Below are 57,671 nucleotides of genomic sequence, written 5' to 3'. Positions count from 1 at the left end.
TGCTCGAGAACGGCGACAAGCTCCAGATCGTCGACCCCTCCGCCGTGATCCAGCGCCACGCCTGCAAGGCCTGCGGCACGCACATGTACGGCCGGATCGAGAACAAGAACCACCCGTTCTACGGCCTCGATTTCATCCATCCCGAACTGTTCCAGGAGCAGGGCTCGCAGGCGCCGCAATTCGCCGCCTTCGTTTCTTCCGTGATCGAATCGGGTGTGAAGCCCGAGCAGATGGCCGGCATCCGTTCGCGGCTGAAGGAGATCGGCCTCGAGCCCTACGACTGCCTGTCGCCGGCCCTGATGGACGCGATCGCGACCCATGTCGCGAAGGCCAAGGCCGCTTAGGGAGGCGCCGAGGAGGGCTGCCTGGCCGGCCGCCAGACCTTGGCCATACCATCTTCGGCTCGCTGGCGCCCGCCGCCGGCGAGCCGCACCGGTCTCCCGCTGCCGGACCAATGCGGCGCGATGCCGCGCTTCTGCACCACGCGTGAGTGAGGGCCATCGGCTCCTCAGTCCTGGTCTCTGAATGACTGCGCAGGACCGTCCGCTTCCCGCTTGAAGTTCGCGGCGCTCTGCGTTCTCCCTCCCTCGACTGAGGCCTACTGCTTCGTCCGTTCGGTGCAGCTGGCGGACGAAGCTTTTTTCGTTGTGCCCATTTGATGCGCAACGTGGCGGATGACGCGCCCTGCTTTTGACAAACCGTCGATGCAATCTTTTCCCGGTGAGAACACCCGGCTGTGAACGCCGGGTCGGCGCGATCTCTGCTAGGGTCGCGGCGTCACGATGCCGCACGACACAATCAATCAAGAAGAAAACGGGAGGTATCGAGCACATCCAGACATCGCCATCCGCGTTTCCGCCTCCGTCCGGGATTTGCCCGCGCGGGACCACGGCGGGATGTGGCGAGACGCTGCACGAACCGTCGCCGACCGGCGTCGGCGGAGTTTGAATTTGGCATGCTTATGAAGAGCGAGGCACGATCATGATCAAGGTGAAGATCAACGGCCAGGAACAGAGCTGGGACGGCGACCCGGATCTCCCGCTACTCTGGTTCCTGCGCGACGAGGCCGGGCTCACCGGCACCAAATACGGCTGCGGCCAGGCCCTGTGCGGCGCCTGCACGGTCATCGTCGACAAGCAAGCGGTGCGCGCCTGCATTACCTCCGTCAACGACGTCGCCGGACGCGAGGTCACCACGATCGAGGGGCTGCATCCGAACGGCGATCACCCGGTACAGAAGGCGTGGCGCCAGGTCAACGTGCCCCAATGCGGCTTCTGCCAGGCCGGCCAGATCATGCAGGCCGCGGCGCTTCTGATGGAAAATCCAAAGCCGTCGCACGACCAGATCCGCGAGGCGATGGCCGGCAACATCTGCCGCTGCGGCTGCTACCAGCGCATCGAGAACGCCGTCCATCTCGCATCGACGGGAGTGTGACATGAATTTCATCGACAATCCCCGCAAGCTTCGCGGCTTCGAAAAGCACATTAAGGTCCAGAAGGTGTCGCGCCGCAGCATCCTGAAGGGGCTCGGCGTCACCGGCGGCTTCGTGCTCGCCGCCCCCGTGATGTCGCGCCAGGCGCTCGCCTACGAGACCGGCGCCGGCAAGATGCCGCATGGCGTCGTGGTCGATCCGCGCGTGTTCGTTTCGGTGGGCGCCGATGGCATCGTCACCATCGTCGGGCACCGTTCGGAAATGGGCACCGGCGTGCGCACCAGCCTGCCGCTAATCGTGGCCGAGGAGATGGAGGCCGACTGGTCCCGGGTCAAGGTGCAGCAAGCCCATGGCGACGAGGTCAAGTTCGGCAACCAAGACACAGACGGCTCGCGCAGCACGCGGCATTATCTGATCCCGATGCGCCAGATCGGCGCCTCAGCCCGCACCATGCTGGAGCAGGCCGCGGCCAAGCGCTGGGGCGTGCCGGCGACCGAGGTCAAGGCGGTCAACCACGAGGTCGTGCACAGCGCCAGCGGCCGCAAGCTCGGCTTCGGCGAGCTCGCGGCCGACGCCGCCAAGGAATCGGTGCCCAGCATCGAGGGTCTCAAGCTGAAGGACCCCAAGAACTTCCGCTATCTCGGCAAGGGCCAGGTCGGCATCGTCGATCTGCACGACATCACCACCGGCAAGGCGCATTACGGCGCCGACGTGCGGCTGCCCGGCATGAAATATGCCGTGATCGCCCGTCCGCCGGTGACCGGCGGCAAGCTGGTCAAGTTCGAGCCGGAGGAGGCGCTGAAGGTCCCCGGTGTCGAGAAGGTGATGCAGGTGCGCGGCTGGCCCTGGCCTTCGAAATTCCAGCCGCTCGGCGGGGTCGCGGTGATCGCGCGCAACACAGGCGCGGCGATCAAGGGCCGCGACGCGCTGAAGCTGACCTGGGACGACGGTCCCAACGGGAAGTACGACTCCGTCGCCTACCGCAAGGAGCTCGAAGAGGCTTCGCGCAAGCCCGGCCTCGTGCTGCGCAAGGAGGGCGATGCGGACGCTGCGTTGAAGAGCGCCGACAAGGTGATCGTCGGCGAGTACTACCTTCCGCATCTCGCCCACGTCGCCATGGAGCCGCCGGTGGCGGTCGCGGACGTCAAGGGCGACAAGGCCGAGATCTGGGCGCCGGTGCAGAGTCCCGGCGGCACCCGCGAGGACGTCGCCAAGACGCTCGGCATTCCCGAAGCCAACGTCACGGTCAACGTGACGCTGCTCGGCGGCGGGTTCGGACGCAAGTCGAAATGCGACTTTGCGCTCGAAGCCGCGTTGCTCTCGAAGGAGCTCGGTGCGCCGGTGAAGGTGCAGTGGACGCGGGAGGACGACATCCACAACGGCTTCCTGCACACCGTCTCGGTCGAGCGGATCGAGGCCGGCCTCGACAAGAGCGGCAAGGTGATCGCCTGGCGCCACCGCAGCGTAGCTCCCAGCATCGCCTCGACCTTTGCCGCCGGCACGGTGCATCAGGCGCCGTTCGAGATCGGCATGGGTCTGGTCGATATGCCGTTCGAGATCGCGAACATCTCGTGTGAGAACCCGGAAGCCGCGGCGTTCACCCGCATCGGCTGGTTCCGCTCGGTCTCGAATATCCCGCGCGCCTTCGCCGTCCAGTCGATGGTCGGCGAGATCGCGCAGGCAACCGGCCGCGACCAGAAAGACATGCTGCTTGAGCTGATCGGCTCGCCTCGCATCGTCAAGCCCAACGTGAAGGACCTCTGGAATTACGGCGAGCCCCAGGACAGCTACCCGATCGACACCGCGCGCCTGCGCAAGGTGGTCGAGCTGGTCGCCGAGAAGGGCGAGTGGGGACGAAAGGTGCCGAAGGGCCACGGTCTCGGCATCGCCGTGCACCGCAGCTTCGTCAGCTATATCGCGACCATCGTCGAGGTCGCCGTCGACGACAAGGGCAAGCTGACGGTGCCGCGGGTCGACACGGCGATCGATTGCGGCACCTATGTCAACCCCGAGCGTATCGCTTCGCAGATCGAGGGCGCGGCCATCATGGGGCTCAGTCTCGCCAAATACGGCGAGATCACCTTCAAGGACGGCAAGGTGCAGCAGAAGAATTTTGACGACTTCCAGGTCGTCAGGATGGACGACTCGCCTGTGGTGACCAACGTCTACATCGTGCCGCCGGGACCCGACACGCCGCCGAGCGGCGTCGGCGAGCCCGGCGTTCCTCCGTTCGCGCCGGCCCTGATCAACGCGATCTTCGCGGCGACGGGAAAACGCATCCGCGCGCTTCCGATCGGCAAGCAATTGGAGGCGTGAGACGGAACCGGAGCGCGAGGCGGAACACTGGGCGTCTCGCGCCGTTTCCATCGATCTGACAGGAGCAGATCGATGACCAACATCTCAAGGGCGCTCGCAGTGTCGCTGTCGGGCGCCTTTCTTTTGACCGCCACGGGCGCATTCGCCCAGAGCAACACGACACCCCCGGCCACCGCGACGCGCCCCACCGGTCCCGACCAGACTTCGCTGCCGAACGCCAACGCCCCGCCCGCCACCACCACCCAGACCACCGGGCAGCACAATCCGGATCCCAAGATTCGCGAGATGAACCAGAAGGAGAAGGACAAGGTCGACCGCGAGGGGAAGTAGTCCCCGCACCACATGCGTCATGGCGACCAGTGTCGGTGATGCGCGTTGTTGAGCCCTCCCCCCTTGTGGGAGAGGGCAGCGACGCCAGTTGTCACAACCTCGCTTGGGGAGGGGTCTCCATCCTCGCGAACGGTCCTGCGCGTGGAAAAACCTCTCATCCGGCGCTTCGCGCCACCTTCTCCCACAAGAGGGAGAAGGGAAGAAAGCGCGCTCCTTGCCATCTCAGTTAAAACAAATGCGGCGGACGTTGCCGTCCGCCGCATTCGCCACCCCCCTGCTGCTCCGCTTCTGTCGATCCGCCCGCGGAGCTATTTCTTCAGCGCGAAGACCCAGACGACGCCGCCCTGCGGCACGTTGGCCTCGATGCCGATGTTGTTGGTCACGAGCGCATCCTGGATGCGCTGCGCGTCGACACCCCAGCCCGACTGGATCGCGATGTACTGCGTGCCGTCGATCTCATATGACACCGGCATGCCGACAATGCCGGAGTTGGTCTTCTGCTCCCACAACAGTTCGCCCGTCTTGGCGTGGAAGGCGCGGAAATAGCGGTCGTTGGTCCCTCCGACGAAGACCAGATCGCCCGCGGTCGCCGTGACCGATCCGAACAGGTGCGACTTGGGGAAGTTGTGCTGCCAGACCTTCTTGCCGGTTGCGGGATCCCAGGCCTGGAGCTCGCCAAAATGATCCGCACCCGGCTTTGTCTTCAGGCCGATGTCTTCCGGCTTGGTGCCGAGCCAGAGCTCGCCCGGCTTGAGCGGCACTTTCTCGCCGGTGAAGCCGCCGCAGAAATTCTCGTTGGCAGGCACGTAGACGAGACCGGTCCTCTGGCTGTAGGCCGCCGATGGCCAATCCTTGCCGCCCCACAGCGAGGGACAGAACTCGACGCGCTTGCCGATCACCGGCTTGTGCGCGGGATCGACGATCGGCTTGCCGGTCTCGTCGATGCCCTTCCAGACGTCGGTGAAGACGAATGGCCATCCGGCGACATAATTGATCTTGGTCGGAGTCCGCTCCAGCACCCAGAAGATTGCGTTGCGGCCGGGATGGACCAGGCTCTTGATGGTGCGGCCGTTGCGCTGCAAATCGATCAGCATCGGCGCGTCGACCTCATCCCAATCCCAGGAATCGTTCTGATGGTATTGGTGATAGGCCTTGATCTTGCCAGTGTCGGGATCGAGCGCGAGCACTGATGCTGTGTAGAGATTGTCGCCGGGATGCGAGTCGCCGGGCCATGGCGCGGCATTGCCGACACCCCAATAGATCGTCCTCGTCTCCTTGTCGTAATTGCCTGTCATCCAGGCCGATCCGCCGCCGTTCTTCCAGTCGTCGCCTTGCCAAGTATCGTGACCAGGCTCGCCTTCACCGGGGATGGTGTAGGTCCGCCACAGCTCTTTGCCCTCCTTGGCATCATAAGCCACGATATAGCCACGCACGCCGAACTCGCCGCCGGAGCCGCCGACAATGACCTTACCGTCGACGATCAACGGCATCAGGGTCAGGTACTGGCCCTTCCTGTAGTCCTGCACCTTCGTGTCCCACAGCACCTTGCCGGTCTTGGCATCGAGCGCGACCACGTGGTCGTCCGTGGTGGCGAGGTAGAGCTTGTCCTCCCACAGGCCGACGCCGCGGTTGGTCGGATGCAGTTGGAACAGATCGTCAGGAAGCTGCCGTTTGTAGCGCCAGTATTCGTCGCCGGTCTTCGCATTTAGCGCGATCACCTGCCCCATCGGGGTCGTCACGAACATCACGCCATTGTTGACGATCGTCGGCGCCTGATGGCCTTCGACCACGCCGGTGGAGAAAGTCCAGACCGGTGTGAGGTTCTTCACGTTGGAAGTGTTGATCTGGTCGAGCGGGCTATAGCCGTGCCCGTCATAGGTGCGCCGGTAGAGCATCCAGTTGTGAGGCTCGGGGTTTTCCAGCCGCTGCGCGGTGACCGGAGAATAACTCTCGATCGGACCCGATAGGGCGGCGGTCGAGGCAAGACACGTGAAGGCGACCAAGCCGGACAGTAACCATTGCTTCCTGATCATGGAAGTTTTCATGGACGTTCCCCTTTTTCATCCGCTTGAATTCTTGTTGTGAATTCTTGTCGTTCGTCCCGTCGTCCGCCCCTCGGCGGAAGCGGTTAGTCGTGAGGCGGGCCCAGCCCGCAACCGTCCATCATCCTGGCTGTGTGCCACCTACCTTTCCCATGAAATTGCCGGCGACGCTGAGCGAACCGTCAGCGAGCGCCAGCGGCAGCGCTGCAAGCCGCCGCGGCGCCGGCCCGAACACGACCTGCGCGCCCGCGCGGGGATCGAATTCGGAGTTGTGGCACATGCACTTGAACACCTCCTTGTCGCCGACATCGCTCTTCACCCAGGCGGTGACGGGACAGCCGGCATGCGAGCAGATCGCCGAATAGGCGATGATGCCGTCGACGGCGCGCGCACGGGTCTTCTCGTCGAGGTCGGCGGGATCGAGCTTGATGATCAGGATTTCGTTGAGCCGCGAGGCGCTGCGCACCACCGATGTGGTAGGGTCCTTCGGCCAGGCATGGACCGGCGGTCCGCCGACCTTGAGATCGGCCGCAGAGATGAGCTTTCCCTCCTGGTCCCCTTCGGAGAAGACGAGCAGGTCGCCTTGTCGAGGCCGCTCATCGGAGCCGGGCGGATCCTCACCGGCGCGGGCTTGGGCGGAACAGCCGAGACACGCCGTCGTCGCCAGCGCACCGAGCAGCAGGAATCGGCGTGTCTGTTCGGTGCCCGCTTCGACATCGGGTTCCGCAGCATTTTCGGAAGATGATGAATGGGTATCAAACGATGCGCGAGCCATGCCCGCTAGCAGGCGCTGGAACTCTGCCGAAAACAAGGCGAAGACTTGGCGCCGCAGTGCATCAATATGGCTTTGCTCGCTTTGATTGTGCAGGCGTAAATGCGTTCAAGCGCGTTTTCGCGATTTCTACATCGCGTTGCGCGAGTGACATGATGATTTCGCAGATCAGATCCGATGACGGAGGAATTGGTGCGACGCCACGATGCGATGCGGAATCCCACGCAGGCATCGTGTCCTTCACGACCTAAGCACGTGACGTGGCGAAGCGATGCGGCCGGCGATTGTTGCCGACGCCATCTCAAAGCTGTCGGCTATACGACGCGCCTTGTCGATGAACAGCGCAGCCGCCGCCGGCGGACAGACCTCGCGCGCGGTCTGCTCGAACAGATCGAGCCAGCGATCGAAATGGCCGCCGGCCAGGCTGAGCGGCAGGTGTGCCCGCATCGGCGAGCCATGATAGCGGCCGCTCATCAGCACGACCGACGACCAGAAATCCCTGAGCTTGGCGAGATGCTCGTCCCAGTTCTGCACGACGCCGAAGACGGGCCCGAGCAGCGCGTCTTCGCGAACGCGTCCGTAGAACCGGGTGACGAGTTCCTCGATCATCTCCTCGTTGATTCCGGTGCGCTCGATCGCATCCTGGGTCAACAGGCTCCGGCGCGCGGCCGCAGCTTCCCGCTCGGCCTTCAGTCGATCCGACATGTCCTTTGCTATCCGTTCCGTTGTTCCCGCAGGCCGCTTGTCGACATTGTCGGCCGATCGCGCGCGGCGTCTTTGTCGCAGCGCAAATTGCGGGATCTGGCGGCGGACCTGGGTCCGCCGCCAATGCCTTCATCAGGCCGAGTAAGTGTAAAAGCCCTGCCCGGTCTTGCGGCCGAGATGGCCGGCATCGACCATCTCTTTCAGCAGCGGCGCCGGCCGATATTTAGGATCGTTGAAGCCCTTGTAAAAGACCTCCATCACCGAAAGCATCGTGTCGAGCCCGACGAGATCGGCGAGCGCCAGCGGCCCGATCGGATGGTTGCAGCCGAGCTTCATGCCGGCGTCGATCTCTTCCGCCGTCGCGATGCCCTCCTGGAGCGCGAAGATCGCCTCGTTGATCATCGGACACAGGATACGGTTGACGGCGAAGCCCGGGCTGTTCTTGGCCGTGATCGCCACCTTGCCGACGCGCTTGGCGAAATCCAGCGCCTTGGCATGGGTGTCGTCCGAAGTCTGCAGGCCGCGGATGAGTTCGAGCAGCGCCATCACCGGCACCGGGTTGAAGAAGTGCATACCGATGAAGCGGTCGGGACGGTCGGTCGCGGCGGCGAGCTTGGTGATCGAGATCGAGGAGGTGTTGGTCGCGACCAGCGTGCGCGGCGACAGGGTGGCGCAGAGATCCTTCAGAATCTTGACCTTGAGCTCCTCGTTCTCGGTCGCGGCCTCGATGACGAGGTCGCAATCCGACAGCTTCGCCCGGTCGGTGGTGCCGGTGATGCGCTTGAGCGTCGCCTCGCGGTCGGCCGCCGACATCTTCTCTTTCTTGACCAGCCGCTCGAGGCTTCCGCCGACGGTCGAAAGGCCGCGGTTCACCGCCGCATCGGAAATATCGACCATTACGACCGAGAGGCCGGCGGCCGCGCAGACCTGCGCGATGCCGTTCCCCATGGTCCCTGCCCCGATGATGCCAACGGTCTGGATCATTGCGTCACATCCTTCATCCTTGCGGGCGCGCCAGTCGCAGCCCGGCTCCATTGTTCCTGCATTAGGGTCTAGCACCGCCATTGGGCCGGTGCGACCCGATCCTGTTCCTTAGCGCATCCGAGGCCGGAAGAAAGCCCGCCAGGTGCCTCGATTGTGGGTCCTTGGCCGCGTCACCGATCATCCTGAGCCCTTCTCCAACGGCTCGGCGAGGCTGCCCACCCCCTTGGCCCCTTGATTATGGCAGCGGCAGCAGCGAGAAGGGCGGCGCGGGGCTACCGCGGAACAGGGGCTTGCCCGAGACCGGATGAACGATTTCGCACGATCCATCGGTGCCGCCTTTGCGCTGATCGGCGACGCCGACACCGAACTATTGGGCATCGTCGCCCTGTCGTTGCGGGTCAGCCTGACCGCAAGCATCCTCGCGCTCCTGATCGGCGCCCCCTTTGGAGCACTGCTTGCGATCACCCGCTTCCGGGGACGCCAAATCATCATCATTCTGACCAATGCCCTGCTCGGCCTTCCGCCGGTCGTGGTCGGGCTCGCGCTCTATCTTCTGCTGTCGCGGTCCGGCCCGTTCGGGGCGGCGGGCTTGTTGTTCACGCCGGGTGCCATGGTGATCGCGCAGACGCTGCTGGCAACGCCGATCGTGGTGGCGCTGGTGCACCGGCCGGCAAGCCTGTTGTGGGCGGAGTATGGCGACTTGGCGCGGATCGACGGGCTGTCGGCCCTGCGCAGCATGGCCCTGCTGTTCGCTCTCGGCCGGACCTCGCTGCTGACGGCCTTTCTCGCCGCGTTCGGGCGCGCCATTGCGGAAGTCGGCGCCATCATCATCGTCGGTGGCAACATCCGCGGCTTCACCCGCACGATGACGACGGCGATCGCGCTGGAAACCAGCAAGGGCGAGCTGCCGCTGGCGCTCGGACTCGGGCTGATCCTGCTCGCGGTCAGCGTCGCGGTTTCGACCGTCGCCTTCGTCCTAATTGGGCGCGTTGGGGAAAAATAGCTGCTCGCCGCCGACCTTGTACCCCGCGATCGCTTGCTGCCCTTGCGGTGAAACCAGCCAGTCGATGAAGGCCTGTCCCTCCTTCGCCTTGACGTTCGGATGCTTTGCGGGATTGACCAGCATGATGCCGTACTGGTTGAAGAGCCGCTTGTCACCCTCGGCCAGGATGGCGAGTTCGCCACGGTTCTTGAACGACAGCCAGGTGCCGCGGTCCGACAGGAGATAGGCGTTCGACGACGAGGCCATGTTCAGCGCCGGGCCCATGCCCTGGCCGATCTCCCGGTACCAAATGTCCTTGCCGGCACTGAGGTCGACACCGGCCTCCTTCCATAGCCTCAGCTCGGCCGCATGCGTGCCGGACTTGTCGCCGCGCGAGATGAACGGCGCTTTCGCCGTCGCGATCTTGCGCAGCGCCTCGGCCACGTCCTTGCCGCCCGAGATCTGCGCCGGATCGCTCTTGGGGCCGACGACGACGAAGTCGTTGTACATGACGTCGAAGCGCTTCACGCCCTGCCCTTCGGACATGAACCTGTCCTCGGCGGGCCTGTCATGGACGAACACCACGTCGGCATCGCCGCGCCGCCCGATGTCCAGCGCCTGGCCGGTGCCGACGGCGACGACCTTGACACCGATGCCCGCGGCCTTCTCGAACAGCGGCAGCAGATGACCGAACAGCCCCGACTGTTCCGTCGAGGTGGTCGAAGCCACGGTGATGGTGCGATCCTGTGCGGATGCGATGGTGGACCAGAGCAGAACCGCTCCGATGGTGACAAGCTTCCTCATGCGACGTCCTCGGCCAGGCAATGACGGTTCTTGAATAGCGGCTCGCGACGACGACGGGAACCCCAAGCCTGGATTGCAACGAGAGTTGATGCGCGCGGTGCACCTCGTCTGGCAGAAAAAGCGCGCCGGCACGGGCTAGGCGCGCCCGCAAACAAAACTGAAAAAACAACCTCATGCACAGTAGCGATGGGGTTGAAAGGGTTGAGCAATTTCGGTATTGCCGAAGTCTCGCTTGCGGCGTCGGGCAAAACAGGGGTATTATGGCATCATCGGCTGCTGTGCGGGTTGCGTAACTCGGGCGGATGCGGGTGCCCTTCACCTTTTCTCCACGCGCGGTCGCATCCTCCCCTGGAGGGCGCGGCGAGTCTCGGCTCGCTTCCTGCTCGGCGCACGCTATGAAGCGCGCGCAAGATCGCGGGTCGCAATCCTGCAACATGCCGTCACGCGCATCCAACAGATCTGGCGTGGTTACTGCTCCACTAATTTCGACGACCTGACGTTGCACCGGAAACACACTGCACATCGTTCCCGATGCGCGGCAATGATCTGCATTGACCGGTCACCGGCAGTCACATACCGTAACAATCACGATCCGCTGTCGATGATGCTTGGCAATCTGCCGTCCGGGGCACAGCAGCAAGACAACAAGGGCTGTGCGCCATGCGCGAATGCATCGGGGCTGTGGCGTCTTCACGACAATCAAGCGACGATCAGGGCAGACATCCACATCGCCCTTCGTCCTTCGGAGGCAAGCGATCTGCGTTCCTTCGCCTGCTGTCAATGAGCGCCTCGGCGGCCGCGCTCTCGATGCTCTTGCCGGACGCAACAGCGGCGCAGACCTGGACCGGTGCGACCAGCAATGACTGGACGGTGGGCACGAACTGGACGGGCGGAACTCCCCCGGTTGCCGGGGGCACCGTCAACATTGCGCCCGGTTCAACCGTGGTCCTCGGCGTCAACCCTGGCGCGGTCGGTGCGACCGGCAACATGACTGTTCGCACGACAGCCGGCGCCACGACGAGCCTCACGATCCAGAACGGCAGCACGTTGACGAGCACTGGCAGTGTTTCGATGAGCGATCTCGCAGGTGGTACAGCCATCATCACAGTGACGGGGGGAGGCTCGCGGTGGAACACCACGGCGGTGACCGTCGGCACCTCCGGCACAGGTATCGTCAACATTACGGACGGCGCGACCGTCGTCGCGACGAATCGAATCATCCTCGCCACGCCAGCCGCCGGACGCACAGGCATTCTCAACATCAGCGGCGGCACGCTGCAGACGGGCAGCGTTTCGGTCAACAGTGCAGCCAGTCAGGCGACCTACGACAACGCCGTCGTGCGCGCGATAACCAACCATGCGAGCTTCTTCGGCGGAACAGTCAGCCAGCACAGCATCGCCGCAGGCGGGCTGACATTCGACACCAACGGGTTCAACGTCGGCACGCTCGGATTCAGCGGCATCGGCGGGCTCACGAAAACAGGCGTCGGGACCTTCACATTGGGTGGCGCGAGTACGTTCACCGGGCAAACGGTGATTCAGCAAGGCACGCTCGCGCTAGCGGGCGCCGGCTCCGACGATGCACTCGCCAATTCAAGCCGCATCGTGGCCAACACGACCTTCGACATTTCGGGCATCGTCGGCACCTCCCACATCAGGAGCCTGGCAGGAACTGGCACGGTCGCACTCGGTACGAAGGCGCTGGCGATCACGAATGCAACTGACACGTTCGCGGGCACAATCAATGGCACAGGCGGCCTGACGGTGACAGGTGGCGTGCAGACGCTCTCCGGCGCCAACGGCTACACCGGCGCAACCACCATCGCCGGAGGCACGCTGCGCGCCGGCGCGGCGGGCGCCTTCAGCGCCGCGTCCGCCTATGTCGCGGCCGCCGGCGGAACATTCGACCTCGACGGCTTCAACCAGACCATCGCATCGCTGGACAATGCCGGCCTGGTGCGAACCGGCGGCGCGCCGGGGACGACGCTGACGGTGACCGGCAATTACACCGGCAACGGCGGCACGGTTCTGCTCAACACCGCGCTCGGCGGCGACGGCTCGATCACTGATCGACTGGTCGTGCAGGGCGCCACGTCTGGCACATCGACCCTTCGCATCGCCAATATCGGCGGCAGCGGTGGACAGACCGTCGAGGGCATCAAGGTGATCGATATCGCCGGCGCATCGAACGGCACCTTTACGTTGCAGGGCGACTACGCCATCGGCGGCCAGCAGGCCGTCGTCAGCGGTGCCTATGCCTATACGCTACAAAAGAACGGGATCAGTACCCCGGCGGACGGCGATTGGTATCTGCGGTCCAGCCTGATCAATCCGTCGGCATCGGTGCCCGCCGGACCGCTCTATCAGGCCGGCGTTCCCCTGTACGAGAACTACGCACAGGTGCTGCTCGGCATGAATCAAGCGCCGAGCCTTCGAGAGCGCGTCGGCAACCGTTACTGGGGCGGCAGCGAGGCGATGGCGCGCGCGGGAATCGATACCGCGCAGGCCACGGACGGCTCATGGACGCAATCGGCATTCTGGGGCCGCATCGAGGGCGGGCAGTCCAAGCTGCGGCCGTCCAACACCATGGGATCGACCTATGATTCCGACGAGATGAAAGCGCAGGCCGGGCTCGACGGCGTCGCACTCGACAACGCGCGCGGCCGGCTGATCGTCGGCCTCACGGCGCAATACGGCCTGACCACGGCCTTCGTCAATTCAGTGTTCGGCAACGGCCGCATCCGTGCACAAGGAACGGGCGTCGGCGCCACCGCGACCTGGTACGGCCATGATGGCTTCTATGTCGACGGACAGGCGCAGACCATGTTCTACCGTAGCGACCTGTCATCGGCGCTTGTGGGCAGCATGACGCATGGCAATGAAGGCTTCGGATACGGCTTCAGTGTCGAGGGCGGCAAGCGCATCGCGGTCGGCAACGGCTTCTGGCTGGCGCCGCAGGCGCAGCTTGCCTATTCAAAGGTCGGCTTCGATGCCTTCACCGACCGCTTCGGCGCGCTGGTCTCGCTTGGCAATGCCGACAGCCTGCTCGGCCGTCTCGGGCTGTCACTCAATCATCAGCGCACCTGGAACGACGGCACGGGCATCGTCCACTCCGACCTCTACGCCATTGGCAATCTGCACTACGAGTTCCTGGGCGGCACCAGAATCGATGTCGCCGGCACCGGATTCGCGAGCGGCCACGACCGCCTGTGGGGCAGCATCGGCGGCGGCGGCACTTATAGCTGGGCGAACGGCCGCTACGCCGTGTTCGGCGAGATCACCTACCGCGCGAGCGTCGATGATCCCGCTGACAATCACGGCTACAGGGGCACCGGCGGCTTCCGCATCGTGTGGTAAGCTTGCACGCGTGATCTCGATCCGATTGCGCCGCCATATGCGCAGCGGCCGCGCGGATGTTCTGCAATTGGTCCTGCCTCCGTTGACACGGATGTGACGGCCGGGGCAGGTTTTCACATTGCTGGCGAATCAGCGAATGCCTCACGCCGAGTACATCTTGGACAACTCCCAGTGCTTTCGAGACTGATATCGTTGCTGCGCCGCATCCCTGCGGTGAACTGGGCGTTTTCCCGAATCCGGCCTGTGCCGCAGAGCGGCAACCTCAATGTCGCGCCGACCGTCACGGACGCTTCGCCCGCCATCATCGAAGACGTCGCGGTCCCGCCTCAAGCTCGAAGCGCCGAGATCAGCACCGCTTCGGTGCGCGACGACGCTACCCCCGCCACCCAGGCTCCGGTCGCGGAGAACAATGCGGCTGTGTCTGTCGTCGCGGAGAATCCGTCCGACGAAATCCGTATCAGCGGGACCTCTTCTCCGGAGGCGGTACCGGAAATCGAGGCGCCCGCGACGCCGCCAGCCTCCGAGGAGGTGCTGGCTGCATCAGCCGGCGCGGAGAGTGAGCCAGTTGCAGATCCATCGCCTGCTGAGATTCCTGCAGAGATCGACTCCGCCATCCTAGAAGAGGTTGTGGTTTCGTCAGCGGACGTCGCGACCGCCCTGACTGATGTCCCTGATGTCATCATTGAGGCGGCCTCCTCGGCCGACGTTTCCGCCGCCGTCGATCCGGTCGCCGTCGAAGAAGTCGAGCTTCTCTGTGCCGCGGCCGATAGTGTCACGACTGATGTCTCTGAAGCCGGTGCCGAAAGCGAACCGGCGCCCGATGTCGAAAGCCCGCAAGTCCCTACAAACGATGTTCCGCTCGCTGCGGCGACTAGCGACTCCTTGAGCGGCGTCACCGACATCGAGCCGGCTCCGGCCCTCGCATCTCCTTCTTCCGAACTCCGCCGCGTACCGAAGGCTCGCGCGAGAGTCGCGGAGCCCGCCGACCGCGCCGCGCTGATCCGGCAGCGCTGGGCGGAGAGCGGAATCAGGATGTGGAATCCACGGCTGCACGGCACCGGCGAAGCCGCGCTGAACATCCAGGGAAGCATCGGGCTGCTGCCCCCGGTGCCCGGCGAGACGATGCCGCGCTACGACAAGCTGGAATTCAGGATGCTCGGCGGACAGATCGTCTGTGAGGGCGTGATCGTCGAGGCCCCCGTTCAGGCGGGCCATCGGAGTTTCACGCGGCTAGCCGAGCTGCGGACCAGCGAGCGCGTCCGCGAACCGGCGCGCGAGCGCCAGGCCGTTCTCGCCTGATCCTTTCCTCTGCGACGACCGTGGCAATGTGCCAGGCTGATGTCCCGACATCGGAGATCGCAGATGCGCGCTCGCCGCGGGCAAGCGGCCTCATCGCCGACACGATGGTTAGCAGATGGTAGCTGCGGCGATTTCGATCGATGTGTGCCTGAGACGTGCGCACGCTGCGGCCGGACATCCTTAACGGGACCTCACCAATGCACGCGACCCGAAAGTGCCGAGGCAGCGCGCAACCAGTGCTGGCCTGCCCGGGCCGGAATTGATCTAACGCGCCCTTTACCCGTGCCGTGCAAGATTGCCCCGTTTTCAGGGATCCGGGGCTCGTATTTCAATGCCTATTGCCGATGTGAAATCTCATCTTGCTGCCGCGATGCGATTGTTTCGCGTTCCTGCCGACAATCCGGACCTGACGCGCGCGCAGTTCGACGCCTTCTCCAAGCAGATCCCGCTGCTCTACTTCATCCTCATCAGCAACACCATTGCGGTCGCCTACACCTATGTGAACGTGGCGCCGGACTGGCTGACGATGATCGTGCCGGCCGTGCTGACGGTGCTCGCGGGCTTGCGGACCTTTTGGTGGCTACGCCAGCGCCGGCTGGTGCGCAGCGACGCCGACATCCTGCGCAATCTGCGGGCCACCAACTGGCTGACCCTGCCGGTCGGTGCCGGCTTCACCGCCTGGTCGTTCGCGCTCTACCCCTACGGCGATCCCTTCGCCAAGAGCCAGGTCGCGTTCTACATGGCGGTCACCGTGATCGGCTGCATCTTCTCGCTGATGCATCTGCGCTCGGCGGCGCTGATCGTGACGCTGATCGTCGACGTGCCCTACGTGCTGTTCTTCTTCGCCACGGGCGAGCCGACACTGAAGGCGATCGCGGTCAACAACCTCCTGGTTTCCGCCGCAATGGTGACGGTGCTGTTCATCTACTATCGCGACTTCGCCGATCTCGTCGCCAGCCGCAAGTCGCTGCTCGCGCAACAGGCGGCGACGCAGGCGCTCTCCGACGAGAACTTCCGCCTTGCCAATCTCGATTCCCTCACCGAGCTGCCGAACCGCCGCCGCTTCTTCGCCGAGCTGTCGAGCGCCTTCACCGATGCCGAACGCCGGAAAGTTCGAATCGCGGTCGGCATCATCGATCTCGACGGTTTCAAGCCGATCAACGACAATTACGGCCACTCGGTCGGAGACCGCGTCCTGATCGAGGCCGGCCGGCGCATCCGCGAGGTCTGCGAGGGCTTTGGTCCGCAGCGGGTCGAATTCGCCCGACTCGGCGGCGACGAGTTCGGCTTGGTCGTTTGCGGTGACGCCGACGATGCGGACCTGCTACGGCTGGGCCAGCGCATCGGCGACCAGGTCAAGCTCCCCTACCAGCTCGACACGGCCCATACCGGGCTGTCCTGCTCGATCGGTTTTGCGTCGTTTCCCCAATCGGCAACGACCGCGGAAGCACTCTATGAGTGTGCCGACTATTCGCTCTATCATGCCAAGCGCCATCTGCGCGGCCGTACCGTGATCTTCTCGAGCGAGCTCGAGGCCGAGATCCGCAGTCGCGGAGTCATCGAGAACCTGCTGCGCACCGCCGATTTCAATACCGAGATGGACCTGGTGTTCCAGCCGATCGTCGATGCCATGAGCGAGCACACTGCCGGCTTCGAAGTGCTGGCGCGTTGGCGCAGCGACCGCCTCGGCCTGGTCTCTCCGGCCGATTTCATTCCGGCCGCCGAGCGCATCGGGCTGATCCGGCCGCTGACGCAAGCGCTGCTGGTGCGCGCACTCGCCATCGCCAAGACATGGCCCGATCACATCCGTCTGTCGTTCAACCTCTCGGCCCACGATGTCTGCGCGGCGGAAGGCATCCTGCCGCTGATCTCGATCATCGAAAAGAGCGGGCTGCCGCCGCACCGGATCGATTTCGAGATTACCGAGACCGCCGTCACCTTCGACTTCGTCCGCGCGCAGCAATCGATCGCGACGCTGAAGGCAATGGGCTGCGGCATTTCGCTGGACGATTTCGGCACCGGCTATTCGTCGCTGAGCCACGTGCACCGGCTGCCACTCGACAAGATCAAGATCGACCGTAGCTTCGTTTCCGACATCAACCACAATCCCGTCAGCTATAAGATCATCAAATCGCTCACCGGTCTCTGCGACGACATGGAGATCGCCTGCGTCGTCGAGGGCGTCGAGACGCGTGCTCAGCTCGACACCTTGCGCCGCCTGGGATGCGACTTCATCCAGGGTTACTATTTCGCCAAGCCGATGCCGGCCGATGCGATTGGCGACCATCTGGCGAAGGAGAGCCGGCGCCTGGACGGCACCGGGGCCAAGGTCGTGGCCTAAAGCCTCGCCTATTTCGCCAGGCTCGGCAGATCGAGCCCCTTGTCGCGGGCGCATTCGACCGCGATGTCGTAGCCTGCATCGGCGTGGCGCATGACACCGGTGGCGGGATCGTTCCACAGCACGCGCTCGATCCGCTTCGCAGCCTCGGGCGTGCCGTCGGCGACGATCACCATGCCCGCGTGCTGCGAATAGCCGATGCCGACGCCGCCGCCATGATGCAGCGACACCCAGGTCGCTCCGCTGGCGCAATTGAGCAGCGCATTGAGCAGCGGCCAGTCGGACACGGCATCCGATCCGTCCTTCATCGCCTCGGTCTCGCGGTTGGGGCTCGCCACCGAGCCGCTGTCGAGATGATCGCGGCCGATCACGATCGGCGCTTTCAATTCGCCGCGCGCCACCATCTCGTTGAAGGCAAGGCCGAGGCGATGGCGATCGCCGAGGCCGACCCAGCAGATGCGTGCGGGCAGGCCCTGGAACTTGATGCGCGCCTTCGCCATGTCGAGCCAATTGTGCAGATGCCTGTCGTCAGGCATCAGCTCCTTGACCTTGGCATCGGTCTTGAAGATGTCCTCGGGATCGCCCGACAGCGCGGCCCAGCGGAACGGTCCGACGCCGCGGCAGAACAGCGGGCGGATATAGGCGGGCACGAAGCCGGGGAAATCGAAGGCGTTCTTCAGGCCCATATCCTGCGCCATCTGGCGAATGTTGTTGCCGTAGTCGAGCGTCGGAATGCCCTGGGCGTGGAAATCCAGCATGGCCTGGACGTGCTCGACCATCGAACTCTTCGAGGCGCGCTCCACGGCCTTCGGATCGGACGCGCGCCTGGCTTCCCATTCGGCAAGCGTCCAGCCCTTCGGCAAGTAGCCGTTGATGGGATCATGCGCGCTGGTCTGGTCGGTGACGATGTCGGGCTTGACGCCGCGGCGCACCAGCTCTGGGAATATCTCCGCAGCGTTGCCGAGCAGGCCGACCGAGACCGCCTTGTTCGTCTTCGCGGCGTCCGCCATGATCGCGAGCGCTTCATCAAGGGTCGCGGCCTGCCGGTCGAGATAACCGGTCCTCAGGCGCATCTCGATGCGGCTGGGCTGGCATTCGACCGCGAGCATCGAAGCGCCGGCCATGGTCGCCGCCAGCGGCTGCGCACCGCCCATGCCTCCCAAGCCGGCCGTGAGAATCCATTTGCCGGCTAGGCTGCCGCCATAATGGCGGCGGCCGACCTCCACAAACGTCTCGTAAGTGCCCTGCACGATGCCCTGGCTGCCGATATAGATCCAGGAGCCCGCCGTCATCTGGCCGTACATCATCAGGCCCTGGCGATCGAGCTCGTTGAAATGATCGAGCGTCGCCCAATGCGGCACGATGTTGGAATTCGCGATCAGCACGCGCGGTGCATCGGCATGGGTGCGGAACACGCCGACCGGCTTGCCGGACTGCACCAGCAGCGTCTGGTCGGCTTCGAGCTTGCGCAAGGCCGCAACGATCCGGTCAAAACTCTCCCAGTCGCGCGCGGCCCGGCCGATGCCGCCATAGACGACGAGCTCGCTCGGGCGCTCCGCGACGTCAGGATCGAGATTGTTCATCAGCATGCGCAGCGGCGCTTCGGTGAGCCAGCTCTTGGCGCTGATGTCGCTGCCGCGGGGTGCGCGGATGGTGCGGTCATTGTCCAGTCGGCGGTTCATGTGGGCCTCTTCAGACGAGTCGCGGAAACGGATCGGTGGGAAGCTGGGCGAGCGCGGCAGCTGGAAGCGCATCGGCCTCGATCAATGCAGCGGCCTTGGCGAGGTCGCCGGCCATGTAGCGGTCGGCACCGAGCGCAGGCACCCGCTCACGCAACGCGGCAATGACGGCGACCAGCGGCGCGCTGGTTGCATGCGGCGCACGCAGCGTGATGCCTTGGGCGGCGACCAGAAGCTCGATGCCGAGGATGGCGGCGAGATTGTCGGCCATGTCGGACAGGCGCCGCGCGGCATGCGCGGCCATCGAGACATGGTCTTCCTGGTTGGCGCTGGTCGGCGTCGAGTCGATCGAGCAGGCGAGCGCGCGCTGCTTGTTCTCGGCATAGAGCGCGGCCGCCGTCACCTCTGCGATCATGAAGCCGGAATTGATGCCGGGATCGGGGGTGAGGAACGGCGGCAGGCCGAAATTTAGCGCGGGATCGACCAGGGTCGCGATGCGCCGCTCGCTGATCGCGCCGATCTCCGACAGCGCCAGCGCGAGCGCGTCGGCGGCAAACGCCACCGGCTCGGCGTGGAAATTGCCGCCCGAGACGATCTCTCCGGTCTCGACCAGCACCAGCGGGTTGTCGGTGACGGCATTGGCCTCGACGATCAGCGAGCGCGCGGCCTGCGTGATGAGATCGAGGGCTGCGCCTGCAACTTGCGGCTGGCAGCGCAGGCAATAGGGATCCTGCACGCGTTCATCACCTTCGAGATGCGAGAGGCGGATGTCGCTGCCATCGAGCAACGCTGTCAGCGTCGCGGCCGCCGCGATCTGGCCGGCATGGCCACGCAGCACCTGGATTTCGGGGCGGAACGGTGCCGTCGAGGCCATCGCCGCATCCACCGACAACGCACCGGTCACGAGTGCGGCGCGGGCGAGGCGATATGCACGCAGCACGCCCGATAGCGCGTAGGCGGTCGAGAATTGCGTGCCGTTGATCAGCGCGAGGCCTTCCTTGGGGCCAAGGGTCAGCGGTTTGAGGCCGGCGGCCGCGAGTGCCTCGCTGCCGGACAAGATCTTGCCATCGATGATCGCCTGCCCCTCGCCGATCATCACGGCCGTCATATGCGCGAGCGGTGCCAGATCGCCGGAGGCGCCGACCGAGCCCTGCTGCGGCACCAGCGGATAGACGCCACGGGCCAGCATGTCCTGCAACTGCTCGATCACCGCGCGGCGTACGCCGGAGGCGCCACGCCCGAGCGAGACGATCTTCAGCGCCATCATCAACCGCACGATCGGCTCCGGCGTCGGCTGGCCGACGCCGCAGCAATGCGAGACGATGAGGTTGCGCTGGAGCAGCGCGGTCTGGTCCGGCGGAATGCGCTTCGATGCGAGCTTTCCGAAGCCGGTGTTGATGCCGTAGACGGGAACGTCGGCCTGCGCGGCCCGTGTCACGATCTGCGCAGCCGCCTCGACCCGCGGCCAGAAGGAGGGATCGAGCACGACGGGGGCGCCTTCGAGCACGCGCGCGAGATCGTCGAGGCTCACCGTTCCCGGCTTGACGACGATCGCCGTCTCCTGCTCCGTCACTGTCCCCTCCATATCCGCTTGTGCAGCGGATTGAAGCCGATGCGGTAGACCAGCTCGGCCGGCCGCTCGATCTCCCAGATCGCGAGGTCGCACCATTTGCCGGCTTCCAGTGTGCCGGTCTCGTTCAGCAGGCCGAGCGCCCGCGCGCCTTCACGGGTGACGCCGGCAAGGCACTCGGCGACATTCATCCGGAACAATGTCGCGCCCATGTTCATCGCGAGCAGCAGCGAGGTCAGTGGCGAGCTGCCGGGATTGCAGTCCGTCGCCAGCGCCATCGCAACGTTATGCTTGCGGAACGTCTCGACCGGGGGCTTCTGCGTCTCGCGAATGAAGTAGAACGCGCCGGGCAACAGCACCGCCACCGTGCCGGCCCTCGCCATTGCGGCAGCACCGGCTTCGTCGGTGTGCTCGAGATGATCGGCCGAGAGCGCGGAGAATTTCGCGGCAAGCGCAGCGCCGCCAAGATTCGAGAGCTGGTCGGCATGGAGCTTGACCGGCAGTCCAAGTCCCTTCGCCGTTTCGAACACAAGCGCGGTCTGCTCGGCGGAGAATGCGATGCCCTCCATGAAGGCATCGACGGCATCGGCGAGGCCCGCTTTTGCGACCGCCGGCAGCATCTCCCTGCAAACGAGATCGATGTAACCATCCTTGTCGCCAGCGGCCTCGACCGGCAGCGCATGCGCGCCCAGGAACGACGTGCGGATCGTAACCGGCCGCTCACGGCCGAGGCTGCGCGCCGCAGCGAGCTGTCGCATCTCGGTTTCGGTGTCGAGGCCGTAGCCGGATTTGATCTCGACCGTGGTGGCGCCCTCAGCCGTCAGCGCGTCCAGCCGCGGCAGCGCGCCCGCGACGAGCTCGGCTTCGCTGGCCTTCCGCGTTGCCGCCACCGTCGAGACGATACCGCCGCCGGCGCGCGCGATCTCCTCGTAGCTCGCCCCCTTCAGGCGCAGCTCGAATTCATGCGCGCGGTTGCCGCCATAGACGAGATGGGTGTGGCAATCGACGAGGCCCGGCGTGATCCAGCGCCCCTCGCAATCGATCCGCTCGATCGCGTCTGCGTCGAGCGGAAAATCCGCTTGCGCGCCCGCATAGGCGATGTGGCCGCCGCGTGCGGCGATGACGCCATGCTCGATCTCGCCAAGATCGGGACGATCGGCCCGCATCGTGGCGAGGCGGGCATTATGCCAAATCCGGTCGAAGCGCTCTGCCATGCGGCTATCCATTCGCCCTGGGATGCTTGACTTATATGTCTAGACATATAATCGTACGGCGGTTCTGTCCAGCCGGCGTGTAGATCATGACCCGACTGCATTTCGCTTCCGCGCTCCTGCCTTCCGGCTGGGCCAATGACGTGCAGGTGGTGATCGCCGCCGGCGCGATCGCGGCGGTGACACCGGGCGTGGCGCCGGCCGCCGGCGACGAGCGCCATGCCGTCGCGCTGCCGGGACTTGCGAGCCTGCACAGCCACGCCTTCCAGCGCGGCATGGCGGGGCTAGCCGAATTGCGCGGCGATTCCACCGACACATTCTGGACCTGGCGCGAAACGATGTATCGCTTTGCGCTGGCGATGACGCCCGACGACGTCGCGGCCGTGGCGACGCTGCTCTATGTCGAGATGCTCGAGCAGGGCTTTACCCGCGTCGGCGAATTCCACTATCTGCACCACGACCGCGATGGCTCGCCCCATGCCGACATCGCCGAGATGGCCGCGCGCATTGCACAGGCGGCCGAAGCTTCCGGCATTGCACTGACCTTGCTGCCGAGTTTTTATGCGCATAGTTCATTTGGCGGTGCAGCACCCCATGCCGGGCAACGCCGCTTCATCTGCTCGGTCGATCAATTCGCCGCATTGCTGACTGCCTCGCGCCAGGCGATCAGCGCCTTGCCCGGTGCCAATATCGGCATCGCACCGCACAGTTTGCGCGCGGTGACGCCGGACGAGCTCGCCGCGATCATCCCACTCGCCGATGGCGGGCCGGTGCACATTCATGCCGCCGAGCAGGTGAAGGAGGTCGAGGATTGCCTCGCCTGGTCGGGCCAACGCCCGGTGCAATGGCTGCTGGAGCATGCGCCCGTCGATCAACGCTGGTGCCTCATCCACGCGACCCACATGACGAGTGAGGAAGTGACGGCGTTCGCCAGGACCGGTGCGGTGGCGGGCCTCTGTCCCATCACGGAAGCCAGCCTCGGCGACGGCACGTTCTCGGCACGGGAGTTCGTCGACGCCGGCGGCTTTTTCGGCATTGGTACCGATTCCAACGTGTTGATCGGCGCCGCCGACGAATTGCGCCAGCTCGAATACAGTCAGCGGCTCAAGCACCGCCAGCGCAACGTCCTCTCCGGCGGCACAGGTCGCTCGACAGGGCGCTCGCTGTTCGACGGGGCGCTCGCCGGCGGCGCGCGGGCGCTGGCGCAGCCGACGGTCGGCCTCACACCCGGCGCGCGCGCCGACATCGTCACGCTCGACATGGCGCATCCATCGCTGGCGGGGCGCGCACGCGATGCCGTCATCGACGGCTGGATTTTTTCTGCCGGCGGCGCCGCCATCGATTGCGTCTGGGCCGGGGGCCGCAAGGTGGTCGAGGGCGGTCAGCATGGATTGCGCCAAGCCGCACGCGAACGCTTCAACGCATCGATGCGGAGGCTCGTCGCATGAGCCTCGTCACCGACGCCGACAAGCCGACGCTCTACAAGCGCATCCGCGCCGACATCGAGCAGCGCATCCTGACCGGCGAGTGGCCGCCCGGCCATCGCATTCCATTCGAGCACGAGCTGGTGGCGCGCTACGGCTGCTCGCGCATGACCGTGAACAAGGCATTGTCGGAGCTGGCGCAGGCCGATCTGATCGAGCGGCGCCGGCGCGCCGGCTCGTTCGTGCGCCGGCCGCAGCATCAGTCGGCGGTGCTCAAGATCGCCGACATCCGCGCCGAGATCACCGCGCTCGGGCGCAGTTACGGCTATGAGCTGATCGGCCGCAAGCTGCGCGCCGCGACGGCCGCCGACCGCGACCGGCTCGGCGTGAAGAAGGCCGGCAAGGTGGTCGCGATCACCTGCCGGCACAGCGCCGACAAGGTCCCGTTCGCGGTCGAGGACAGGCTGATCGACCTGTCGTCCGTGCCGGATGCCGCGGCCGCGGATTTCTCGCGGGAGCCGCCCGGCTCCTGGCTGCTTCACCATGTCCCATGGACCGAGGCCGAGCACACGATCAGCGCCATCGTTGCGGACGACAGCACCGCGGAAGCGCTCGACATCGCCGTCGGCGCACCCTGCCTCGTGATCGACCGCTACACCTGGCGCAGCGCGCGCACCATCACCGCGGTGCGCCTGCTCTATCCCGGTGACTCTCACCGCCTTGTCGCCCGATTCAAGGGAGGCTGAGAGGACATGTCGGCACAATTCGTGCAATGCATCGGGCAACGGTCCAGCTGGGCCGGCAGAGATCAACAGGACGTCAAATCATCGATCGGCAAGAGGACGACAATCATGCGTAATTCGACAATATTTGCGACAATCATTGCTCTCGCGGCCTCCACTCCGGCGCTCGCCCAGGACGTCAAGGTCGGCATCGGCATTTCCGGATGGACCGGCTTCGCGCCGCTGACGCTGGCCAAGGAGGCCGGCATCTTCAAGAAGAACGGCCTCGACGTCACCATCAAGAAGATCCCGCAGAAGGACCGCCATCTCGCCATCGCCTCCGGCGACATCCAGTGCGCGGCGACCACGGTCGAGACCTGGATCTCCTGGAACGCCAACGGCGTCGCCACCAAGCAGATCTTCCAGCTCGACAAGAGCTACGGCGCCGACGGCATGGCGGTGCGCAACGACATCGCTGCGATCAAGGACCTGAAGGGCAAGACCGTCGCCGCCTCCGCGCCGGGCACCTCGCCCTATTTCGCGCTGGCCTGGATGCTGAAGAAGAACGGCCTCACCACGAAGGACGTGACGGTGGTGAACCTCGAGCCGGCGGCTGCGGCGCAGGCCTTCGTCTCCGGACAGAACGATGCGGCGATGACCTATGAGCCCTATTTGTCGACCGTGCGCGCCGCGCCCGACAAGGGCAAGATCATCGCCACCACGCTCGACTATCCGATGGTCATGGACACGTTCGGCTGCACGCCGAAGTTCCTCACCGACAATCCCAAGGCCGCCAAGGCTCTCGCCGACAGCTATTTCGAGGCGATCGAGATGATCGCCAAGGACCAGGCCAAGTCCTACGAGATCATGGGCGCCGACGTGAAGCAGACCGGCGAGCAGTTCGGCAACTCGGCGAAGTATCTGCGCTGGCAGGACAAGGCCGCGAACCAGAAGTTCTTCGCGGGCGAGTTCCTGACCTTCAACAAGGAGGCCGCCGAGCTCCTGTTCGAGATCGGCATCATCAAGGCCGTGCCGAAGATCGAGGACCTCTACGACGCAAGCTTCATCAAGTAACATTCTCCAAACTGCCGGTTCCGCCTCAAGCGGAGCCGGCGCACCATTCGGATACAGTTTGATGCGTCCCTTGGATCCCGTGACATCGAAGCAGCGTGCGGCCTATGGCCTCGCGTTCTTCGTGCTGTTCGTCGCCCTCTGGTCATGGGCGACGTTCGGTGGGCATGTGTCGAAGACCTTCCTCGCCAATCCGCTCACGATGGTGCAGGAGGGCGTCGAGCTGCTCACCAAGCACGGCTTCCTGTTCGACATCGGCATGACGATCTGGCGCGTCGTCGGCGGCTTTGCGCTCGCGGCGGTCATTGCGGTGCCGCTCGGCGTGCTGATGGGCGCCTACAAGCCGGTCGAAGCCTTCCTCGAGCCCTTCGTCTCATTTGCACGCTATCTGCCCGCCTCGGCCTTCATCCCGCTGCTGATCCTGTGGGCCGGCATCGGCGAATTGCAAAAGCTGCTCGTCATCTTCATCGGCTCGGTGTTCCAGGTCATCCTGATGGTCGCGGTGACCGTCGGCGCCACGCGGCGCGATCTGGTCGAGGCCGCCTACACGCTGGGCGCCCGCGACCGCGGCATCATCCGCCGCGTGCTGCTGCCCTCCTCCGCGCCGGAGATCGCGGAGATCCTGCGGCTGGTGCTGGGCTGGGCCTGGACCTACGTCATCGTCGCCGAGCTGATCGGCTCGTCCTCGGGCATCGGTCATATGATCACCGACAGCCAGGCGCTGCTCAACACCGGCCAGATCATCTTCGGCATCATCGTGATCGGATTGATCGGCCTGATCTCGGACTTCCTGTTCAAGGCGTTCAACGCCTGGCTGTTTCCCTGGAAGCTGGCATGACCATTCTCAAGATCGAGCAGGTCTCGCGCACCTTTCCCGCGCGCCACGGCAACGCGCCGACGCGGGCGCTGGAGCCGACCGATCTCGTCATCGGCAACAACGATTTCGTCACCATCCTCGGTCCCTCCGGCTGCGGCAAGTCCACGCTGCTGCGCATCGTCGCCGGCCTCGACCGTCCGACCGGCGGCCGTGTCACGCTCGACGGACGCGAGGTGACCGGCCCGGGCGCCGATCGCGGCATGGTGTTCCAGTCCTACACGCTGTTCCCCTGGCTGACGGTGCGCGAGAACATCGCCTTCGGCCTGCGCGAACGCGGCGTGTCCGAGGCGGAGCGACACAGGATCGCCGATGCCTTCATCCGCCAGGTCGGGCTGTCCGGCTTCGAAAATCATTGGCCGAAGCAGCTCTCCGGCGGCATGCAGCAGCGCACCGCGATCGCACGCGCGCTCGCCAACGACCCGAAGATCCTGTTGCTCGACGAGCCTTTCGGCGCGCTCGACAACCAGACCCGCGCCCTGATGCAGGAGATGCTGCTCGGGATCTGGGAGCGCGACCAGAAGACGGTGCTGTTCGTGACCCACGACATCGAGGAAGCCATCTTCCTCGGCAGCCGCGTCATCGTCATGAGCGCACGCCCCGGGCGCATCAAGGCCGAAATCAATGTGGACCTGCCGCATCCCCGCTCCTACAAGATCAAGACCACGCCGGAATTCGTCCAGCTGAAGGAACGGCTGGTCGAGGAGATCCGCACCGAGGCCCTGAAGGTTGCCGAACATGCCTGACGCTCGTGCCGACGGACATCGCGTTCTCGCCGACCTCCATGCGCTGCGCGCCTTCGGCGCCTACAAGACCGGTGTGCACAAGCCGACCTTCTCCGAGCCGCACAAGCTGTCGCTGGAATGGCTCGTCCAGAAGCTGCCCGAAGCCGAGCTCTCCGCGACGATTGACGGCATCGGCAATGTGTTCGGGACGAGCACGAAGTCCGGGCCGAAGCTGCTGGCGGGCTCGCACCTGGAAAGCCAGAACTATGCCGGCTGGCTCGACGGCCCGCTCGGCGTCGTCTATGCGCTCGAGGCGGCGCGCGTGCTGAATGCCGACGCGTCCGTGAACGGTGCGGTCGAGGTCGCCGCCTGGTGCGACGAGGAGGGACATTTCGGTCATTTCCTCGGCTCGCGCTCCTATGTCGGGCAGGTGACCGAGGCCGACATCGACGCGGCCCACGACCGCACCAGCGGCCGCACCATGCGCGATGCCCTTGCCGACATGGGGCTCGCCGGGTGCCCACGGATCACCGCCGAGCCGGGACGGCACGTCGGCTATCTCGAGGCACATATCGAGCAGGGCGACACGCTCGAAAGCGGGCGCCTGGCGATCGGCGTCGTCACGTCCATCGTGGGGATCTGGCAGTACCAGATCAACTTCGTAGGCGAGCAGAACCATGCCGGCACCACGCGCATGGCGGTGCGCAAGGATGCTGGCCTCGCCCTGGCCAAGTTCTGCGTCGCGATCGACGAACGTTTCCCGACGGCCTGCGGCCCGCGTACGGTCTGGACCACCGGCCGCATCACGCTCGATCCGGGCGCGCCCAGCATCATCCCCGGTGGCGCAGAGATGCTGTTCCAGATCCGCGACGACGACCCGGCTGTGATTGCGCGGCTGGAGCAGCTGCTGCGGACCATGGCGGACGAGGCCAATGCCAAAGGCCCTTGCACCGTCACGGTGACGAAGCTGCGCACCGGCGCACCCGCGATGATGAACGCGGACTTTCAGGACGCGATCGAAGCTGCGAGCAAGGCCGTCGCCGGCGGCCGGTCCATCCGCATGCCCAGCGGCGCCGGCCACGATGCGCAGATGCTGGCAACCGTCATGCCCGCCGGCATGCTGTTCGTGCCGTCGATCGGCGGCATCAGCCATCACTGGACCGAGAACACCGCGGATGCGCACATCGTGACGGGCGCAGAAGTGTTCGTCGAGGCGTGCCGGCGGATCCTCGGCAGTTAGGTCGAGGCATGCAGCCGTTGAGCGCCTGCCACGCCCATTCGAGCAGGGCTCTGCCATAAAGCCGCGGCAATCCTCGGGCCTGTCGACCGCCTCCTCCCCTGCTTCCCGGAGTTCCCATGTCTTCTGCCGATCGGCCGGCAACCCGCCTCGCCACCCGGCTCGCCTTCCTCGTTGCGGGCTTCGGCATCGCGTGCTGGGCCCCGCTGGTGCCGTTCGCGAAGGCGCGGCTCGCCGTCGACGACGGCGTTCTCGGCCTGCTCCTGCTCAGCCTCGGCATCGGCTCGGTCGTGGCGATGCTGCTGACCGGCGTGCTCAGCGCGCGCTATGGCAGCCGGCCGATCATCGTCGCGGGCGGGCTCGGTCTCACGCTTGTGCTGCCGCTGCTCGCGATCGCAAGCTCACCGCTGTCGCTGGCGCTGGCGCTGCTTGCGTTCGGCGCCGCGCTCGGCTCGATCGACGTCGCAATGAACATCCACGCTGTGGAGGTGGAGCGCGCCGCCGGGCGGCCCCTGATGTCCGGCTTCCACGCCCTGTTCAGCATCGGCGGGTTCGCCGGATCCGCGCTAATGACGGCGCTGCTCTCGCTGCAGCTCGGGGCGCTCGCCTCGACGCTGATCTGCTCCGTGCTGATGCTGATCGCGATGCTGGTGACCTGGCCGCGCCTGCTTCGCTCGGTGCAGGTGCAGGAAGGCCCATTGTTCGTGCTGCCGCACGGATCGGTGCTGCTGCTGGCGCTGCTCGGCGCCATCACCTTCCTGGTCGAAGGCGCGATGCTCGATTGGGGTGCGCTGCTCGTGATCGGCGCCGGGCTCGTCAGCGAGGCGCAAGGCGGCATCGGTTACATCGTGTTCTCGATCGCGATGACCATCGGCCGGCTCGCCGGCGACGCGGTCGTTGCTCGCATCGGAGACCGCACGACGTTACTGTGGGGCAGCCTCATTGCGATCGCCGGCTTCGTGGTGCTGCTCACAGCGCCCGTCGCAGCGGTCGCCATCGCCGGATTCCTGCTGATCGGGCTCGGCGCCTCGAACCTCGTGCCCGTGCTGTTCCGCCGGGCGGCGCAGCAAAAGGTGATGCCCACGGGACTTGCGGTCGCGGCGATCACGACGGCAGGTTATGCAGGCGTCCTGCTCGGCCCCGCCGGCGTCGGTTTCGTCGCACAGCTCGGCGGACTGCCGCTGGCATTCTGGCTGCTGGCCGCCTTGATGGGTCTCGTCACCTTGACGGCGCCGATCGTCACCGCGGACCGGCGCCCGACCGGGCGCTAGCCTCCGACTGCCGCAGCGCGACGCGGCAGCTTCCAGCCGGGCCGGATGAAGTGGCAGGTGTAGCCGTCAGGATAACGTTCGAGATAATCCTGATGCTCGGGCTCTGCTTCCCAGAACTCGCGCGCGGGCGCGACCTCGGTCACCACCTTGCCGGGCCACAGGCCGGAGGCTTCGACGTCGGCGATGGTGTCTTCGGCGATCCGCTTCTGCTCCTCGCTGGTGTAGAAGATCGCCGAACGGTAGCTCGTGCCGATATCGTTGCCCTGACGGTTGAGCGTGGTCGGATCATGGATCTGGAAGAAGAACTCCAGCATGGTCCGGAAGCTGGTCCTGGCCGGATCGAACACGATCTCGATCGCTTCGGCGTGGCCTTCGTGATTGCGGTAGGTGGCGTTCTTGACGTGCCCGCCGGTGTAACCGACGCGGGTGGAGATCACGCCCGGCTGCTTGCGGATCAGATCCTGCATGCCCCAGAAGCAGCCGCCGGCCAAAACTGCGCGTTCCGTCGTCATGTGATGTGCTCCCAATGATCGCCAAATAGCTTGTGCATCATATAGGCTTTCGGCCGCCCGGTCGAAAGCCGCGCCTCGACGCCCACCCGGTCGCCAGGGCTCGGTGCAGCCTCTCCCGCTTGCGGGAGAGGGAGCGCACCTCCGCCTTTGCAGCGATCGAGCCTCAGTCCATCGCCCTAGGCCAGCTTGGCGTCGAGCGTGATGGCTGCGTTGAGCACCTTGGACACCGGGCAGTTCTTCTCGGCCTCGCCGGCGAGCCGGGCGAAGCCGGCATCGTCGAGACCAGGCACTTTCGCCCGCAGGGTCAGCGCGGACTTGCTGATCTTGAAGCCCTTGCCCTCGGGCTCGAGCGTGACGGCGGCTTCGGTCGAGAGCTCGTCGGGCGTGAAACCCGCCATCTGCAGGCCGAAGGCCAGCGCCATGGTGAAGCAGCCGGCATGGGCCGCGGCGATCAACTCTTCGGGATTGGTGCCCTTCTCGTTCTCGAAGCGGGTCTTGAACGAATAGGGCGTTGCAGCAAGCACGCCGGATTCGCTCGACAGGTGGCCCGTGCCATCGCGACCGGTGCCCTTCCAGACTGCTGTTGCCTTGCGGATCATCTCAAGGTCTCCTTGCTTGCCTAAACCGGATCGAACGCGCGGATCGGTGGGAGATTGCCGGTGAACTTCTCCACCTCGACGGTCGTCAACTGGCCGGTGCAGCCCTGCGCCAGGGACGAGGTGCCGACGTCACGGGTCAGCACGTTCGGATTGCCGTGAACGCAGAGCGGCGCCTCGTCTTCGGGATCCATCGGATCGTACCACGCACCGGTCGGGAGCTGAACCACGCCGGGCGCGATGCCGTCGGTGACGCGAACTGCGGCCAGGCACGCGCCGCGCTCGTTGAACAGGCGGATGATGTCGCCATCCTTGATGCCGCGCGCCTGTGCATCGACCGGGTTCATGCGCGCGACCTCGCGGCCGCGATGCTTCGAGCCGAGCGAATGTCCGCCGAAATCGAGCTGGCTGTGCAGGCGCGTCACCGGCTGGTTGGCCACGAGGAAGCACGGTGCCCGCGGCTTGGGAACATCGGTCTTGTCGATCCAGACCGGATGTCCCGGACAATCCGCATCGCCGTGCGCTGCGATCTTGGCCGAGAAGATCTCGATGCGTCCGCTCGGCGTCGGCAAAGCGTGATTGACGGGATCCTCGCGAAAGCGGCGCAGCCGGCCGCCATCGTCGGGTTGCTGCGGCACGACCAGGCTGCCGCGCGCCCAGAATTCTTCGAAGCTCGGCGCCTCCAGCCCGCGCTTGGCGAGCGAGGCGCGTGTCGGCTCGTAGAGATGCTCCAGCCATTGCCGCGACGTGCGTCCCTCGGTGAACGGCTCGCGCGCCCCGAGACGCTCGGCGAGATCGGCGAAGATGTCGTAATCGTCGCGCGCCAGCCCGAACGGCTCGGCGATCCGGTGCATCGCGACCATCAGGGGATCGTTGGTGGAATAGCCGATGTCCTCGCGCTCAAGCGTCATCGTCGCGGGCAACACGATGTCGGCGTGGCGGGCGGTGGCGGTCCAGGCGAGCTCGTGCACGACCAGCGTGTCCACCTGCGCGAAGGCCTTGCGCAGGCGGTTGATGTCCTGGTGGTGATGGAAGGGATTGCCGCCCGCCCAGTAGACCAGACGAATATCCGGGTAGGTTCGCGTCTCGCCGTTGTAGCGATAGGTGGTGCCGGGATTGAGCAGCATGTCGGCGATGCGCGCCACCGGAATGAAATCGGCCACGCCGTTGCGGCCCTGCCCCAGCGTCGGTCCCGGCACGTCGTTGACGCGGCGGCCGTAATAGCCGATCGCACCCAGCGAATAGGCATAGCCGCCGCCGGGAAGGCCGATCTGGCCGAGGGCCGCCGCCAGCACCATGCCCATCCACACCGGCTGCTCGCCATGCTCGGCGCGCTGCAGCGAATGGGAGACGGTGACGAGCGAGCGCTTTCCGGCAAGGCGCCGCGCCAGCTTGCGGATCGCATCCGCACTGACGCCGCAGATCGCGGCGGCCCATTCGGCGTGCTTGGTTTGGCCGTCGCTCTCGCCGGTGAGATAGCGCAGGAAGATTGGCCAGCCCTCGGTGTAGCGATCGAGGAAGGCCTGGTCGTGCAGGTTCTCACTGACCAGCGTATGGACGATGCCGAGCATCAAGGCAGTGTCGGTGCCGGGCACGCAACTCATCCATTCGGCGCCGGCCTCGACCGGCAGATCGTCGCGCAGCGGGCTGACGAGAACGAACTCGCAGCCGCGCGCCCGCGCCGCCGCCATGGCGCCGCGCTCGACATGCTTGCTGATCGAGCCGCCGGCCACCATGGAGTTCTTCAGCGCCATGCCGCCGAATGCCAGCACGATGTCGGTCTCGGCCGCAATCTGCTTCCAGGTGACGTTGCGCTTGGTAATGTCCTCGTAGCCGGCCAGGATCTGCGGCAGCAGCACCGAGGACGCACCCGAGGAATAGGTGTTGACCGAGCGCACATAGCCGCCCATCGCGATATTGAGGAAGCGATGCACCTGGCTCTGGGCGTGATGGAAGCGCCCGGCACTCGACCAGCCATAGGAGCCGCCGAACACGGCGCCGGGTCCGCGCGTGTCGCGAATGCGGCCGAGCTCCTCGCCGAGGAGATCGAGCGCCTTCTCCCAGCTGACCGAGACGAACTCGTCGCGGCCGCGCCTGCTATCAGGGCCCGGCCCGTGCTCGAGCCAGCCGCGGCGGATTGCCGGCTGGGCGATGCGCGCCTGGTGGCGGAGCGCGCCGGGAAAATTGTCGATGATGCCGTTCGGATCGGGATCGCCGGCATAGGCCCTAACCTCCAGCCCGGCCGCGCCCTGGCGCGCGGAGAACACGCCCCAATGCGAGGTGTGCGGCTTGAAGCCGTCCGACAGATCAAGAGCGGGGTCGGGGAAGCCAATCGTATCGTCCATCTCTGATCCTTGTCCGGCGGCGTCGGCTAAGGGTGGTAATATACCGATCCGCTCCGGACGTCGTCGAGATCAGGGTTGACGGGAACGCTGGCCTGCCCCGCGCAAAGCCGGCCTCGAGGCCGTTGACACCCTTGAAGCGTCATCGCGCGCGTCACGTAGCTCGTTTTGGCGCCGACGCTGCATCATCCGCGCGCGCAGCAATCGACCAGCAGATTCCAGATCCGCTGCATCTCTTCTCTTCTGTTCGCCTCCGACACCTTCTCGGCACTCGACTGATCGAACGCGACGATGGTGTGGTGTGGGCGAGGCACGATCCACCGCTCCGAAATCGGGTCGTACCATTTGCCGATATTCATCTCAGTCACGTCGGTCGACTCACAGATTGACAGGCACGATGTGCGCTGCGCGGTCCGCATTGGAGCCCGTGTGGCGCACCACCCGATTCACCAATCAGGAGATCGCATGATCGTTCCCGGCCCGCCGGCGTCAGCCCGGCCGGGCCGGATGCAGCGTGCGCGGATGCCGCTCGTGCAGCAATCGCGCCAGTTCCTCACGCTCGGTGTCGCGGCCCTTCATCGCGGTCTCGAACAGCGCCTCCTGGATGTCGCGAGGCATGTCCCCCCATACGTCCAGCGCCGCACGTCCGAGCAGGCCCACAAGATGATCCACTCCATCGCTCATTCGGCTCTCCCGATCTGCACACGGGAATGGAACAGCGGCGGCCGCTCCGCGTTCCACTGCCATCATTGTGAAAAGGAGACGTCTTTTATGGGATTCTTCACCAAGGACATCAAATCGATGGAAGACCTGTTGCTGCACGGGCTCCAGGACATCTACTACGCGGAACAGCAGATCCTGAAGGCGCTGCCGAAAATGATCGACAAGGCCACCAACAGGGATCTCGTCGCCGGGCTGAAGGCGCATCTGGAAGAGACCAACAAGCAGGTCGACCGCCTCGACAAGGTCTTCGCCAAGCTCGGCAAGGAGCCGAGCGGCACGCATTGCCCGGCCATCGACGGCTTGATCACGGAAGCCGACGAAACCGCGGGCGAGATCGAGGACAAGGCCGTGCTGGACGCCGCGATCGTCGCCAACGCACAGGCGGTGGAGCATTACGAGATGTGCCGGTACGGCACACTGATCGCCTGGGCGGAAGAGCTCGGCCACGACGACATCGTGCGCTTCCTCACCACCAATCTGAACGAAGAGAAGGCCGCCAATACCAAGCTGAACACGGTGGCCCTCCGTAAAGGCGTCAATGCCAAGGCCTCTAGCGCCGCGTGATTGAAGCTACTGATTGAGACGTGGCGGCGGCCGGTAGTGCGGTGCCGCCACGGTGCTCGCCCAGATCAGATAAACGGCTTGCCACCGGTGACGGGCAACGTCGCCCCCGACGTGTAGCTCGAAAGCGGATCGGCGAGCATGACATAGGCCGTCGCGAGCTCTGCCGGCTGGCCTGCGCGCTGCATCGGCACCTGCTTGCCGAAATTCTTGACCCTTTCCTCCGACATGGTCGAAGGAATCAGCGGCGTCCAGATCGGCCCCGGGGCCACCGCATTGACCCGGATGCCCTTCTCGGCCAGCATCTGCGCGAGCCCGCCGGTGAAGTTCTGGATGGCGCCCTTGGTCGTGGCGTAGGCCAGCAGGCTCGGGTTCGGCATGTCGGAGTTGACAGAGGCCGTGTTGATGATCGCGGAGCCCGGCCGCATGTGGGGGACGGCGGCCTTGGCCAGATAGAACATGGCGTGGATGTTGATCTCGAACGTCCGCCGCCATTCGTCGTCGCTGATATCCGCGATGTCCTTGAACGTCGCCTGATGGGCGGCGTTGTTGACGAGGATGTCGATGCCGCCGAGCTCCTCGACGGTGCGACGCACGATGGCGCGGCAATGCTCGGGATTGCTGATATCGCCCGGGATCAGGACGGCCTTGCGTCCCTCCCGCTCGACCAGCGCCTTGACCTCGGCCGCATCCTCGTCCTCGTTCAAATAGGAGACGACGACATCCGCGCCTTCCCGCGCATAGGCGATCGCCACCGCGCGGCCGATGCCGCTGTCGCCACCCGTGATAATGGCCTTCTTTCCGGCAAGACGGCCGGAGCCCTTGTAACTCTCCTCCCCGTGATCCGGTCGGGGCTGCATGGCCCGCGTCGAGCCCGGCATCGGCTGCTGCTGCGCAGGATAAGGCGGCTTTGGATAATCGGTCATGGACAACTCCCGGCGTTTGCTGCGCTAACGGAGCGCCGCCGAAAGTGTTCCTGCCGTTGTCGGGGGTTCTGACGACGCGGTCGCTCCCGTTAGGTGGATAACGCAATCTGCCCCCCGTCGGTTCGGATCAGGTCCGCGGCCGCTTGCAGATCGCAGGATTCGCGAAACAGCTCGCACTTCCAGATCGGCAAGAGGACCGTTCAGGAAGTAAACCGTGGCAGAGGTCATGACCGCGCTTTCTCATCTGTCGCAGGGAAATCGGCATCGCTCAGGGCAAACATGACGCCCGCGCCCGATCAAAAGCTTAGAGAGCGTTTCCTCGCAGCAGAAATCAAAAGAAATTATGCGCTTCGACGGATTTCAGTATGGCGGCGAAGCCGGCATCAAACACGGACATCGCCGCGGAGACGCGCGAGACGGCCCATCGAAGACGATCAGCGGCAAACGGCCAGATGTACCGCACGATGTGCAACCGGAAACGCTTGCAGCCTCGAGCTGCCAGCTTTCCGTTCGCCTCCGGTTAGTGCATAGGGACGTGCTTGACGGAATCGTTGATCCCGCGCCAGACCTTCGCGCACCAATTGCTGACATTTTGAACCAGGACTTTCAAATCCAACTCTCGCCCTCTGTTGTCGCCTGTTAGGAGCAAGAATTGGACCACCGACCCAACAACGAGCAGAGTTCGCCGCTTTATTCCGAGTGGCGGGCATATGGCGCTCCCTAGGGGAGTCGCGCCCTGCTTCAGCCTTGAGAGGGCACATTCTGATCCGTATGGGAGGTCGAGTTCGGCGACGAAACGCCGCGGACCGATGGGGATACGTAGCCGACTCTTGCGGGAGGGTGCAGAAACCACGAGGCTGTTTCAGAACCTGTCACGGGGGGATCCCACACAGATGCAGTTTGACGACGTCATCCTCGGTCGCCGGAGTATCCGCGGTTACAAACCAGATCCGGTACCCAAGGCGCTGATAGCGGAAATCATCGGTTTGGCGATGCGCGCTCCGTCGTCGATGAACACCCAGCCCTGGAATTTCTACGTCGTATCAGGCGCACCGCTGGACCGGATCCGCGCCGGCAACACCGAACGCATGCTGGCGGGCGTCCCGCAGTCGCGTGAGTTCCGCACCGGTCAACCCTTTACGGGCAAGCATCGCGACCGGCAGGTCGGCGTCGCCAAACAATTATTCTCCGCGATGGGGATCGAGCGCGACGACAAGGACCGGCGTCAAGACTGGGTGCTGCGCGGCTTCCGCCAGTTCGACGCGCCGGTCTGCGTGATTATCACCTATGATCGCGTGCTCGACGGCAGCGACGATACGCCGTTCGATTGCGGCGCTGTGGCCACCGCCCTGGTCAATGCCGCCTGGTCTCGCGGGCTGGGCGCCGTGATCAACAGCCAGGGCATCATGCAATCTCCCGTGGTGCGCGAGCATGCAGGGATTGCCGACGATCAGGTCATCATGAAGAGCATCGCGCTGGGCTGGCCCGATGAGACTTTTCCGGCCAATGCGGTGGTGTCGGAGCGCAAGTCGGTCGAGGAGGCCACGGTGTTCGTCGGATTTGAATAGCGGCGCGCGGCGGCCTGGAGGTACAGCGGTGATACGCGCCATGATCCGACACGCAATTGTGCTGGCGGCGGCTTTTGCCGCTGCCTTAGCACCTGCCACATGCTTTGGCGAAAGCAGCAAGCCGTTGCCCGCCAAGGCGACGCAGGAATTGCCGGCCGAGCTGCTCGCGCTCATCGAACAGAAGAAGATGCCGAAATATTCCCCTATCCTTGTGCGTCTCTTCAAGGACGAGGCAGAGCTCGAAGTCTGGAAGCAGGACACTGCCGGCCGTTTCCAACTCCTCAAGACCTATCCGATCTGCAGGTGGTCGGGTGATCTCGGGCCGAAATTGTACGAAGGCGACCGGCAGGCTCCGGAAGGGTTTTATACAATCACACCTGAGTTGATGAATCCCAACTCCAACTTCTATCTCTCCATCAACCTCGGCTACCCCAACAGCTTCGACAGGGCAAACAAGCGAACCGGCAGCTTCCTCATGATCCACGGCGACTGCTGGTCGAGCGGTTGCTATGCCATGACGGACGAACAGATCAGCGAAATCTATTCGCTGGCGCGTGACTCATTCCGCGGCGGCCGGACATCGTTCCAGGTCCAAGCCTATCCGTTCCGCCTGACACCGGCGAATCTGGCGCGCCATCGAAATAATCCCAACCTGCCCTTCTGGGAAATGCTCAAGGTCGGCAACGATCATTTCGAGACGACACAACTCGAACCCAAGGTGGATGTGTGTAACCGCCGCTATGTGTTCGATGCGCAGCCTTCCCCGAATTCACCGCACCCTCTCGTGTTCAATCCGATCGCGAAATGCCCTCCCTTTGTCGTCAATCCGGAAATCGCGCAGCGGGCGCTGGAAAAACAGCGCGCCGACAAGCGCGCGTACGCGCGCTTGCTCGAAGACAACGTGCCAGTTGCCTCGATCTACAGCGGATTCGACGGCGGAATGAACAAGGCTTTTCTCGCACGGTACCCGGGCAGGGTGACGCTTGCGAAAGTGATGCCCTATGCATCCTACCTGCCCCAATTGCCACCGATCCCCTGGACCGACAATGACGGTTCGTTGACGAGCCGATGGTTTGGTACCTGGTTCTCCGCATCGTCTGTGTGTGATACGGCCCGTTCCGGCTTCCCCTCGCGCCAGTGCTGAACACCTGTTGCGACTCAACAGTCCAGCGTGTTGTCGCGCTCCCATTGGGTCAGATGGCGTGCGTAGTCGTTCCACTCCTCATGCTTCAGCTTGAGATAGGCGGGTACGAACTCCCCGAGATGATCCCGCAGCACGCTTGAATGTTCGAGCGCTCGCAAGGCATCGAGCAGATTCATCGGAAGCCGCTTGGCCGAGGTCACGGTGTGCCCCTCGGTATACATGTTGATGTCGAGCCGCTTTCCGGGATCTCGCTTGTTGCTGAGACCGTCGAGTCCGGCGGATAGAACCGCGGCCTGCAGCAGGTAGGGATTGGCAGCACCGTCGGCGAGCCGCAGCTCGAAACGGCCGGCCTCGGGGATTCGGATCAGATGGGTTCGGTTGTTTCCGGTGTAGGTGACCGAGTTCGGCGCCCAGGTCGCGCCCGAGACCGTTCGGGGCGCGTTGATGCGCTTGTAGGAATTGACCGAAGGATTGAGGATAGCGGCCAGAGCGTCGGCCGAATTGATCACGCCGCCGAGGAAATGATAACCGAGCTCGGAGACGCCGAGCTCGCCGCCTTCGTCCTCGAACAGGTTCCGCTCACCTTTCCACAGCGACACGTGCACATGACAACCGCTGCCGGTCAGCGAGATGAATGGCTTCGGCATGAAGGTCGCGCGGAGGCCATGCTTCTCGGCGATGGAGCGCGCCATGTATTTGAAGAAGGCATGCCGGTCGGCCGTGACCAGCGCTTCATCGAATTGCCAGTTCATCTCGAACTGGCCGTTGGCATCCTCGTGATCGTTCTGATAGGGCTGCCAGCCGAGCTCCAGCATGGCGTCGCAGAGTTCACTGATGACATCGTAGCGCCGCATCAGCGCCTGCTGATCGTAGCAGGGCTTTGTCTGCCGGTCGGCGGTGTCGCAGACTTCGCGGCCATCCTCGGTCAGCAGGAAGAACTCGCACTCGACGCCGGTCTTCATCGTCAGGCCGGCGCTCGCAGCCTCCGCGATCTTGCGCTTGAGCATGTTGCGCGGCGCGTGCGCAACCGGTTTGCCGTTCATCCAGGGATCGGCGGCCAACCAGCCGACCTCGCGCCGCCAAGGCAACTGGATGAGCGTATCGGGATCCGGCACGGCAAACAGATCCGGATCGGCAGGCGTCATATCGAGCCAAGTGGCGAAGCCGGCAAATCCTGCGCCGTTCTTGGCCATGCCGTCGATAGCCGCAGCCGGCACCAACTTGGCCCGCTGCACGCCGAACAGATCGGCAAAGGAGATCAGAAAGTATTTGATCCCCTTCTCGCGCGCGATATCCGAAAGCTTCGTCGACATCATCGTCTCCAGGCTACTCACCGTTGAGCAGGTTCAGGCCAGACCCCTCTACAGAGCGTCCTGACCCGGTATCCACGAAGTTCCGGCCAAGGGGACGCGCGCCATTGCCGCGGCCTCGATCGTCAGCGCCACGAGATCCTCGGGCTCGAGATTATGGACATGGCTCTTGCCACATGCACGAGCGATGGTTTGGGTCTCGAGTGTCAGCACCGAGAGATAGTTCGCAAGGCGCCGGCCGGCCTTGACCGGGTCGAGCCGTGCGGCAAGCTCCGGATCCTGCGTCGTGATCCCGGCAGGATCGCGTCCGTCCTGCCAGTCGTCATAGGCCCCTGCAGTGCTCCCCAATTTCCGATACTCGTCTTCGAGGCCGGGATCATTGTCGCCGATCGCGATCAGCGCGGCCGTCCCGATCGAGACCGCGTCCGCTCCCAACGCGAGCGCCTTAGCCACATCCGCGCCGTTGCGGATGCCGCCCGATACGATCAGTTGGACCTTGCGATGCATGCCGAGATCCTGCAAAGCCTGTGCCGCGGGCCGGATTGCAGCGAGGATCGGCAACCCGACATGCTCGATGAACACGTCCTGCGTCGCAGCCGTGCCGCCTTGCATGCCATCAAGAACAACGACGTCGGCACCGGACTTCACCGCGAGCGCCGTATCGTAGTAAGGCCTGCTGGCCCCGACCTTGACGTAGATCGGCTTTTCCCAGTCGGTGATCTCGCGCAATTCCTCGATCTTGATTTCGAGATCATCTGGCCCGGTCCAATCCGGATGCCGGCAGGCCGAGCGCTGATCGATGCCTTCCGGCAGCGTCCGCATCCTCGCGATGCGCGGCGAGATCTTCTGACCCAGCAGCATGCCGCCGCCGCCAGGCTTGGCGCCCTGCCCAATCACGATCTCAATCGCATCCGCTCGCCGGAGATCGTCCGGGTTCATACCGTAACGCGAAGGCAGGTATTGATAGACCAGGATCGACGAGTGCCCGCGTTCCTCGTCGGTCATGCCGCCGTCACCGGTCGTGGTCGAGGTACCGACTGCGGACGCCCCGCGCCCCAAAGCCTCTTTCGCCGGCGCCGACAGCGCACCAAAGCTCATGCCGGCGATCGTGATCGGAATCTTCAACTCGATCGGCTTGCTGGCAAAGCGGCCGCCCAGCACGACATTGGTGCCGCAGCGCTCGCGATAACCCTCGAGCGGATATCTGGAGATCGACGCGCCGAGAAACAGCAGGTCATCGAAATGCGGCAGCTTGCGCTTGGCACCGCCACCGCGGATATCGTAGATGCCGGTCGCGGCCGCGCGCTGGATCTCGGCGATGGCCTGCGGATCGAAGGTCGCAGAGAATCGCGGCGGAGTGGCGGCTTTTGGACTCTGTGCGCTCATCGGGAAGCCGTCCTGCTCAGTATGCATCGACGTTGTCGATGTGGAAATGATAGAGCTTGCGGGCCGATCCATAGAGCCGGAAACCGTCCGGGCCGCCGTCCGAACCGGCCGACAGCCCTGCCCTCTCCAGTACGCTGCGAAGAATGACCTTGTCCTCGTCCGACAGCGGCTTCTCGATGCAGTCTGCACCGAGGCTTGCCACCGATCCGCGCACGAAGAGCCGCGCCTCGTAGATGGAATCGCCGAGCGCCTCGCCGGCATCGCCGAACACGACGAGAGTGCCGGCCTGCGCCATGAACGCACTCATCGGACCGATCGAGCCTTTCACGACGATATCGATGCCCTTCATCGAAATGCCGCAACGCGCCGACGCATTGCCCTCGATAACCAACAGCCCGCCAACGCCGGTCGCCCCCGCCGCCTGGCTGGCGTCGCCCTTCACCCGGACCTCGCCGGAAACCATGTTCTCGGCAACTCCGACGCCGGCATTTCCATGGATGACGATCGTGGCATGCTTGTTCATGCCGGCGCAGTAATAGCCGACATGCCCCTTCACCTCGACGGTCACGGGGGCATCGAGACCGCAGGCGATGGCATGCTTGCCTTGCGGGTGCTCGATCACCCATCGCGTCTCGTTGGTCTCCGGCGTGAGCCGATGCAGCTCGCCATTGAGTTCACGGACGCTGCTTTCTTCGAGATCGACGGAGCGCATCAACGCAATTCCCACGCATAGACCCTGGCCGGCTCCGGCTCGAAGACCCGCGCTTTTTCTGCATTGGGAAGCACGGCGAGCGCGCGATATTCCGATCCGAACGCGACATAGTCGTCGGTCTCCGCCATGACCGCCGGCTTGCAACTGATGGGGTCGCGGAGCACCGCGAAACCACTCTCGGTTCCGACCACGAACGTGAAGAACCCGTCGAGATCGGCGAGACTGTCCGTCAACGCCTGCTCCAGCGACGCACCCTGCTGCATGCGCCAGGTCAGGAAACCCGCGGCAACCTCGCTGTCGTTGTCCGTTTCGAACGTCAGCCCTTCCCGGCTGAGAAAGCGCCGCACGCCGCAATGATTGGAGAGCGAGCCGTTATGAACCAGGCACTGGTCCTTTCCGGTCGAAAACGGGTGCGCACCACGCGTCGTGACGGCGGATTCGGTCGCCATCCGGGTGTGGCCGATGCCGTGCGTGCCGCTCATTCCCGACAGTTCGAACCGCTTGGCGACCTGCTCCGGAAGCCCGACCTCCTTGAACAGCTCCATCCTGGCGCCCACGCCGACCAGCGTCACGCGACTGTCGCGCGCGATCAGCAACCGTACCTCTTGTTCACGCGCCGACGGCACTGAGACCACGGCGTGGGTGTCGTGAAAGACCGGGTCCAGATCGCTCGCGCCCGCCTTGCCGAGAGCCGCCACCGCCTCGCGAATCTCGACGGCCGATGCTGCACGCAGCGTAAGCTTGACGTGGTCCGCTTGCGAGCTGCCGTAGACCGCGAACCCAGCGCTGTCGGGACCGCGATCGCTCATCACGCCGAGCATGGCCGCAAGGTGAAACCCGAGCTCCGGATACAGCCCCGGGTTCTTGAGGAATAGACCGACAATACCGCACATGCCTGCTCTCCATCGGGCGAACCATGCATATCGTCCCGTGTGGACGGCTGTCAACTATCGAGAACAATGTTTTCTTGTCAGGAAATATCGCATAGTGTGGACCAGGCCCGGCTTCCATCAACCCGATGCGACCCTCTCCATGCGCTACTCGATCTTCAGTCTCGCTCATCAAGCTCTGCTCGGCCATCGCGGCTGGACGGCGGCTTGGCGCGACGCCAGCCCGAAACCGTCCTACGACGTCATCGTCGTCGGCGGCGGCGGGCACGGCCTTGCGACGGCTTACTATCTCGCGAGACATTTCGGCATCGCCAACATCGCCGTGCTGGAAAAGGGCTGGATCGGCTCCGGCAATGCCGGCCGCAACACCACGATCATCCGCTCGAACTACCTGCTGCCCGGCAACAATCCCTTCTACGAATTCTCGATGCAGCTCTGGGAAGGCCTGGAGAAAGATCTGAACTACAACGCGATGGTGAGCCAGCGCGGCGTGCTGAACCTGTTCCACTCCGATGCGCAACGCGACGCCGCAGCCCGCCGCGGCAACGCGATGCGGCTGCATGGCGTCGATGCCGAACTGCTCGACCGGACCGCCGTCCTGCGCATGCTGCCGTTCCTCGATTTCGACAATGCCCGATTTCCGATCGAGGGCGGCCTGCTGCAGCGACGCGGTGGAACGGCCCGTCACGACGCCGTCGTATGGGGCTATGCGCGCGCGGCCAGCGACCGTGGCGTCGACATCGTCCAGAATTGCGAAGTTACCGGCATGATCCGCGAGGGCGATCGCGTCGTCGGCGTGGAAACGACGCGCGGGACGATCCGCGCACCGAGGGTGGCGCTGGCGGTTGCCGGAAATACCTCGCGGCTAGCGGCCATGGCCGGTCTGCGCATGCCGATCGAAAGCCACGTCTTGCAGGCCTTCGTCAGCGAGGCCGTCAAGCCGTTGATTCCGGGTGTCGTCACCTTTGGCGCGGGCCACTTCTATATCAGCCAGTCCGACAAGGGCGGCCTCGTGTTCGGCGGCGACATCGACGGCTACAATTCCTATGCGCAACGCGGCAATCTGCCGACCGTGGAGGATGTCTGCGAAAGCGGCATGGCATTGATGCCCATGATTGGACGGTTACGGATGTTGCGCTCATGGGGTGGCATCATGGACATGTCCATGGACGGCTCGCCCATCATCGACCATACGCCGCTCGACGGCCTCTATCTGAATGCCGGCTGGTGCTATGGCGGGTTCAAGGCTACGCCGGCATCCGGCTGGTGCTTCGCCCATCTGATTGCCCGCGACGAGCCGCATCCAGTGGCACGCGCCTTCCGGCTTGACCGTTTCGCGAGCGGCCATTTGCTCGATGAAAAGGGCCAGGGCGCCCAACCCAATCTGCACTGAAGGCCGATCGACATGCGCATTCCCTGCCCGTTCTGCGGCAATCGCGACGTCAGCGAATTCGCCTATCTTGGCGATGCCAGCGCCCCGCGGCCGGCCGCCGACGCACCCGACGCCGGTCGCCAATTCTTCGAAGCGGTCTATCTGCGGGACAATCCGTCCGGGCTGCATCGCGAACTCTGGTATCACGCGTCCGGCTGTCGAAGCTGGCTCGAAGTCGAGCGCAATACCAGGACCCATGACATCACCAACGCCAGCTTTGCCCGCGACCGGGTCCGTGCATGAGCGACAGCAGCGCCCCGCAACCGAACCGAATCGACGGCGGTCTGATCGACCGCAGCAGAGCATTGCGCTTCCACTTCGACGGCAAGCGCTACCAGGGCTTTCAGGGCGATACGCTGGCATCCGCTCTCCTCGCGTCCGGCGTCAGGATCGTCGGCCGCTCGTTCAAATATCATCGGCCGCGCGGCATCATGACCGCCGGCGCCGAGGAGCCGAATGCACTCGTGGAATTGCGGAGCGGCGCACGTCGCGAGCCGAACACACGCGCCACCACCGCCGAACTGTATGATGGGCTCGAGGCCCAGAGCCAGAACCGCTGGCCGTCGCTGCGTTACGATATCGGTGCGGTCAACTCGCTGTTGTCCTCCTTGTTTGTCGCCGGCTTCTACTACAAGACCTTCATGTGGCCCGCTTCGTTCTGGGAAAGGGTCTATGAGCCTCTGATCCGACGTGCCGCTGGCCTCGGCAGGGCCAGCCTGCAGCCCGATCCCGACCCATACGAGAAGGCGTACGCCTTCTGCGACGTGCTGGTCATCGGCGGTGGCCCCGGCGGTCTCGCTGCGGCGCTCGCAGCGGGTCGCGCGGGCGCCCGGGTCATCATCGCCGATGATGACTTCATCCCCGGCGGCCGGCTGAACAGCGACGTCCACACCATCGACGGCCTCCCAGGCGTCGAATGGGCCGAAAACACCGCCAAAGAGCTGGACGCACTTCCGAACGTCACAATGATGCTGCGGACCACAATTTTCGGTGCCTATGACGGGGGCACGTTCGGCGCGCTCGAACGCGTTTCCGATCACTTGCCCGTTCCCCCCGCACACCAGCCGCGGCAGCGCCTGTGGAAGATCGTGGCACAGCGATCCATCCTTGCGGCAGGCGCCATCGAACGGCCGATCGTGTTCGGCGGCAATGACCGCCCCGGAATCATGCTGGCCTCCGCGGTGCGCACCTATCTCAATCGCTACGGCGTGGCGCCCGGCAAGGCGGCGACCCTGTTCACGAGTTGCGACGATGGCTGGCGCACGGCGCTCGACCTCGCGCGTGCCGGAGTCAAGGTCCAAGCCATTGTCGATGCACGATCCGAGATCTCCCCGTCGCTTGTCGACTCCGGCCGGACGATCGGCGCCAGACTGTTGAAGGGCGCGCACGTCGTCGACACGCGCGGCGCACATGGCCTCAGCCAAATTCGCGTGCGGACCAATAAGGGCGACGACATCGCGATGGAGTCCGACCTGCTTGCGGTCAGCGGCGGCTGGAATCCGAACCTCGCGCTCTCGACCCATCTCGGCGGTCGTCCGCGCTGGTCCGAGGAACGCTCGGCCTTCCTGCCCGGCGATCTGCCGCGGGATCTCGTCGTCATCGGCGCCGCGAGCGGCGCACTGACGCTGGCAGAAGCGCTGAAACAAGGGACGGCTGCCGGGGCGGCCAGTGCGGAGGCTGCCGGATTCAAATCCGGCACCCGGCCCGAATTCGTCGTCGACGACGAGAGCATCTCCGGCGAGCCGCTGTGGCAAGTCGCAGCATCCCGATCGAAGGCTTTCGTCGACTACCAGAACGACGTGACGGAGGCCGACATCGCGCTTGCCGGCCGCGAGGGCTTTACGTCGGTCGAGCATCTGAAGCGCTACACCACGCTCGGCATGGCCACCGACCAGGGCAAGATGTCAGCCGTGATCGGTCACGCCATGATGGCGGCGCTCACGGATCGTCCGATGCACCAGGTCGGCACCACCATCGTGCGACCGCCCGTCACACCGGTCGCGATCGGCGCCTTCGCCGGCCGTCATCGCGGCCAGGATTTCCGCCCGGTCCGGCTGGCGCCGAGCCACCGCTGGGCCGAACAGCTGGGCGCGACCTTCGTCGACGCCGGCCCGTGGCGGCGCGCGCAGTGGTTCGCACGAGCAGGCGAAGCGGACTGGCTTTCCACCGTGATTCGCGAGGTCAACACCGTGCGCAGCGCCGTCGGCGTCTGCGACGTCTCCACCTTGGGTAAAATTGACGTCCAGGGCGCGGATGCCGGTATCTTCCTCGACCGCATCTACATCAACACTTTCTCCACCCTGCCCGTCGGCAAGGTGCGCTATGGATTGATGCTGCGCGAGGACGGCATCGCGATGGATGATGGAACCTGCGCCCGCTTTGCGCCCGATCACTACGTGATGTCGACGACGACGGCGAACGCAGCGAAGGTGATGCAGCATCTCGATCACGCCCGACAGGTGCTCTGGCCTGAGCTCGACGTCCAGGCCATCTCCGTCACCGAGCAGTGGGCCCAATTCGCCATTGCCGGACCGCGCGGGCGCGATCTCCTGGATCGTCTTCTCGGCGGCGCGATCGACATATCCGATGCCGCATTTCCGTATCTCGCCTGCGCGGATTTCCGCTGGAGACAGCGGCCCGCGCGGCTGTTCCGCGTCTCCTTTTCGGGCGAGCTTGGCTACGAGCTCGCGGTTCCCGCGCGCTTTGCTGACGAGACGATCCGCGCCATCATGGAAGCCGGCGCCGGGTACGGCCTCGCTCCATATGGCACCGAAGCGCTTGGCGTGATGCGTATCGAGAAGGGGCACATCGCCGGCAACGAGCTGAACGGCACCACCACCGCGCACGATCTCGGGCTCGGCCGGATGATGGGCAAGAAGGACTTTATCGGCAAGGTGCTTGCGCGTCGGCCCGGACTCGTCGATCCGGACCGTCCGGCCGTGATCGGGTTAAAGCCGATCGATCGCCGGCAACGCCTGCGCAACGGCGCTCACCTGCTCTCGCCCGGTGCAGCCGTCAAGCTCGAGAACGATCAGGGATACGTCACGTCGTCGGCATTCTCGCCGATGCTCGGCCATTGGATGGCGCTGGCTCTGCTGGCACGCGGCCGAGAACGCATGGGACAGATCTTGCGGGTCGTCGACCCTCTGCGAGGTGCCGATTTCGAGGCCGAGATATGTTCTCCCGTCTTCTATGATCCGGAAGGAGCGCGGCTGCGTGGCTGATCGTCTCAATCATGGCTTTGCGGCGTCCTCCAACCCGGGCGTTACCGTATCGATACGCAATGATCTCGGCTGCGCGACCATCATGGTTCGGCGCGGCGCGGACGAGCGATTGAAACAGCGCGTCAAGACCGCCTATGGAATCGATCTCGTTCCCGGTCCGCGCCGCAGCGCATCTGGCGATGTGGCCTTTCTCGGGATCGGGCCTACGACCTGGCTCGCGACGCAGGACGATGGCGGCAATGGATTTTCCGTCTCGTTGAAGCAGGCTGTCGGCGATGCCGCATCGGTGACCGATCAGACCGACGGCTATGTCATCCATCGCGTCAGCGGACCACGGACCGGCCAGGCTCTCGCCAAGGGTTTTCCGATCGATCTGCACAACCGTGCATTCGCGCCGGGCGCCGTCGCCGTGACAGCCGTTTCGCACCTCGGCGCCATCATCTGGCGGCTGGATGATCTGGAAGACGGTACACCGGTTTTCGAGATTGCGGTCTTCCGCAGCCTTGTCGACAGTTTCCGTCGCTGGCTGGATGACAGCCTGGCAGAGTTCCGCCTCGCACGGAGCTGATCGCCCGTCAGAAATGCATCGAAGCTGCGTGGTGCTTCAATCTTGGTATACTGGTCGACCGGCCCTGGGCCATGCTCGGATCTCATCTTAAGGACCTATCTGATGGCGAGGGCCAAAAGCTCGAAAACAGTCTCACGCGAGGCTTCTGAATACCGCACCGGCTCCAACGCGCCGCAGGATCCGCGCAACCTCGAACGCGCCCTGGGTGCCCAGATCCGAAAGTTGCGCCGGGACGGCGATCTGTCGGTGCTCGACTTATCGGCCGCATCGTCGATCTCGGCCGGCATGCTGTCGAAGATCGAGAACGGGCAGATTTCTCCGTCACTGGCGACGCTTCAGTCGATCGCCAAGGCGCTCAACGTCCCGCTCAGCCTGCTGTTTGCAGCCTCCGAAGAGCGACGCGATTGTTCATTCGTGCGCGCCAAGCAGGGCGTCGTGATCGAGCGGCGCGGAACCAAGGTGGGGCATGTCTACCAATTGCTCGGACATGTCATCGGCGGCGACGTCGTCGTCGAGCCGTACATGATCACGTTGAAGGAGGACGCCGAGCCCTTCACGGCATTCCAGCACGCCGGCATGGAATTCATCTACATGCTCACTGGCGAGGTCGACTATCGGCACGGCGATAGCAGTTACCGTCTGCGGCCCGGCGATTCCATCCTGTTTGATTCCGGCGCGTTGCACGGTCCCGAGAGGCTCGTCAAGCTGCCGATGACGTATCTGTCTATCATCGTGTATCCGCGCGGCTGATCTTCGCTATCTTGCTTGTCGAGTTCTGACGTGCCTGCTTGTTCCGAGGGCAGCCCCGGACGTTCCGCGAAACCGCGCGGTTCGGAAAGGACCACCTCCGCGAGGGCGCAGGTCTCATTTGGCGGCTCGCTGCGCATTGGCGCCATGATGGTGGAAGCACAACCCAAAAGGCAGTGTCGATTTGTAACGAACCGGATTTCGCCCCCAACGAGGACTAGCCACGACGTGGACTACCGCTGCTTCGACCTCAAGCGGCTTGCGATGCGCTGTGCGATATCCGCCTTGGGCTTTGACTAGTTTGACGGACAAGGGTGTGGCTGAGAGAGTGTCAGTCAATCCCCGTTGAAGTAAGAGCCGTTCTGGAGCGGTACGGCGATCCTGGGCGCATCGCGGCAATGCGCCGGATCAAGACCGCCTTTGATCCGGCTGATATCATGAACTCCGGCGCGGTCGTTCGTCCGCTGGACGAGACGCCCGGCTCTTGAACCACCGTCCGGCGAGCTGGCGATACTTTCGTCCAGGCCCAAACGTTGCGCCCTCGGCTAAGCCCCTTCGGTCATCCAAATCGCTTTCTAAAGAAAAAGCCACCCCCAAGGAGTGGCTCAAGTTGGGGAGGAAACGCTCCTTCGGAACTGCCGACTTCCGGCTCGATCTTCAGATGGCGGAGATGTCCAGCTTCGAGCCGTCGACCAGACGCGACAGCCGGAACGGTGTAGGATCGACGCAAGGCGTGTCGTTGACGACAAGGTCTGCGGCCAGATAGCCGAGCCCCGGGCCCAGACCGAAACCATGACCCGAGCAGCCCGCCGCGAGGACGAGGCCTTTCACCCCATCCACCTGCGACACCACAGGCACCGCGTCCGGCGTGCAATCGACGAAGCCGCCCCAGGCGCTATCGATCTTGATTTCGCCGAGTTGAGGGAAGGTTTTCCGGACACTCTCCACCACTTGGCTCACCAGCCATTTCAAGGGCGGAGGATCCAGCACGCGATTCCGTTCGAAGATCCGCTCATCGTTGGTCAGCAGCGCGGGCAATGAATCCGGCCCCGACACGAACGAGTGGCCGACGCCGAGCCTGACGTTCTTCAGGCGACGCAGGAATTGCGGCATGAATTCCCGGCTATACCTGATAGCCTGAGGTGTAATCTCGAGGTTCGCCTTGCCGCTGATCGCAAGCGTATAGCTGCCGTCCAGTCGACGTGTGATGGTGCAGTAGGGTGTGGAGACCGCTTCGCCTATGTTGATTGTCGGGGTAGAACGCAGCGCGGTCTGCCGGATGCTCGCTTGGGGGAAACTGATGCCGAGCGGCCGAAGGAAGCGCGAGGACCAGGCGCCGGCGGCGCACAGCACCGCGCTGGTTCTGATGTAGCCCTTCTCCGTGTGCACGCCCGCAATCTTGCCGTTGGCCAAGTCGAGCGCCCGCGCGGCGCATCCTTGGTGGATTGTGGCGCCCAGAGTGCTGGCCGCTTCAGCGATAGCCGGCGCAGCGAGCGCAGGTTCGGCCTTGCCGTCCCGCTCCGAATAGGTCCCGCCCACCCATTTGTCGCGCGCTTCCGGGACACGCTCGGCCACCTCCGCCCGGCTCAGCACGCGCGTGTCGACGTCGTACTCCCTGGCGATCTCGCGCCACTTTTCCCAGCCGGCGAGCACAGCCTCGTCGTGGGTCGCATAGACGAGACCGCAGCGACGAAAACCGAGGTCCCGATTAATATCGCGCGTGAGCTCGTCCCACAGCCGCATGGACAGCACGGAAAGCGGCAGTTCGCGCCGGTCGCGGTTCTGCTGGCGGCACCAACCCCAGTTTCGGCTCGATTGTTCACAGGCGACGTGGCCCTTCTCGAGCAGCGCCACAGAGAGGCCGCGCTTTGCCAGGTAATAGGCGGCCGTAGAGCCGAGAATGCCGCCGCCGACGATGACGACGTCCGCCTCGGCGGGAAGACGCTCATCGCTGTGAATGCGCTCGACGTGGGGCGACATGTTCCACCGAACCTCGGCTGCCAGGAATGCGGAAGCGATCAACCTTTCATCGCATCGTGCGCGCAACAGAATGTGCTGAAATCATCTAGAACTTCGCAAGATGCTCGGGTTTTTGACGGCTTGATTGATACGAGCTGCTCAAGCGCTATCGAATCCCAGTTCGGCGCAGGGGCGGCGCGACTGCTCGCCCGTTGGATCGCACTCGACGGCGTTTAGAAACTCCCGTTTGCGTCGCGATGGTCGGCGACGCGAAACAGCGGCATCTGAACGTCAACGCCAATGTCGTCGCCTTTGATGAGCGTGACGAAGGGGCCTTTGGCATGTCCTAATCAGTCTTGTTACAGGCGCTGCAATCGAAGGTTTTCGAGGATGGCGAATCATTTGCAGCCTCTCCCATCTGGTCCCTATCGCTGCTGTAAACGCCGTCTCACGTTTTCAACTCCAAGCACGGGGCTTGTCAGAACTGGAAGACTGTGGGCCGTGCCCCGCACTGCACGAGCCATCGAGGCCTGCGCAAGAACGACCACATCAACCTTCTGCGACAGCCCTTCGAGAGCTTGACGGATCTGCGCGTCATGGGCTTCGACGTCCCCATCGGCGAGGAGTTGAAACGCTCCCTCAACAAGCACATGGTCGATCGCTATCGCCTTGCCCGCCTCGCATGCCTGGCGCTCCAGCAAATCCACTGTCGGCACCAGCGTTGTGGATAAGGTCGCTAGGACGCCTATGCGGTTTCCAAGCTCAACAGCGGCTTTGGCCATACCTTCATCAATACGGAACAGCGGCACAGGGCAGAGCGCCACAATGGCATCGACTGCCGGTCCGAGAGTCGAGCATGTGACGACAACCGCATCTGCCCCGGCGTCGGCTGCCGACCATACGTAGGTCGCGAGCCTCCGCTTCGTCAGATCGGAGAGCGACCCGCACTCAATGGTGTTTCTCAAGAGGCTCTCGTCGAGGATCGCGAACGGCTTCCAATCGGGCAGATGTTTTTTGGCGAGGCCCTCGAACTCGGAAACGACGCCGGAAACCGTATGGATGAACGCCACCGTTTTGGCGGAACCTCTCGTACTTTGAACTGACATACATAATTTCCATCTAGTCGCTGAGAGCTGAGTTGGCGGAAATGGATGTTTGGACCAGTTGTTCAACCTGTGCAGCGTGAGAACCCTCTTCTGGCGGAGTTCAGCAGATGCTTAGAAGTTTCTTCCACTTCCTCGCCTCCGCAAACGGCGATCTCCCGGTCTTGGACTGCAATACCTGGCCGTGATTTGCCGGAAGGATTGCAGCATAGCTTTGGGGGGACGTCCGGATACGGTCCCCAGGTCGGAATGCGGTTATAGATCGTGTCGGCGCCTTCGGCGCGGACAGGATGTTGTTGCGGCGGCAGGCGCGCTCCAGTGCGCTGTGAACGACGGCTGGAACGTTCTTCGGGGGTGAAGGCGCATCATCAAATAACCGGCCGATCGCAGCGCAGACCAGTTTTGCGCGGCGCCAAGCAGATGTTGCCAGCATTCATCGGTAAAATCCGAGGACGGCCTTCGTCTCGAGATACTCCTCCATGCCCTCGATGCCGTATTCGCGGCCGTTCCCGGAGCGCTTGTAGCCGCCAAAAGGTGCGTTGGGGTCCCAGTCGGGATAATTGAGATGCACTTGGCCCGACTGAATCTGATGGGCGACCGCCCGTACCGTCTCCATATCGGTGCCCTGCACGTGCGCGCCGAGGCCGTAGACAGTGTCATTGGCGATCGCGATCGCCTCGTCCACGGTGTCGTAGGGAATGATCGACAGCACCGGGCCGAATATCTCCTCCTGCGCGACCCTCATGTCGGGACGGACGTTCGAGAAGATGGTCGGCCGCGCATAGAAGCCAATCCGAAGATCGCCGGGCCGCCCGGGCCCGCCGATGACGAGCTTGGCGCCTTCTTCCAGGCCGACACCGATCATGGCCTGGACTCGCTCGAATTGTGGACGGTTCGCAATCGGACCATGAGTCGTTCTTTCCGCAAGGGGATCGCCGACCACCAGTTCTGAAGCGGCAGCTGCCGCCAAAGTCTCGACTTCTTCCATGTGCGAGCGAGACACGAGCATACGCGTCGGTGCGCTGCAGGATTGGCCGAGATTGCGGAAGGCGGCGCCGACGCCGAGCGGAACAGCACGGCTGAGATCGGCGTCCGGCAAGATAATATTCGGCGACTTGCCGCCGAGCTCCTGGGCAACGCGCTTGACGGTGGGCGCCGCCGCTTGCGCAACGAGAACGCCGGCCCGCGTCGAGCCGGTGATCGAGATCATGTCGACCTCTGGATGCGACGCCAGAGCGGCGCCAACGATCGGACCTGTCCCATTGACGAGGTTAAAGACGCCGGGCGGACAATCCGCAGTGTCCATCAACTCCGCGAATAGCAAAGCGCTCAGCGGCGACAGCTCACTCGGCTTTAACACTACCGTACAGCCTGCTGCGAGCGCCGGACCGACCTTGGCTGTGATTTGATAAAGAGGCCAATTCCATGGCGTTATAAGGCCGCAGACGCCGATTGGCTCGCGCATAATCGCGGTGCCGCCGCGCGCGGCGAGGAAAGGATAATTCGCGAGATTTTCGCGGGCGACGCGGATATGTTCGGCGGCCAACGGCACCTGAGCGCGACGCGCGTAGCTAATCGCAGCTCCCATCTCGCAGGTAAGCGCCTGCGCGAACAGCTCCAGGCGCTCAAGAAGCAAAGCGTGAATCCGGTCGAGCAACGCCGCTCTCTCAGCGGGCCGTGTCGCGGACCAGCCGGCGAAGGCTCGTCTGGCGGCTGCGACGGCGCAGTCCACGTCATCGTCATCGCCGAGCGCGACGTCAGCAATCGGCTGCTCCGTCGCCGGATTGACCACGGTTGCTGTTGCCGCGACTGATCCAATCGGCTTCCGCCATTCTCCGTCGATGTAAAATTTTCCGAGGAGGCCAGCTTCCGTCAGGTGTCGAAGGGGCGAGGTCATTGGAAGCGATCCTTTCGGCGGCCTACCAGCCGCGCATCCGGGGCCATCGCGCTTCGATCGCCTCGCTGCCGGCGGAGACGACGTTGTACAACTCGTGTTGCGAGGCCGTCGCACAGGCGTGATTGGGAAGAATCCTGACCTTCGCGCCGATCGGGAGGTCGGGCAAAGCGCCCGACGACCCGGGCCTGATGGTGAGGATGCCGTGCTCCTGGCTCGCTTGCGAAACGATCAGGTCCGGATAGACCTTGCCGGCCACGTCGCAGACCAGACCATATCCCTGGTCGACCCGCTGCGCCGCGGTGCCGCGGTCGCGCGAGAGCGCCATCCAGCCCGCATCGACCAAAATCCAACCCTTCTCAGACTTGGTGCCGATCACGGTAGCGAGCACCGAGATGGCGATATCCTCCGTCGTACAGACACCAACACCGTGCATGACCAAGTCGAAGAACATGTAGACGCCCGCCCGCATTTCCGTGACGCCGGTCAGGTCTTCGGCGAAATGCGCTGTCGGCGTCGAGCCGACGCTCACAATTGGGCATTGGTGCCCGGCTGCCCGCAAGGCCTCCGCGGCGGCAACCGCCACCGCTCTCTCATTCTCCGCGGCCGTGACGAGAGCCTCGGGCGTGAAGAGGCTGTAGGATTCGCCGGCATGGGTTAGAACGCCGGCAAGCTTGACGCCGGCCTCGCCTAGCGCGACCGCGACAGCAATGAGCTTTGGATTGTTCGCGGTCAACCCGCCGCGGTGACCATCGCAGTCGATCTCGATGAACGCGGTCGGTGTCACACCAGCGGCACGACCGGCGGCGCCGAGCATTCTTGCCTGCTCCGGGGAATCGAGCAGTACTTTAAGGTCAACGCCTGCTTTGCGCAGACGCATCGCTCTTTCAGCTGTGTGGGGCGCCAGACCCACCGCATAAGTCATGTCGCGAAAACCGTGCCGCGCGAAGTAATCGGCTTCCGCCAGGGTAGAGACAGTAATCGGCCCCGATCCGGACGGATAGGCGCGCCGGGCCACATCAATCGATTTCGCGGTTTTCATGTGAGGACGCAGCACGACGCCCCGCTCGGCCATGCGCGAGGACAGGCGGGTGAGATTGCGATCGAGCCGATGCTCGTCGAGCAGGAGTGCCGGCGTTGCCAATGTGCCGATCGTTGCGGCCGCCTCGCCGTTCTGGTGATCCGCCCCACTCATCTCCTCGCGTCGCACGTCGATGTCTCCTAGCCGAACGACTGATTGGGAATCGCAAACACGCGCGCCGGCCCGCGCGATAGCGCCGGCGTGCCCAGGATCATGGTGGTGGCAACGCCGACCTGCTCCAGGCCGATGCCTTCAAGCCAATCCCCGAGTTGCGATGTGGCAGAGGTGTCGATGCGGACAAAAACACTGCCGAGCCGCGCGAGCGCAGCCTCGATCAGTGCCTGCGCATCGGTCGCGGTTTCGGCGACGACGGGACCGATGACATGCCCGCGGCCGAACAGCCGGGAAATGGCGTAGCCGCGGGCCGTGCCGTCGCGCTGCAGGACATAGCCATCACCGCTTTTGAGCAGCTTTTCGAGCATGTGTCGTCTCTCCAAGCCCGTAGCGTCGCGATCGAGTCGCATGATCGCCTCGAAATCCGAGGCAGCCATCGGCCTGACGAGCCCCGGCGGCGGCTCATGGCGTCCTCTGGGAAGTCCCTGATGCTGGTGGATGACCCCGACGGGGACGAAACCGCGCCGCTGGTAAAGCGCCTGGCCTTCGGCGGTCGAATTCAGCGCAATGCTTCGTGGACGCGCGGACGTCAACAACGCATCCATGAGCCGGGCCCCATAGCCACGGCCCTGAGCAGTCTTCGCGACGATGATCATACCAGCGGAAGCATGGGTCTCGCCATACGGCCACCATGCCGCGGTCCCGATCACCGTCCCAGCGCGCTCCAGAACAAAGCCTTGGCCCAGTTGTAGCGCGACATCCCAATCTTCGAGCCGATAGGGCCAGGACATTTCCTGCGAGAGCTTCAGGGCGCCTTCCAGATGCGACTTGGCGAACGGAACCAGCACCGCGGCTCGATCGTCGCGATCTCCGGCTTTGTAGGCTGCGCGCTTCATCATTGGTCGACGTTTCTCTTGCTCGCGGTACTTGTCGCCAGGACCTGATTGACGGTGAGGGCCACCTGATCCTCGCATCGTCCGCACTGTACGTTGCACCAGACAGCATTACCCAATTGGACTGGAGCAAAGTTCGGCATAGAATTTCATTGTTCGTGGCTCGAGGCGGCCAATCTGCGGTCAGCGGCGGGCGCGCCAGGACGCCGTTCGAAGGCGGGCCGTCGGAGCTGCCGCGGCGCGGAGTTCGGAAGTCGGCGTCATACTTACCCCCCAATCGTCGCTAGGGCGCCATTTCGGCGATCATCAAGGGATCTCTCCACGCAGCACACGCAACATGCGCTCGAAGTGACCCGGATCGTGTGGCTTTAGGAGCGTCGCTTTGTGGGGAAATATACGTCCCACAGGCGCGACGGTAAGAACCGAAATGCCGCAGCACGCTGCATCGCGGGAAGCAGCAAGCGTTCCGAGGGAGTTAGTTTGCTTCTCTCATATCCTGCCGTGCACAGCCGCGGCTTGGCGCGAGCTGATCAGATGTGGTCGTTTCGAACATCGAGGGCATCGCGCAAGCCATCGCCGATGAAGTTAAAGCTCGTCACTGCGATCGTGATCGCGGCGCCGGGAATGATGGCGAGCCATGGAGCGCTCGCCAGATATTGCTGGGCGCCGTTGAGCATGTTGCCCCAGCTCGGCAGCGGCGGCTGAATCCCATAACCTAGAAAGCTGATATAGGCTTCGAGAAGGATCGCGCGGGCAACCGTCAAACTGGCGGCGACGATGATCGGGCCCATGGCGTTGGGCAAGATCTCTCTGAACATGATATGCGTTCCACTCAAGCCGAGCATTCGACTGGCCTGGACAAACTCGCGTTCGCGTAGCGAGCGAACCTCGGTCTCGACGATGCGGGCAACTTCCATCCATTTCGTGAGCGCAATGATAACCGTGATCATCAGGGGGCTCGGCCGCAAAGCTGCAGCCAGCGCCAGCACGAGAAAGATCGACGGAAAGGACAGGAACCCATCGACCGTCCGCATCAGGACTGCGCTGATCCAGCCGCCGCGATATCCTGCGACCACGCCGACCAGTGCTCCGATCACGATCGATATCAGCATCGCCGAAAATCCCACCAGCAGCGAGATCCGTCCTGCCATCAGCAGTCGAGCCGCCAGGTCACGTCCGAGCGGATCGGTGCCAAGATAATGATTTCCGGTCATCGGAGGAGCGAAGCGTGCGCGCAAGTCAATGTTGAGAGAGTCATATGGCAGCAGGTACGGGCCCACGACGCATGCCAGCGTCAGCAGCGTGATCATTGCCAGACCCAGCAGCGCCAGGCGATGGTTCATGAAGCGGTATGCCGCGCGGCTGTGCCACCATCGGCTTGGCGCTGTGCTTACGGCGAGAGCGGTCATAACGGTCGCCTCCTTGCAGGGCGTTGCGGATTCAAGCCAGACGTATGCGCGGGTCGACAATAGCGACGACGATGTCGGCAATCAGGTTTCCGAGAATGACCAGGACGGCGGAGAACATCAGCAGCCCCATCACGACCGGGTAGTCGCTGTAGTTGAGGCTGTCCAGAAACAGGCGTCCCATTCCCGGCCAGGTAAAGACGGTCTCGGTCACCAATGCGCCGGTCAGAATGCTGGGCAACTGCACTCCAGCCAGCGTGATCATTGGCAGGAGCGCGTTACCGACGACATGCTTCATCAAGACGCGGCGCTCGCTCACGCCTTTGGCGCGCGCCGTCTTCACGAAATCCTGGCTGATGGCGTCGAGCGTTGCCGTCCGCATGTAGCGGCTCCAGACCGCCACATGGACCAGCGACAGCACGATGCTCGGCAGGATGAGGTGATGCAGATAGTTCAGCGCCGAGCCGTCGCCGATCGCGTACATGTTGCCCGCAGGCAACCAGCCCAGCCGCAGCGAGAAGATGTAGATCCCGACGAGCCCGAACCAGAAGGTAGGAATCGACAGTGCGACCATGGCTCCGGCGGTCGCCAGATAATCGAACAGGGAATAACGGTGCGTGGCGCCATGAATGCCGATCCAGGTGCCGACCGCTATCGCGATCATCGTCGATGTGCCCATGAGAAGGAGCGTGGCAAAGACGTGCCGGCCGATGACCGTCAGCACCGGCGTGCCGCCGCGGAAGGAATGGCCCCAATCACCCTGAACGAGGCGCCACGCCCAATCGAGATACTGGATCCACAGCGGCCGGTTGAGCCCGAGCTGCTCCTTGATGCGGGCGATATCCGCCTGTGTCATCCCTGGATCGAGCCCCTGTTGCGACAGGGGGCCGCCCGGGCTGATGCTCAGGATGACGAAGCCGATCATCGAAACGATCACCAGCAGCACGAGGCTCTGCGAAAGACGGCTGAGCAGGAATGCGCGCATTTGGCCCTCAGTAACGTGATAGTGCCATTGGATGGCCGCCGGCCTTCCCGAAAGTTGAGCGGCGGCCGCCGTGCTCAAGCCGTCCGATACCAGCTCGCGGCATTCCACGATTCTGTGCGGGTGTTGGGGTTCGGTACCACGCCTCGAATCGCGCTCTTGCACCCATGGACGGACGTGCTCTGGTACAGCGGCATGAAGGGCAGGTCGCGACGGACCAGTTCCTGGACCTTGTGGTAGATCGCACGCCGCTCATCGGGATCGAAGGAGCGGGCGCCCTTATCGAGAAGGGCATCGACTTCCGGATTGGCATACTGAGCGGTGTTCGAGCCACGACCGCCTTTCGCAGCAATTGCCCGCGAATGAAATCGATTCGTCACGTCCGGATCGGCGCCGATCAGATAGGTGATGCCCGCGAACATCGTATCGAATTGCGACTTGACCCAGAAATCG

At 64.4% G+C, this 57,671-nt stretch carries 50 protein-coding genes (2 of these 50 cut by a window edge); 24 read left to right on the top strand and 26 right to left on the bottom strand.

Annotated elements, in window-relative coordinates; translation table 11 throughout:
- From gfa to AC24YW_RS33930, 4 genes are all read left to right on the top strand, one after another.
- On the top strand, positions 1–344 hold the 3' portion of the coding sequence (gene gfa / locus AC24YW_RS33945; protein WP_130364526.1) for an S-(hydroxymethyl)glutathione synthase. Its footprint begins 220 nt before the window's first position; 344 of the gene's 564 nt are visible here — the last part of the coding sequence; its start codon lies off the left edge, out of view; it ends in the stop codon at positions 342–344.
- 637 nt (positions 345–981) lie between these two features.
- The gene (locus tag AC24YW_RS33940) at positions 982–1,434 is read left to right on the top strand and encodes a (2Fe-2S)-binding protein (protein ID WP_487486771.1); all 453 of its coding nucleotides are present in this window, start codon (positions 982–984) and stop codon (positions 1,432–1,434) included.
- A 1-nt stretch (position 1,435) separates the two neighbouring features.
- Complete coding sequence (locus tag AC24YW_RS33935; RefSeq protein ID WP_487486770.1) at positions 1,436–3,748, top strand: xanthine dehydrogenase family protein molybdopterin-binding subunit; 2,313 nt, start codon at positions 1,436–1,438, stop codon at positions 3,746–3,748.
- Positions 3,749–3,820: 72 nt separating this feature from the next.
- Complete coding sequence (locus AC24YW_RS33930) at positions 3,821–4,078, top strand: hypothetical protein (protein WP_487486769.1); 258 nt, start codon at positions 3,821–3,823, stop codon at positions 4,076–4,078.
- Positions 4,079–4,386: 308 nt separating this feature from the next.
- On the opposite strand, the gene AC24YW_RS33925 is transcribed toward AC24YW_RS33930, so the two are convergent.
- From AC24YW_RS33925 to AC24YW_RS33910, 4 genes are all read right to left on the bottom strand, one after another.
- On the bottom strand, positions 4,387–6,111 hold the full coding sequence (locus AC24YW_RS33925) for a methanol/ethanol family PQQ-dependent dehydrogenase (protein WP_487486797.1): 1,725 nt from the start codon (positions 6,109–6,111) through the stop codon (positions 4,387–4,389).
- A gap of 130 nt (positions 6,112–6,241) precedes the next feature.
- On the bottom strand, positions 6,242–6,895 hold the full coding sequence (locus tag AC24YW_RS33920; RefSeq protein WP_487486768.1) for a QcrA and Rieske domain-containing protein: 654 nt from the start codon (positions 6,893–6,895) through the stop codon (positions 6,242–6,244).
- Between the two features lie 237 nt (positions 6,896–7,132).
- Positions 7,133–7,597: a group III truncated hemoglobin gene (locus AC24YW_RS33915; protein WP_487486767.1), complete on the bottom strand. Its 465-nt coding sequence runs from the start codon at positions 7,595–7,597 to the stop codon at positions 7,133–7,135.
- Positions 7,598–7,729: 132 nt separating this feature from the next.
- Positions 7,730–8,581, bottom strand: coding sequence for a 3-hydroxybutyryl-CoA dehydrogenase (locus tag AC24YW_RS33910; protein WP_036007996.1), 852 nt, complete (start codon positions 8,579–8,581; stop codon positions 7,730–7,732).
- A 304-nt stretch (positions 8,582–8,885) separates the two neighbouring features.
- On the opposite strand from AC24YW_RS33910, the gene AC24YW_RS33905 reads away from it, so the two are divergent.
- The gene (locus tag AC24YW_RS33905) at positions 8,886–9,584 is read left to right on the top strand and encodes an ABC transporter permease (protein ID WP_487486766.1); all 699 of its coding nucleotides are present in this window, start codon (positions 8,886–8,888) and stop codon (positions 9,582–9,584) included.
- Here the strand turns inward: AC24YW_RS33905 and AC24YW_RS33900 are convergent.
- On the bottom strand, positions 9,558–10,367 hold the full coding sequence (locus tag AC24YW_RS33900) for an ABC transporter substrate-binding protein (protein WP_487486765.1): 810 nt from the start codon (positions 10,365–10,367) through the stop codon (positions 9,558–9,560). The genes AC24YW_RS33905 and AC24YW_RS33900 overlap by 27 nt on opposite strands.
- 780 nt (positions 10,368–11,147) lie before the next feature.
- Here AC24YW_RS33900 and AC24YW_RS33895 point away from each other — a divergent pair.
- From AC24YW_RS33895 to AC24YW_RS33885, 3 genes are all read left to right on the top strand, one after another.
- Complete coding sequence (locus AC24YW_RS33895; protein ID WP_487486764.1) at positions 11,148–13,724, top strand: autotransporter family protein; 2,577 nt, start codon at positions 11,148–11,150, stop codon at positions 13,722–13,724.
- Between the two features lie 192 nt (positions 13,725–13,916).
- On the top strand, positions 13,917–15,023 hold the full coding sequence (locus AC24YW_RS33890; protein ID WP_487486763.1) for a hypothetical protein: 1,107 nt from the start codon (positions 13,917–13,919) through the stop codon (positions 15,021–15,023).
- Between the two features lie 331 nt (positions 15,024–15,354).
- Entirely contained in the window at positions 15,355–17,364 is a 2,010-nt protein-coding gene (locus AC24YW_RS33885; protein ID WP_487486762.1) for a putative bifunctional diguanylate cyclase/phosphodiesterase, read from the top strand.
- Between the two features lie 8 nt (positions 17,365–17,372).
- Here AC24YW_RS33885 and hutU read toward each other — a convergent pair whose 3' ends face one another.
- From hutU to hutI, 3 genes are read right to left on the bottom strand one after another with little or no spacing between them, the layout of a single operon-like run.
- Positions 17,373–19,043: a urocanate hydratase gene (gene hutU, locus AC24YW_RS33880; RefSeq protein WP_487486761.1), complete on the bottom strand. Its 1,671-nt coding sequence runs from the start codon at positions 19,041–19,043 to the stop codon at positions 17,373–17,375.
- 10 nt (positions 19,044–19,053) lie between these two features.
- Positions 19,054–20,613 carry a histidine ammonia-lyase gene (hutH, locus tag AC24YW_RS33875; RefSeq protein ID WP_487486760.1) on the bottom strand — a complete coding sequence of 520 codons (1,560 nt, stop codon included), beginning with the start codon at positions 20,611–20,613 and terminating at the stop codon, positions 19,054–19,056.
- Positions 20,610–21,824: an imidazolonepropionase gene (hutI, locus tag AC24YW_RS33870; protein ID WP_487486759.1), complete on the bottom strand. Its 1,215-nt coding sequence runs from the start codon at positions 21,822–21,824 to the stop codon at positions 20,610–20,612. The genes hutH and hutI overlap by 4 nt, the downstream gene beginning before the upstream one ends.
- Positions 21,825–21,910: 86 nt before the next feature.
- Between hutI and AC24YW_RS33865 the strand changes: the two genes are divergently transcribed.
- The 7 genes from AC24YW_RS33865 (at position 21,911) to AC24YW_RS33835 (ending at position 29,145) form a co-directional block, all read left to right on the top strand.
- A complete protein-coding gene (locus AC24YW_RS33865) occupies positions 21,911–23,269 on the top strand; it encodes a formimidoylglutamate deiminase (protein WP_487486758.1) in 1,359 nt (452 codons plus the stop codon).
- Complete coding sequence (hutC, locus tag AC24YW_RS33860; RefSeq protein WP_487486757.1) at positions 23,266–23,991, top strand: histidine utilization transcriptional repressor HutC; 726 nt, start codon at positions 23,266–23,268, stop codon at positions 23,989–23,991. The genes AC24YW_RS33865 and hutC overlap by 4 nt, the downstream gene beginning before the upstream one ends.
- A 105-nt stretch (positions 23,992–24,096) precedes the next feature.
- The gene (locus AC24YW_RS33855) at positions 24,097–25,041 is read left to right on the top strand and encodes an ABC transporter substrate-binding protein (protein ID WP_487486756.1); all 945 of its coding nucleotides are present in this window, start codon (positions 24,097–24,099) and stop codon (positions 25,039–25,041) included.
- 61 nt (positions 25,042–25,102) lie between these two features.
- Positions 25,103–25,876 (top strand): ABC transporter permease, encoded by a 774-nt coding sequence (locus AC24YW_RS33850; protein WP_487486755.1) that lies wholly within the window; start codon positions 25,103–25,105, stop codon positions 25,874–25,876.
- A complete protein-coding gene (locus AC24YW_RS33845; RefSeq protein WP_487486754.1) occupies positions 25,873–26,658 on the top strand; it encodes an ABC transporter ATP-binding protein in 786 nt (261 codons plus the stop codon). The genes AC24YW_RS33850 and AC24YW_RS33845 overlap by 4 nt, the downstream gene beginning before the upstream one ends.
- Positions 26,651–27,877 (top strand): hydantoinase/carbamoylase family amidase, encoded by a 1,227-nt coding sequence (locus AC24YW_RS33840; protein ID WP_487486753.1) that lies wholly within the window; start codon positions 26,651–26,653, stop codon positions 27,875–27,877. Before AC24YW_RS33845 ends, AC24YW_RS33840 begins: the two co-directional genes overlap by 8 nt.
- Positions 27,878–27,993: 116 nt before the next feature.
- Complete coding sequence (locus AC24YW_RS33835; protein WP_487486752.1) at positions 27,994–29,145, top strand: MFS transporter; 1,152 nt, start codon at positions 27,994–27,996, stop codon at positions 29,143–29,145.
- Here the strand turns inward: AC24YW_RS33835 and msrA are convergent.
- The 5 genes from msrA to AC24YW_RS33810 all read right to left on the bottom strand — a co-directional run bounded on the left by msrA (position 29,142) and on the right by AC24YW_RS33810 (position 33,279).
- A complete protein-coding gene (gene msrA / locus AC24YW_RS33830; RefSeq protein WP_036008049.1) occupies positions 29,142–29,657 on the bottom strand; it encodes a peptide-methionine (S)-S-oxide reductase MsrA in 516 nt (171 codons plus the stop codon). The two genes, AC24YW_RS33835 and msrA, sit on opposite strands and share 4 nt — an antisense overlap.
- A gap of 176 nt (positions 29,658–29,833) precedes the next feature.
- Entirely contained in the window at positions 29,834–30,256 is a 423-nt protein-coding gene (locus tag AC24YW_RS33825; protein ID WP_487486751.1) for an OsmC family protein, read from the bottom strand.
- A gap of 20 nt (positions 30,257–30,276) precedes the next feature.
- A complete protein-coding gene (locus AC24YW_RS33820; RefSeq protein ID WP_487486750.1) occupies positions 30,277–32,598 on the bottom strand; it encodes a molybdopterin guanine dinucleotide-containing S/N-oxide reductase in 2,322 nt (773 codons plus the stop codon).
- Positions 32,599–32,780: 182 nt separating this feature from the next.
- Positions 32,781–32,954: a hypothetical protein gene (locus tag AC24YW_RS33815; RefSeq protein ID WP_487486749.1), complete on the bottom strand. Its 174-nt coding sequence runs from the start codon at positions 32,952–32,954 to the stop codon at positions 32,781–32,783.
- A 130-nt stretch (positions 32,955–33,084) separates the two neighbouring features.
- Positions 33,085–33,279, bottom strand: a complete 195-nt coding sequence (locus tag AC24YW_RS33810; protein ID WP_487486748.1) for a hypothetical protein — start codon at positions 33,277–33,279, stop codon at positions 33,085–33,087.
- 87 nt (positions 33,280–33,366) lie between these two features.
- On the opposite strand from AC24YW_RS33810, the gene AC24YW_RS33805 reads away from it, so the two are divergent.
- The gene (locus AC24YW_RS33805; RefSeq protein WP_487486747.1) at positions 33,367–33,882 is read left to right on the top strand and encodes a YciE/YciF ferroxidase family protein; all 516 of its coding nucleotides are present in this window, start codon (positions 33,367–33,369) and stop codon (positions 33,880–33,882) included.
- Between the two features lie 65 nt (positions 33,883–33,947).
- Here the strand turns inward: AC24YW_RS33805 and AC24YW_RS33800 are convergent, their stop codons facing one another.
- On the bottom strand, positions 33,948–34,805 hold the full coding sequence (locus AC24YW_RS33800) for an SDR family oxidoreductase (protein WP_487486746.1): 858 nt from the start codon (positions 34,803–34,805) through the stop codon (positions 33,948–33,950).
- Between the two features lie 893 nt (positions 34,806–35,698).
- Between AC24YW_RS33800 and AC24YW_RS33795 the strand changes: the two genes are divergently transcribed.
- Both AC24YW_RS33795 and AC24YW_RS33790 read left to right on the top strand, forming a co-directional pair.
- On the top strand, positions 35,699–36,373 hold the full coding sequence (locus tag AC24YW_RS33795) for a nitroreductase (RefSeq protein ID WP_487486745.1): 675 nt from the start codon (positions 35,699–35,701) through the stop codon (positions 36,371–36,373).
- A 40-nt stretch (positions 36,374–36,413) separates the two neighbouring features.
- Positions 36,414–37,517 (top strand): L,D-transpeptidase family protein, encoded by a 1,104-nt coding sequence (locus AC24YW_RS33790; RefSeq protein ID WP_487486744.1) that lies wholly within the window; start codon positions 36,414–36,416, stop codon positions 37,515–37,517.
- 14 nt (positions 37,518–37,531) lie between these two features.
- Here the strand turns inward: AC24YW_RS33790 and glnT are convergent, their stop codons facing one another.
- Genes glnT through AC24YW_RS33770 form a run of 4 tightly spaced genes read right to left on the bottom strand, consistent with a single transcriptional unit; the run spans position 37,532 to position 41,818 of the window.
- Positions 37,532–38,830, bottom strand: a complete 1,299-nt coding sequence (glnT, locus tag AC24YW_RS33785) for a type III glutamate--ammonia ligase (protein ID WP_487486743.1) — start codon at positions 38,828–38,830, stop codon at positions 37,532–37,534.
- A gap of 48 nt (positions 38,831–38,878) precedes the next feature.
- A complete protein-coding gene (locus tag AC24YW_RS33780; protein ID WP_487486742.1) occupies positions 38,879–40,213 on the bottom strand; it encodes an FMN-binding glutamate synthase family protein in 1,335 nt (444 codons plus the stop codon).
- A 16-nt stretch (positions 40,214–40,229) separates the two neighbouring features.
- The gene (locus AC24YW_RS33775; RefSeq protein WP_487486741.1) at positions 40,230–40,925 is read right to left on the bottom strand and encodes a protein glxC; all 696 of its coding nucleotides are present in this window, start codon (positions 40,923–40,925) and stop codon (positions 40,230–40,232) included.
- Positions 40,925–41,818, bottom strand: coding sequence for a class II glutamine amidotransferase (locus AC24YW_RS33770; protein ID WP_487486740.1), 894 nt, complete (start codon positions 41,816–41,818; stop codon positions 40,925–40,927). The genes AC24YW_RS33775 and AC24YW_RS33770 overlap by 1 nt, the downstream gene beginning before the upstream one ends.
- 139 nt (positions 41,819–41,957) lie before the next feature.
- On the opposite strand from AC24YW_RS33770, the gene AC24YW_RS33765 reads away from it, so the two are divergent.
- From AC24YW_RS33765 to AC24YW_RS33740, 6 genes are all read left to right on the top strand, one after another.
- Positions 41,958–43,208, top strand: coding sequence for a sarcosine oxidase subunit beta family protein (locus AC24YW_RS33765; protein WP_487486796.1), 1,251 nt, complete (start codon positions 41,958–41,960; stop codon positions 43,206–43,208).
- A 12-nt stretch (positions 43,209–43,220) separates the two neighbouring features.
- Entirely contained in the window at positions 43,221–43,490 is a 270-nt protein-coding gene (locus tag AC24YW_RS33760; RefSeq protein WP_487486739.1) for a sarcosine oxidase subunit delta, read from the top strand.
- On the top strand, positions 43,487–46,471 hold the full coding sequence (locus AC24YW_RS33755; protein WP_487486738.1) for a sarcosine oxidase subunit alpha family protein: 2,985 nt from the start codon (positions 43,487–43,489) through the stop codon (positions 46,469–46,471). The genes AC24YW_RS33760 and AC24YW_RS33755 overlap by 4 nt, the downstream gene beginning before the upstream one ends.
- Positions 46,464–47,039, top strand: a complete 576-nt coding sequence (locus tag AC24YW_RS33750) for a sarcosine oxidase subunit gamma (RefSeq protein ID WP_487486737.1) — start codon at positions 46,464–46,466, stop codon at positions 47,037–47,039. Before AC24YW_RS33755 ends, AC24YW_RS33750 begins: the two co-directional genes overlap by 8 nt.
- 102 nt (positions 47,040–47,141) lie before the next feature.
- The gene (locus tag AC24YW_RS33745) at positions 47,142–47,789 is read left to right on the top strand and encodes a helix-turn-helix domain-containing protein (RefSeq protein WP_487486736.1); all 648 of its coding nucleotides are present in this window, start codon (positions 47,142–47,144) and stop codon (positions 47,787–47,789) included.
- A 311-nt stretch (positions 47,790–48,100) separates the two neighbouring features.
- The gene (locus AC24YW_RS33740; RefSeq protein WP_487486735.1) at positions 48,101–48,274 is read left to right on the top strand and encodes an FAD-linked oxidase C-terminal domain-containing protein; all 174 of its coding nucleotides are present in this window, start codon (positions 48,101–48,103) and stop codon (positions 48,272–48,274) included.
- A 169-nt stretch (positions 48,275–48,443) separates the two neighbouring features.
- Here AC24YW_RS33740 and AC24YW_RS33735 read toward each other — a convergent pair whose 3' ends face one another.
- From AC24YW_RS33735 to AC24YW_RS33700, 8 genes are all read right to left on the bottom strand, one after another.
- Positions 48,444–49,766 (bottom strand): NAD(P)/FAD-dependent oxidoreductase, encoded by a 1,323-nt coding sequence (locus tag AC24YW_RS33735; RefSeq protein WP_487486795.1) that lies wholly within the window; start codon positions 49,764–49,766, stop codon positions 48,444–48,446.
- Between the two features lie 404 nt (positions 49,767–50,170).
- A complete protein-coding gene (locus AC24YW_RS33730) occupies positions 50,171–50,851 on the bottom strand; it encodes an aspartate/glutamate racemase family protein (RefSeq protein ID WP_487486734.1) in 681 nt (226 codons plus the stop codon).
- 430 nt (positions 50,852–51,281) lie between these two features.
- Positions 51,282–52,745, bottom strand: a complete 1,464-nt coding sequence (locus AC24YW_RS33725; protein WP_487486733.1) for an aldehyde dehydrogenase family protein — start codon at positions 52,743–52,745, stop codon at positions 51,282–51,284.
- 22 nt (positions 52,746–52,767) lie between these two features.
- The gene (locus AC24YW_RS33720) at positions 52,768–53,937 is read right to left on the bottom strand and encodes an alanine racemase (protein WP_487486794.1); all 1,170 of its coding nucleotides are present in this window, start codon (positions 53,935–53,937) and stop codon (positions 52,768–52,770) included.
- 26 nt (positions 53,938–53,963) lie between these two features.
- On the bottom strand, positions 53,964–54,836 hold the full coding sequence (locus AC24YW_RS33715; RefSeq protein WP_487486732.1) for a GNAT family N-acetyltransferase: 873 nt from the start codon (positions 54,834–54,836) through the stop codon (positions 53,964–53,966).
- Positions 54,837–55,360: 524 nt separating this feature from the next.
- Entirely contained in the window at positions 55,361–56,239 is an 879-nt protein-coding gene (locus AC24YW_RS33710) for an ABC transporter permease (protein ID WP_128263189.1), read from the bottom strand.
- Between the two features lie 31 nt (positions 56,240–56,270).
- On the bottom strand, positions 56,271–57,221 hold the full coding sequence (locus tag AC24YW_RS33705) for an ABC transporter permease (protein WP_487486731.1): 951 nt from the start codon (positions 57,219–57,221) through the stop codon (positions 56,271–56,273).
- Positions 57,222–57,295: 74 nt separating this feature from the next.
- Positions 57,296–57,671: the end of a peptide ABC transporter substrate-binding protein gene (locus tag AC24YW_RS33700; RefSeq protein ID WP_487486730.1), read on the bottom strand. The gene runs 1,292 nt beyond the window's last position; 376 of the gene's 1,668 nt are visible here — the last part of the coding sequence; its start codon lies off the right edge, out of view — the gene reads right to left on this strand; it ends in the stop codon at positions 57,296–57,298.

Source organism: Bradyrhizobium sp. USDA3516 (assembly GCF_057651995.1).
The sequence above is the reverse complement of the archived record's forward strand: the minus strand, read 5'-3'. Positions and strand labels throughout refer to the sequence as shown.

Coding starts and splice junctions, on each gene's coding strand:
- AC24YW_RS33715 (WP_487486732.1), bottom strand. CDS start 54,836: ATGATGAAGCGCGCAGCCTACAAAGCCGGAGATCGCGACGATCGAGCC.
- AC24YW_RS33810 (WP_487486748.1), bottom strand. CDS start 33,279: ATGAGCGATGGAGTGGATCATCTTGTGGGCCTGCTCGGACGTGCGGCG.
- AC24YW_RS33940 (WP_487486771.1), top strand. CDS start 982: ATGATCAAGGTGAAGATCAACGGCCAGGAACAGAGCTGGGACGGCGAC.
- AC24YW_RS33805 (WP_487486747.1), top strand. CDS start 33,367: ATGGGATTCTTCACCAAGGACATCAAATCGATGGAAGACCTGTTGCTG.
- AC24YW_RS33735 (WP_487486795.1), bottom strand. CDS start 49,766: ATGTCGCCCCACGTCGAGCGCATTCACAGCGATGAGCGTCTTCCCGCC.
- AC24YW_RS33885 (WP_487486762.1), top strand. CDS start 15,355: ATGCCTATTGCCGATGTGAAATCTCATCTTGCTGCCGCGATGCGATTG.
- glnT (WP_487486743.1), bottom strand. CDS start 38,830: ATGTCGACGAAGCTTTCGGATATCGCGCGCGAGAAGGGGATCAAATAC.
- AC24YW_RS33905 (WP_487486766.1), top strand. CDS start 8,886: ATGAACGATTTCGCACGATCCATCGGTGCCGCCTTTGCGCTGATCGGC.
- AC24YW_RS33790 (WP_487486744.1), top strand. CDS start 36,414: ATGATCCGACACGCAATTGTGCTGGCGGCGGCTTTTGCCGCTGCCTTA.
- AC24YW_RS33925 (WP_487486797.1), bottom strand. CDS start 6,111: ATGATCAGGAAGCAATGGTTACTGTCCGGCTTGGTCGCCTTCACGTGT.
- AC24YW_RS33800 (WP_487486746.1), bottom strand. CDS start 34,805: ATGACCGATTATCCAAAGCCGCCTTATCCTGCGCAGCAGCAGCCGATG.
- AC24YW_RS33765 (WP_487486796.1), top strand. CDS start 41,958: ATGCGCTACTCGATCTTCAGTCTCGCTCATCAAGCTCTGCTCGGCCAT.
- AC24YW_RS33835 (WP_487486752.1), top strand. CDS start 27,994: ATGTCTTCTGCCGATCGGCCGGCAACCCGCCTCGCCACCCGGCTCGCC.
- AC24YW_RS33780 (WP_487486742.1), bottom strand. CDS start 40,213: ATGAGCGCACAGAGTCCAAAAGCCGCCACTCCGCCGCGATTCTCTGCG.
- hutU (WP_487486761.1), bottom strand. CDS start 19,043: ATGAACCGCCGACTGGACAATGACCGCACCATCCGCGCACCCCGCGGC.
- AC24YW_RS33845 (WP_487486754.1), top strand. CDS start 25,873: ATGACCATTCTCAAGATCGAGCAGGTCTCGCGCACCTTTCCCGCGCGC.
- AC24YW_RS33755 (WP_487486738.1), top strand. CDS start 43,487: ATGAGCGACAGCAGCGCCCCGCAACCGAACCGAATCGACGGCGGTCTG.
- AC24YW_RS33910 (WP_036007996.1), bottom strand. CDS start 8,581: ATGATCCAGACCGTTGGCATCATCGGGGCAGGGACCATGGGGAACGGC.
- AC24YW_RS33725 (WP_487486733.1), bottom strand. CDS start 52,745: ATGACCTCGCCCCTTCGACACCTGACGGAAGCTGGCCTCCTCGGAAAA.
- AC24YW_RS33855 (WP_487486756.1), top strand. CDS start 24,097: ATGCGTAATTCGACAATATTTGCGACAATCATTGCTCTCGCGGCCTCC.
- AC24YW_RS33775 (WP_487486741.1), bottom strand. CDS start 40,925: ATGCGCTCCGTCGATCTCGAAGAAAGCAGCGTCCGTGAACTCAATGGC.
- AC24YW_RS33850 (WP_487486755.1), top strand. CDS start 25,103: ATGCGTCCCTTGGATCCCGTGACATCGAAGCAGCGTGCGGCCTATGGC.
- AC24YW_RS33720 (WP_487486794.1), bottom strand. CDS start 53,937: ATGAGTGGGGCGGATCACCAGAACGGCGAGGCGGCCGCAACGATCGGC.
- AC24YW_RS33745 (WP_487486736.1), top strand. CDS start 47,142: ATGGCGAGGGCCAAAAGCTCGAAAACAGTCTCACGCGAGGCTTCTGAA.
- AC24YW_RS33710 (WP_128263189.1), bottom strand. CDS start 56,239: ATGACCGCTCTCGCCGTAAGCACAGCGCCAAGCCGATGGTGGCACAGC.
- msrA (WP_036008049.1), bottom strand. CDS start 29,657: ATGACGACGGAACGCGCAGTTTTGGCCGGCGGCTGCTTCTGGGGCATG.
- AC24YW_RS33770 (WP_487486740.1), bottom strand. CDS start 41,818: ATGTGCGGTATTGTCGGTCTATTCCTCAAGAACCCGGGGCTGTATCCG.
- AC24YW_RS33820 (WP_487486750.1), bottom strand. CDS start 32,598: ATGGACGATACGATTGGCTTCCCCGACCCCGCTCTTGATCTGTCGGAC.
- hutC (WP_487486757.1), top strand. CDS start 23,266: ATGAGCCTCGTCACCGACGCCGACAAGCCGACGCTCTACAAGCGCATC.
- AC24YW_RS33920 (WP_487486768.1), bottom strand. CDS start 6,895: ATGGCTCGCGCATCGTTTGATACCCATTCATCATCTTCCGAAAATGCT.
- AC24YW_RS33840 (WP_487486753.1), top strand. CDS start 26,651: ATGCCTGACGCTCGTGCCGACGGACATCGCGTTCTCGCCGACCTCCAT.
- AC24YW_RS33825 (WP_487486751.1), bottom strand. CDS start 30,256: ATGATCCGCAAGGCAACAGCAGTCTGGAAGGGCACCGGTCGCGATGGC.
- AC24YW_RS33705 (WP_487486731.1), bottom strand. CDS start 57,221: ATGCGCGCATTCCTGCTCAGCCGTCTTTCGCAGAGCCTCGTGCTGCTG.
- hutI (WP_487486759.1), bottom strand. CDS start 21,824: ATGGCAGAGCGCTTCGACCGGATTTGGCATAATGCCCGCCTCGCCACG.
- AC24YW_RS33930 (WP_487486769.1), top strand. CDS start 3,821: ATGACCAACATCTCAAGGGCGCTCGCAGTGTCGCTGTCGGGCGCCTTT.
- AC24YW_RS33935 (WP_487486770.1), top strand. CDS start 1,436: ATGAATTTCATCGACAATCCCCGCAAGCTTCGCGGCTTCGAAAAGCAC.
- AC24YW_RS33900 (WP_487486765.1), bottom strand. CDS start 10,367: ATGAGGAAGCTTGTCACCATCGGAGCGGTTCTGCTCTGGTCCACCATC.
- AC24YW_RS33795 (WP_487486745.1), top strand. CDS start 35,699: ATGCAGTTTGACGACGTCATCCTCGGTCGCCGGAGTATCCGCGGTTAC.
- AC24YW_RS33915 (WP_487486767.1), bottom strand. CDS start 7,597: ATGTCGGATCGACTGAAGGCCGAGCGGGAAGCTGCGGCCGCGCGCCGG.
- AC24YW_RS33730 (WP_487486734.1), bottom strand. CDS start 50,851: ATGTCAGTTCAAAGTACGAGAGGTTCCGCCAAAACGGTGGCGTTCATC.
- AC24YW_RS33815 (WP_487486749.1), bottom strand. CDS start 32,954: ATGAATATCGGCAAATGGTACGACCCGATTTCGGAGCGGTGGATCGTG.
- AC24YW_RS33895 (WP_487486764.1), top strand. CDS start 11,148: ATGAGCGCCTCGGCGGCCGCGCTCTCGATGCTCTTGCCGGACGCAACA.
- AC24YW_RS33865 (WP_487486758.1), top strand. CDS start 21,911: ATGACCCGACTGCATTTCGCTTCCGCGCTCCTGCCTTCCGGCTGGGCC.
- AC24YW_RS33760 (WP_487486739.1), top strand. CDS start 43,221: ATGCGCATTCCCTGCCCGTTCTGCGGCAATCGCGACGTCAGCGAATTC.